Raw genomic sequence first — 57,671 nt, 5'->3', positions numbered from 1 at the left:
CTTCTATGCTGCCTTCTAATAATTCGCGGTACACTTTTCCGCAGATATTGTTCTTTATCGCTTCCAGGAGTGCTGTTTTGGAGGTCATTAACCCGTTGCGGTCGTGATAAAATTCGAGACTGTCAGCGGTCAGCAGACCCTGTACATCCAGTTTGCAATTGTTATAAGCATCCTGCCAAACGCTATCCAAATGTATAATGGTGGCGTACAGTTCTTTTGATTCGGGTTTATAGGTAGGCACCACAAGCTGCCAGGCGGGCTTCCTGGTGCTGGTACAGGAAAGGGCGATCCCGGTGAGGAGGATACTTATTACTTTTTTCATATCATCTCATTTTAACGGTACAGTTAATTAAATAATAATAATGTTTTCAGGCGAAACAGGGTGGCAGTCAATATTTTTGAAACATAATAAAGGTAATGAAACATAACCGCAGGCATTTCCTCAAAAATATAAGTAAAGCTTCCCTGGCTTTTATGCCCGCCTTACAGGGTTTTTCTGCTGCGTACACGCAACAAAGAGTAATCATTCTTATGGTTGATGGCCTTGGGTTAGATTATATTTCCAGCAGCGCCATGCCTACCCTGCAAAGCTGGAAACAAAAAGGTTTGTATAAAACAGTGCAATCGGTATTCCCTTCTGTAACAAATACCAACAATACAGGTATTTGTTGTGGCGCCTGGCCGGCACAACATGGTATTACGGGAAATTCCTTCCTCAATCTGCAAACAGGGCAGGAAGAATATATGGAAACAACAGAGCTGGTATTAGCGCCTACCATTTTTAACAGGGCGGCCAAACAGGGAGTTTCTTCCGCTTTGCTATCGAGCAAGAAAAAAACAATTACGTTACTCTCCAATGGCGCCGATCTGAAATTAACTGCAGAAAGTCCTTCCCGGGAATGGATCGACCGGTTAGGCCCCGCCCCCGATATTTACAGTCCTGAGATCAATTACTGGTTACTGAAAGCCGGTATCTGGTTGCTAAAACATGAAAGCCGGTTTCAATGCGTGTACATGCACACTACCGATTATCCCATGCATAGCTGGCCGCCTGAAGACGAACGGTCAAAAACACATTTACAAACACTTGATTCCTTATTTCAACAGCTGCAGGAGGCAGCTCCCGATGCGGCCATCCTGCTCACTGCCGATCATGGCATGAACCATAAAACCCAATGCTGGGACCTGGAAAAAGCATTGGAGAAAAGAGGTGCTCCCATTAAAATTGCTATTTCTGCCGAAAGAGATAAATACCTGAAGCATCACCGGGGCTTTGGCGGAACGTCCTATGTTTATTTAAACCAACCTGGCGATGAAGAAAAGGTGCGGCGTATAGGTAAACAATTGGCAGGGGTAGAAGAAGTGCTGACCCGGGCAGAAGCGGCAGAACGTTTTCATACAATGCCAGGCCGCATTGGCGACCTGGTTGTGCTGGGCGATAAAAATACTGTTTTTGGAAACCTCGACGCAGAGCGGGAAGACCTGCCGGCCAGTTACAGAACGCATGGCTCGTTACATGAGGCAACCATTCCCTTATTTGTTTACAATGCGAAGCAGGCGCCAAAGCCCGATTATTTCAAACACAATATGGACCTGGCAAAGTGGTTGTATTGAATTTCGGTGGAATAAAAACCCGGCCATTACTTAATTGAAAAGATCAGCTTTTTGATATCCGGAGTGATCAATAATTGAGCAATCCATAAAACAATTCCGAAAAAGACCGGGAAGAAGTAGGGATGGCCCTGCATGTTGGCCTGGATCATTATGGCCGTAGCTCCGCCCAAATAGACAGTGATAAGAATTAATCCAACCATGCTTGTTAATGGAATGGCATACAGGATGGTGAAAATTAGCAGCATAATGCCCAGTGCCGGAACGAGGTTGGAAGCTATTCCCAATTTGATTGATGCTTCCATTGACTGAGGATGTTTTATGATCTTTGTGATTGAATCAAATGCAAGGAAAAGCAGCATTAATACCTTTAATACCTGGCCAATCCAAAAGCCAATGTTGTGAGTAGTATTCATTTTGTTTGATATTTATTTGTTTAGCGGATAGGTATAATTCAGCAACCATTGAATTCCATATTTATCGGTACACATACCACAGAAAGCTCCCCAAAAGGTTTTGTTCAATGGCATTTCAACTTTACCACCAGCAGACAAACCCGTAAACAGTTTTTTAGTTTCGTTTTCGCTTTCTGTATGAATAGCTATACGACAATTATTGCCTGCTGTTATTTTTTGATCCATTGATTCCAGCACATCCGTTGCCATAAAAACATGGCCTTTGGGGGTTGTTAATGAGATATGAATTAATTTATCCTGTTCTTCAATTGGCATTTTCTCGCCACCAGGAATGTCTTTATACCGTTGAAGTATGGTGAACTCTCCACCAAAAACGGATTTGTAAAAGTTCATGGCCTCTTCTGTAGTGCCCATGAAGTTGAAGTATGGATTTGTACTAAGCATGACACAAAATTATCAGTAAGAAATTACATTTATGCTGTGTGAAAACGACATTGTTGAGGGGGTAAATGCGACATTTGGATTCGCTACATTTGTTAAATGAAAACAATTGCTGTCCTGGCTTTTAAAAATGCTAACCCCGGATCTATTACAGATTCGGTTTACTTTTTTGAAAAGGCCAATGACTATTTGATAAAAAATGGAGAACCAGCTATGTTCAGGGTCAATGTGATAGGGTTCACCAATGAAGTAAAATTAAACGGCGGCAGGTATGTCATAAAAACCGATACAACATTTGATAAAGCAGGCTATCCTGATTTAATAATCATCCCTTCTTTGACCGGACATGCAACCAGTGCTACCTATTTAAATAAAGACTGCTCAATATGGATTGCCGGGGCTTACAAAAACGGTTCTGAAGTAGCCAGTTTGTGTACAGGCGCATTTTTATTGGCCTTTAGCGGAATTTTAGAAGGGAAAGAATGTACAACGCACTGGGAATATGCGAACGAATTCAGGTATTTTTATCCTTCTGTAAATCTTGTAGATGAAAGAATAGTAACTGACCAGGAAGGTTTGTATTCCAGTGGAGGAAATAATGCATACTGGAATTTGTTATTGCACCTGATGGAAAAATACACTTCCCGGGCGTTGGTAATTAAGCTGGCTAAATTCTTCGTAATTGACATTGATAAGTCGAATCAATCTGTATTTATCGTATTTCAGGGGCTGAAAGATCATGAGGATAAGATCATTTTAAAATCGCAGGAATTCATTGAAAAAAACTTTTCGAATAAGTTGTCTGTAGATGAAATTGCAGAAAAATTCCATCTTACAAAACGAACATTTGAACGGCGCTTTAAAAATGCCACCAGGAATACGGTAGCCGAGTATATTCAAAAAGTAAAAATTGAGGCTGCAAAAAAGCAATTAGAGATTGGCCGCAAGTCAATAAACGAAGTAATGTATAATGTAGGATATTCCGATGTTCAGGCCTTCAGGGAGGTTTTTAAGAAAATAACAGGGATGACCCCTTTCGATTATAAAAATAAGTATAAACGGTGATCCCGAAACACTCCAGGCAATTCTTAGGATTATGTCGCAATTACCCCCTTAGTTTGTCAGGATAGCACCCTTCAAAAAAAATTAACTGATTGTAGCTTTGAAATTCTTAAAGCGGTAAATATGGAAAATTATATCATTGAGAAAGACCTGAAGGTCCTGTATGTTGAGGCCGTATCATTTCCTGAAGGAGTAGGAGAGGCTTTTCAAAAACTACATTCATTACTTTCAGATGCCAGCAAAAGAGTTCAATATGGGATCAGTTACCCAAATGAAAACCGTCAAATTGTTTATAAGGCCGGTGTCGAAGAATCTTTTCCGGGTGAAGGAGCGCAACTCGGTTGTAAGCTCTTCATTGTAAGAAAGGGAACTTACGCCAGTGAGTGGTTGTCAGATTGGAAAAAAGATGAATCGATAATTGGCCGCACTTTTCAAAAGCTTTTACAACATCCTGATTTAGATCCGAAAGGTTATTGCCTGGAAATATATCAGAATGAAAAAGATGTGCGATGCCTGGTGCCGTTAGTTGGCTTATAAGCGTAACTAATTCCACGTCTTTTCACCCTTCTTCATTTTGTCGAGCGTTGCCTGGTTGGCAGCCCGGTCATTTTCCGGGCTGAGATCAACGGCTTTCTGTTCCATGGCAATTGCTTCCTCTTTTTTACCTAATTTATACAGGAGGTTGGCATAGGTATCCAGAAAGGCCGGCTCCTTTGAATTTTTCAGCGGGCTGCTCCAGTCGAGGATCTTTGAAACGCAGTTCATGTCGGGGCAGGTTTCGAAAATATTCCAGGCAATACTATTCAACTCATCGTCGGTCATTTGCTTGCTGTACTGCTTCAAATAGGAACCGATGGCCTTTTCAAAATTGGGCCAATCCCTTTTGCCACGATAAAAGTTAACATTAATGCGTAATGTTATTTCGTTTGCTTCGGCCGGTAAGGTGGCTGCGATCTTTTTTTGATAATTCTTCCAGGCTGTAGCATTTTTATCGTCCCAGCGAATCCTTGCGCCTTCGTTCAGGAAAATGGTCCTGATCTTTTTCTCAGTCTTTCCGGCTCCTATCACCCCGTCTATTTTAGTAGCGTTTTTTGCAAGGAAATCAAAATATTGGTCGGATGAACGCGTGGTGTACAGGTTTATGAGGTCAAGCGCTGCCGGGGTAAAAAGGTTTGTTTGACCGGCCAGGTATGCCTTAGCTACTTTTTTGCCTAAGGGCAGATCATAGGCATCGCTGACCTGTATGGCAAACTGGCGTAGAAAAGCACTGTCGCGCCGACCGTTTTCAAACTGCTTCAATTTTGTATAATACTGTTTGGTGGTGTCAAAAGATTCCTGCAATTCCCCAATGAATCCTTTAACCGAATTGCCGCCAACGATCCGGTGCAGCACCCGTCCGTCGGGCGCGAAAATAAGATAGGTAGGGAAGGCTTTGATCGCATATTGGGTCATGATAGCATGGGCATCGGCATACCAGCTTTTCACATGGTCATCGTCTTTGCCCGTGGTATCCAGCTGTACTTCAACGCTTATGAATTTGTCATTGATAAAGTTTCCCATTTCCTGCTGCGGAAAAATAGTAGTACGCATATACTTGCAGGGACCGCACCAGGTGGTAAAACAATCCATGAAAATGTATTTGTTGGCTGCTTTTGCTTTGGCCTGCACTTCGGCCCAGCTAAGATTGTGTTCGAAATGAACGCCTGTTTCCTGTGCGGCAACGGGTGCGGTTAACCCGGGAAGCATCAGGAACAGGAAAATAGGTATGGCAGAATAAGTCAATAAGTGATTAAAATTCCGGCGAAGTAGTCGTGATCCCCGGTTGCGTTGGACAGGTTTCGTATACTGAGGCATGTGACAGGCTTTTCTACAATTTACCCATCCTTTCAAAAAGCAACAAAAAAATGTGGTGAGCGGAGCCAGTACGCTGCTGGCGGATATTGCTAAAACAAAAACCCCTCCCGTGCATTAGGAGGGGTTTGAATTATTTCGATTCCCGTTTATTTACGTGCAGCTGCCCACTCATCCATGTTCTGTTCTACCAGGTCAAGTGGCATACAACCAAAATGAAGAAATTCATCATGAAAGGCCGACAGGCTGAATTTGGTTGGCAGTTCCTGACTGTATTTGTTCCGCAGTTCACGGATCTTCAGGGCACCGATCTTATAGCTTAAAGCCTGCGCCGGAAGAGCCATGTACCGTTCAATTTCTGCAGTGGCGCCTTCTTCTGATATGGCCTCGTTCGCCATCATATAGGCAATGGCTTCTTCGCGGGTCATGTTTTTTGCATGCATGGCCACATCAACCACTAACCGGATGGCGCGATGCATTTCATCACCAAGGGCGCCAGCATACTGATAGGGGTCTGTGTACAGGCCCAGTTCTTTACCCAGGCTTTCACAATACAACGCCCATCCTTCACCGTAAGCGCCATACCATAAATAACGCCTGAACGTAGGCAGGGAAGTATTTTCCAATGTTAAACTAACCTGGTAATGGTGGCCGGGAATGGCTTCATGTAAGAATAAACTTTCCATGCCACTGGTGGTGTTGAAGGTGGTGGCATCCAGAATAGGTACATAAAAAATGCCGGGACGCTTTCCGTCGGCAGTACCCTGTTTATATTCGGCGCTGGCGCTGGCTGCTCTGAAGGCTTCTGTTTGCCTGATCTCGAATTTCATTTTCGGCGTATGACCGAACATGTCTTTCAGGTGAGGTTCTATGCGGGCCTGTATGTTTCTGAAGGCGTTCAGTACTTCTTCGGGTTTTTTATAAGGCATAAAACGTTTGTTGGTACGCATGTATTCAAAAAAAGCTTTCAGGTCGCCTTTAAATCCTACCGAATTTTTCACGCTATCCATAAGACCGCGAATACGTTTTACTTCCTCCAAACCTGTGTTATAAATTTCGTCAGGTTTTTTAGCGGTTGTGGTCCAATACCTAACCAGGAAATTGTACAGTTCGGGCCCATTGGGAACCTCTTTAATGCCAGTGCTTGTTCTGGCTGTAGGCAGGTATTCTTTTTTCAGGAAGTCGGCCAGCTTTTGAAAAGCAGGCGACAGGGTGCTTTGAATGAGTGGGGTAAAAGCAGCGGCCAGTCTTTTTTTATCTGAATCAGGAAAACTGTCGGGCATGTTTTTTACGGGACCATAATATAAACTTTTGGTTACATCACTGGCAACCATGTTTTGCATTTGGGTGATCATTTTTACGACCAGTTTGGCTGGTAATACATTGCCGGCGGCAATTCCTTTTTTGAAATAAACGATGGCGCTGTCGGCCCAGGCCGGAAAGGCCGCGGCCCTTTTTAGCCAGTTGTCGTAATCGCGTACCGTGTTAAAAGGTTGAGCACCCGCACCACTTCCCATTTGTCCGAAAGAAAGTGGTAAGCCATAAAACTGGTTAAAGGGCACATGCCCATCGATGGTATAGTCGGTGGTGGAAAAATATTGATATTGCAGGCCTTCAATACTCATTTCCATTTCTCGTTTGAAGATATCATAACTGGTGCGGTCGGTTTCATTGAGTTGTTCGCGATTGAATTGCTGAACAGCCTGGAGGTTTTCTGTAAAAAAGGCGCTTAGTTTTCCCCGGTAGCTATCGGTAAATTCAGCCGGTAGCTGGTCGTTATACCGGGTGTCGCCGTTGATAGTAGCCTCAACAGGCAATAACGCCATACGGCCATTATAATATTTTTCAAAAAGGGCGGCCAGTTCCTTATTACTGGCTGCAGGGGTGGCAGGCGTTACCTTGTTTTTGCATGCTGCCAGTGCGCCTACTATCAGAAATGCCGGAAATAATTTATTCATGGACCAATTTACTTTAATTTATTTAACTCTTTTAATGCGGCTTCCAACTGCGTATCGACCCCTTTGCGAATATCACTTATTGTAGGTGATACGGTTATATCGGGCTGAATGCCTTTGCCTACAAATTCGTCCCCGTTGGGCAACTGATCGCGCTTGGTGCAAATACGGGCAGTTAGGTGTCCGGGAAGGGTAATGACTAATGGCTGACCGGTACTGCCACCTGAAGCCTCACCAATTATGGTTCCCACCTTTGCCGCTTTAAAAGCAGCGACAAAATCTTCTGCTGCAGAAAATGTTCTGGGGCTTATCAATATAATAAGCGGTTTAGCATTCAGGTGCAATTTGTAAGGAGTGATGATATTATCATTTCTCATGGTGCTCTGTGGTAATTGCCAGGCCCTGAATGTTGAAATATATTTTCTTGTATACATCTTATCAACCAGGGTGGTAGTATCAAGGAAGTATCTTAAGATTTTCAGATCCGTGCTGCCGCCGCCATTATTTCTCACATCAAGGATGATGGCTTTCGATTGGGCCATTTCATTGTATTTGCTGGCAAATACTTTTGATCCTGTATCTGTAGCAAAGGAATTAATTGCCAAATAACTAATATTACCCGGTAGCAGTTTATACTCGGCAGCAGGATAACTCATTTTTGAAGACCGTTCTTCCGGGGTTACCCGCGAAATGGTATGTTCAGAAACCTTTCCTTTTTCGTCTGCGAGTTTTAAATAAACAGGTTGTTTGATGGACCCGGCAAGCAATGCAAAATCATATCTTCTGGTATTCCTTTCCTGTAAAGTTGAAGCACTTTGATACGGCGTAATAAATTTGGCGGCATATTCCTTAACCGGCAGCCCATTCACCGTTACAATCTCCATTCCTGTTTTAATACCCTTTTTTTGCAAAGCACTGTCTGCTTCAATAATTAAAACTTTATCTTCAATTAACCTGGTGCGAACAAGCGGCCTTGCGTATACGTCATTCCGCAATTCATCGGGTGCAAGAATATTGGTATGCCCGTCTTTTAGCTTCGCACACATTTCTGTTAACACCGTATAATATTCCAGGGTAGATTGGGTGTTTTTTACTTTAGGCAGATACTCAAAATACAATGAGTCAATATTTATTTCAGGAACCAGGTCGAAATTGACAAAGTTGTATTTGGCTTCTGACCAAAACTTTGACAGTCCGGCGACTTTTTCATCTTCAGAGATATTTTCTCGATAGGGGGTCTTGAAAGACTTCGATTCCCAAAAGCCAGGTTGATTAAAAAATAAATTGTTTTCAGTGGCTTCTTTTAACTCATTTTCCCGCACCAGCTTTACCAGCATTGACCATTCCGGCTCATTATGAAGGGTAGAAAGGTCGGTGTCTTCCAACATGGTTTTGGGTTGGCTAAATCCGTCTTTCACTGCTTTGGTGAGGTATATCAGGGCCAGCTTTTTATTTCCCGACAAAGCAAAATAGCAGGCCGTGTTATAATCTGAGATCTCATTTGCCCCGCTTGCGAAATTGGCTGCCAGGGCCGCCGCTTTATCCGAATTCTGCGCGTATAAAGAGGGAATAGAGGCGATTGTAAGAAGAGTGACCAATGCCCAGGCTATAGCAGTTTTTTTCATTGTGTGACAGGTTTAAATTATTTGATTGGTAATGGATTGTGAGGAACGCAATGTACATAATGGAAGGAGAAAAAGCTGTTAACATTTCCATTTTCTTATTCATGTGGTTACGGAATTGTAGCGCCAGGCCTGCAATCGAAATATGGCCGGTTTTCTGCTTATTTCAGGCTGTGGGCCAGCCTGCGTTCACATACAAAATCCCGTTGTTCACGTATATATTGCCGCGCCCGGCGGGTCATATATGTAAGTTGCAATGACATTTCACCTTGCTATTGCAGTTTACTAATTACCAGCCGTTCAATATGAAAAAAATAATATTTATCTGTTTGTGTATTGTGCCGGCAGCCTTTGCGCAGGCACAAAGTGTAGGTATTAATAATGATGGTTCACCACCCGACGGCAGCGCCATGCTGCATATAAAAAGCACTTCCGCAGGTTTGTTAATTCCCTCTATGACAGATGTACAGCGGCTGGCTATTGCATCACCGGCTACCGGTTTGTTGGTATACCAAACCACTGCCCCTGCGGGCTTTTATTATAACAACGGAACACCGGCTACGCCCAATTGGCTACTATTGACCACCGCTAATAATACCTGGCAAACAACCGGCAATGCCAGCACCACAGCCGGTACCAATTTTTTAGGCACCACAGATGCAGTGGATGTAACTCTTAAAACGAATAATACGGAAAGAATGCGCGTGAAAAGTGCCGGACAGGTGATCATTAATGGTACCACCGTTAAATTTTCAGATGATGGGCTGGAGGGCATAGGCGCCGGCGTTACCGGTGCTCTATCTTCTACAATACATTATCCAATTAATGGGTTTAGCAGCGGTGCATATTCAGGCGTGTACGGGCAAAATTCGGGTACAGGATATGGCGTATCTGGCGAAAACACTTCTACCGGCGCTGGGGTAATGGGTAGTAATTCTTCAACAGGCACGGGTGTAATGGGTTATAGCGCTTCAACCGGTACGGGAGTATCTGGTCTTTCCACTTCAGGAAATGGAGTAACGGGTTCAACCAATAGTACAACCAATAGCGGTATACGTGGCACCAATACCAATGCCAATGGAATTGGAGTAGTGGGCCTGGGCAATAATATGACAACCTTCAATAATACCGGGTCGGGCGCCGGCGTAGTGGCACAGGGAGAAAATTTTGGGCTGGAAGCATTTGCCAGTACTGCTTCAACAGCTGTTGCCAACAATAAATGGGCCGGCTATCTTGATTATCTGCCCGGCGCAAACTCTTTTGCCTATATCGGCGGAAGGTATAACGGAACCGATTATGCTATTCTGTCAAACGGGGTTAAATCTACCATGGTACAGGATGACCAGGGGCGCAACAGGGTAATGTATTGCACTGAATCGCCCGAAGTATTGTTTCAGGATATGGGTACGGGACAACTGGTCAATGGCAGGGCCCATATTAGTATTGATCCTGTATTGGCGCGAAATATTACCGTGACCCCTGATAAACCTCTGAAAGTATTTATACAATTGGAAGGTGAATGTAATGGTGTGTATGTGACCAATAAAACAACCGGCGGTTTTGATGTAATTGAATTACACGGCGGTACTTCCAATACACCATTCACCTACCAGTTGGTGGCCAACAGGGCCAATATAACAGACGCCTCGGGTAATGTAATAAGTAATTATTCCAATACACGTTTTCCGGTGGGCCCCGGCCGTAAAGAGAGCAGCGTATCACTTCCTGTGAAGGAATGTGAAGCAACACCACGTAGTTATCGGGGTTTGCCTTTAGGTGGCGGTACTGCAAAAGATGCAAATTGAAAAGAAGTGGGAGAGTGGGAACCGGTTCAAACCACTCTCGCTCTTCTTTATTTATAGGCGATCAGGGCGCTGGCAGGGCCAGTGAGATGCATGATATCTACCTGTGTAAAGCCGGTTTCTTTTGCCCAGCTGGTAAAGTCAGCGGCTGTATAATCAAAACCACCATACGTTTCAACCAGCATGTTCAGTGACATCAGCAAACCAAAGGCGTTTTCCCTGCGCTCGTCATCAATGACATTTTCAATTACCACCAATGCACCACCAGCTGGCAGGGCATTATAAGCTTTTTGGATGAGTAGTTTTTTCTGTTCCAGGTCCCAGTCATGCAGAATGTTACCCATGGTGATCACATCGGCCCTGGGAAATTCATCGGTAAAGAAATCGCCTGATCTTGCCACTACCCGGTCTCCTAATTTGTTCAGTTGAATATTACGGGCTGCAATAGCCTCTACCTTGGGTAAATCCCAACTGATCGATTGTATAGCAGGGTTATGAAGGGCAATTTGAATGGAGAGATTTGCACCGGCGCCACCCACATCGCAATGTGTGTAATGCCCCGAAAAATTAAACTGTCGTGCAAATTCGATAAAATTTCCAATTTGTATACCACCCATGGCTGCAATAAATTCCTCCAGCCGTTTTTCATCGCTGTACATTGTTTCAAATATAGGCTTTGCCCCGTTTTTACCTTCGTTTTGCGGCCGTCCGGTTTGCAAAGCTTCTTCCAAATGGCTCCAAACCGGAAAGAGCCGGTTGTTGGCCATTTCCAATATTCCGCCTACATAAGTTGCCTTGTTTTTATCAAGGTAGGTATCCGACTCCAGGGTGTTGCAATACTTTGCTTCGGAGCCATTGCCATGCCGGTATAAAAAATTCAGGGCTACCAGCGCATCCAGAAAATCGGGAAGTCCTCTTTGCTGAAGGTCCAGGGCCGTTCTGATCTCTTCTGCGGTTTTACTTCCATGCGCAAGAAGTGTAAACAACTTAAAATTAACGGCCGATAGCAAAACTTTCGACGACCAGAATGCAAATCCTGTTTGCATGATGCGGGTGGGTGTAAGTACTGTATTGCCCGAGATTGTTTCCGTAAGCATAATTCAGATTTTTAAGAATTAGAAATTGACTGTGTTGTATGATTTGAATAAGCATTACGAAACTACCTCTGTAAAAAGATTTTTTCAGGGCTAATGCAATGAACGTCGAAGAGATGGGAATCAACTAGTATTAATGAGGAATGAAAATCCTAGATTGGAAAGAAATGCTACTTCAACGGTAAGCCCACTGTTACCTTCGTCCCTTGTTGGGGTTCGCTTTCAATTCGAATAAAACCCTGGTTCAATTGAACAAACTCATGAACAACCAGTAGCCCCAATCCAGTGCCTTTTTCGTTATCGGTGCCACGGGTGCTCTTTTTTTCGTCGGGCATGAAGATGGCGCCAAGCTTTTCGGCCGGAATACCAATGCCTGTATCATGGATCTCAACAAGCGCATGCGCATTATCACTATGGATGTTTACTAAGATCTGCCCGTTGCGGGGGGTATATTTAATGGCATTGCTTAACAGGTTGCGGAAAACTGCAGAAAGCATGTGGTAATCGCCTTCTATATGCAGGCAACTGCCTTGCATGGTACAAAGACTGATATTTTTCAGTGCAAGATGATCACCAAACATTTCCATTACTTCAGTTAAAAGCGTAATGATATTAAGCCGTTCCGGCCGGCATTGAAGTTCTTTTGTTTGAGCCAACGCCCAGTTAAGCAGGTTGTCGAGCAGGACATTGAGTTTGTCAACCGATTGGTCAATGCGGTGCGAAAGTTGTTCAATCTTCTCTTTTTCGTTTTGGCGGTTATAATGGCTTACCAGCCTGGCAATATTGTGAAAGGAAGTAATGGGGCCACGCAGGTCGTGACTGATAAGGGAGAACAGCCGGTCCTTGGTTTTGTTACTGCGCTCCAGTTCTTCAGTGCGTTTGGCAATCACGTTCTCCATGGTGTCGAATAAGATCGAGTTTTGAATGGAGACGGCAATGGATTGCGAAAGCGTGATCAGAAATGCCTCGTCTTCCTTGTTGAAGACACTAATATTATAGCTTTCGGCCAGGAGCACGGCCACCAGTTCATTGTTCGATACCAACGGAATGGCAATCTGACTTTCAGGATCGTCAAGTCCGGGTGACTGAGGCAAAGCCGCCTGCGCGCCTTGGGAAGCGATGTTCAAATACAGCCGTTTCCGGCGGATGCCGGTAATATTGATAGGTATTTTTTTGAGGGCTGCCAACCCGGCAATGCCTGAGCCCATTGGAATAGAAATACCCTTATAGTCTGTTTCGTAACCGTAGTGGGCTTGCACTGTCAGGTATTTGCTTTCAGGGCCGGGCAGCAAAATCATGCTGTAGTTAATGAAGAACTGGTCGTGCAGGATCTTTAAAATATTGTAAAGCTTTTCCTGCAGGCTTACCATTTTGTTCAGGTCTAATGTAACGGCCCGAATGAGCTCAATCTTCTTTTTGGCCTCGTTGAGCTGCATATGCAAGGATTGTATTTCATTCGGTTGAGACATTAAACGGGATTAATCTGGTTAATTTCAAGGATCTCGTAAATATCTGCTGCCAGTAAATGGAATACGCCCGATTTGCCCTGCACACCGGCAATGACTTCCAGCTGCAGCGTCATTTCTTCGAACACCGGTCCCAAACTTTGCGATTCCCTGAACCGTAACAGCATTTTGTAGATGGCGTAGGTTACGGGGCAGGTAAGGATCACCTGTGCCATCGGATTTTCGGTAATATTGCAAATGGTTTTGTTGAAAAACTGGCGTGAGATAGCCACGTGCTGCTCATCTACATAGTACACCTGCGAAATATAGGTCACGTTAGGGATCCCATCTGCTGAACAGGAAGCAATAACTGCAGGTATAACTCCCTCAAAAGCCGGCATCATTTCTTCAGTGATAAACTTACTCATTCGTGGCCTCCCTTTTATTTAGCTGTATACCGGTACCCTTGTGAGGCGCCTGGTCAAAAACCTCCATTAGTCTGAAAGTAACCGCCAGCGAAGGTTGATGAAAAAAAGCGTTGTAACACATTAATTTTGGCAAACCGATTTTTTCAACTTCATCACTAAACTTATCCATGTACTGATGCTGGTAAACCATTTCATCTTCGGTGCAGGCGCGAATTGACAAAAATTCTCCTTTGTACTGGTAACTTTCATAGGTAGGCACACTGGTTCCTGAAAGGGTTACTTTTTTTCCTGCGCCCAAATTGGCTACGAACTGAGCGCTCCAGATTTCAGGAATAAAAATGGTAAGTTGCTCCGGAGAATCTATGGGAGCAACACCATAACAGCGCACAACTTCAGGTACATTGTTCGCATTACAATTGGCAATCCAGAATGCCAGCGGCTGTGATAAAATAGAAATATAAGAAGGTGTGTTCATAGATCGATCAAAGCATTTTCAGTTTTGAAAACAAAACATCTTTATAGGTTTTACCAATCGGGATCTCTTTACCATTTATTTTCAACAGGCTGTCGTCGAGGTTTACTTCTTCCACTGCATCGAGGCGTACCGCAAACGAACGGTGTGTTTGCAGGAAGGTGTTGGCCGGTAGCTGGTCTAACAGGTTTTTTAACCGGATATTCACTGTGTAACGCCGTTCTTTAGTGTGCACGTAACAATATTTTTCTTCCACTTCAATAAACAACAGATCACTGATGGGCACTTTAAGCAGCCTGTTATTATACTTTACAAAAAAAGCATTACAGGAAGCGTCTACTTTGTGGGTGACGGCATTTTCCGGAGCATCGCTTTGGGATTGCTTTTCAAAGAGGGCCAGTTCCATGGCAAGCTGCAGATTTCTTTCGTTATAAGGCTTCAGCAGGTATGCCGAAGGCAGAGTGGCCTTTGCTTTTTGGAAAGTTTCTGAATCGGAAAAAGCAGTTACATAGATCACTGGCGTTTTCCGGATAGCCGAGGCGATCTCAACGAACTCAATACCATTCAGCGGGCCGGCAATCTCAATATCCATAAGGAGCAGGTCAGGTGGTTGCTGCTTATAGAGTTTCAGGGCGTCGATGGCATTATCTACCAGCGAAAAATGATATCCCATTTCAGGCAACATCAACTGCAGCGCTTCAGCATGAAGCGGGTCATCTTCAACAGCCAGTACGTATAACTTGGAATCAGATGTGGGGCTCATAGTCTGGTATCATTCTTTTGAGATAAATCAGGTTGACATTCGAAGTTTCTTTGCTTACTGCCAGAAGCAAAGCTGTTCATTCCGTTAAAACCATCATTCATTCCATTCTCTGCTTCGTTCATTGAACTGATCCTGTAAACAGCTTTTGCAGGTGCTAATTTAGCTATATAAATAACGACAAAAAATAGTTTACACAAAATTATTAGTATGAAAATGCTTCGGATTTCAGGCGCAGTTTTAATGGCACTGCTGATTGCATACCTTTTTTTCAGCAACAGCCGCCTAAAAGTCATGAATAGTCAGAACGACAATGATACCACGGAAGACCAGGCAGGAGTTGTGATGCGGCGGGGAGGTGGAACTGGTCATTGAAACTTGTCAGGAGATGCCAGGCAGATCTTTCTGTACATTGATCAAACCAATTCATGCAACGGATATAACAACTCATATAATAAGAGCTACACCCCGGATTGTTAACAATATAATTTTGCAGCTCAATAATAAGTAAGAATGATTCTTTGGCGAATCATAGGTTGATACCTGTCCTTGTCGCACGCAGGCGTAATCTTTATTTAATCTATAAATTTTTAAAACAAATGAAACGTGTTTTTTTGTTGCTGGCAGCAGCAACCATGGTATTTGCATCCTGTAAAAAAGAAGGTCATAAAGGTGGTATATTTAAAGGGCCTGTATCGAAATTTCAGCATGGCTCTGCATGGACGTGGATAGAACTGGATGGTGATAATAAACCCGAGCGCCTTGCTATCAGCATCGACGATGCGGCAATGAATAGCCTCGATACGGGTACAGAAGGGGAAGATCATCATGAAAACGAATTGTCGTTACAATTTCATCCAAAAGCATCCATCACACCGTTCACCCATGCATTGGTCGAATGGAACCCACATGGCCACGAGCCCGCAGGTGTTTATGACAAGCCGCATTTCGATTTTCATTTTTATATGATCTCCGAAGAAGAAAGGCTGGCAATTCCGCTGTATCAAACCGATAGTACAGGTTTCCTGAATTATCCGGCGCCTGGTTACATGCCGGCAAATTATGTTCCTATTCCGGGCGGTGTACCCGAAATGGGCACTCACTGGGTAGATGTTACTACACCAGAATTGCATGGGCAGCCGTTTACTCAAACATTTATATATGGTTCGTATAACGGCAAAGTAGCTTTTTATGAGCCGATGATAACGAAAGCCTTCATTGATGCAAACGCTTCATTTGAAAGAACTTTTGGGGTGCCAGCTAAATTTAAAACAAGTGGTTATTATCCCACCAAAATGCGCATTGTAAAAGCGGAAGGCGCAACCCATTTCATTCTGGAAGATTTTGTTTACAGAACTCAGTCATAGGTATCAGGGTAATTGAAAACAACCTGCAGCGCCCCGTAAGGCTTTGCAGGTTTTTATCGGCGACGCTCAAATTCTTTTTAACCCTTAATGTTATAGTAATGAAAAAGATTACGTTATTAATGGCGGTAACGGTCCTTATAGCCGTATTGCTGGTATTTTGCAACCAGCCGGCAAAAGAGGATGCGGCTGTTTTGATTAACAGTGAAAATATTTCACACGACAGCCTGGTAAAGCGAGGAAAATATCTCGTTGAAATTATGGGTTGCCATGATTGTCATTCCCCCAAAAAAATGGGACCACAAGGCCCTTATCCCGATCCGGACAGATTATTATCGGGGCAACCTGCCGACATGCCAATAGCCAAATTTGATACTGGTACGGCAAAAAACTGGGTATTATTTAATGGCATGCTTACTTCTGCTGTAGGTCCCTGGGGAATTTCATTTTCAGCCAATATTACCTCCGATTCAACCGGTATAGGCGGGTGGACTGAAAAACAGTTTTTTAAAGCCATACGCGAAGGAAAGTACAAAGGGTTAGACAATAGCCGTCCCTTATTACCACCTATGCCCTGGCCCGGCATTGCTAAAGCAAGTGACGATGACCTGAAGGCAGTTTTTGCCTATCTGAAATCTACCAAACCGGTGAAGAATGTTGTTCCGCAACCGGTATTCAATAAGGAGTAAGTACTTGATGCCGCTTTTTGATGAATTGCGGATCATGTTGTGTCTATTGTTTTCACCTTGCCCGCTGTAGCATTAACGGCGGGCATTTTTATATCAGCCGTTTATTTGTTAATCAATTGTTTTTGAAACAAATATTAAATTATAAAAAGTATCTTCAGGTGCAGAAAGTTCAAAACTAACATCCAGACCCCATGCACACCCTGCCCAGAACGGCTTTGGTCCTGATTGCTTTATGCCTTACTTCAACATTGATTGCCCAGGATTTCTCTAATAAGGGAAAGGATTTTTGGATTGGCTATGGCAACCATGTTCGCATGTTTACCGGAACCCCGGCCGAAAAAATGCAGTTGTACATTACTTCCGATGTGGCCACCACAGGTCAGGTTACTATTGCAAGCATCGGCTTCTCGCAAAGCTTTACCGTTTCGCCTAATCAAATTACCACCATTGATATTCCAAGAACAGCCGCTTTACTCGATGACGGATTGTATAACCATGGTATACATGTTACCGCAGATAAGCCGGTAGTCGTTTATAGCTTTATTTATGTAAGCGCTATTTCGGGCGCCACTGTTTGTTTGCCCACCAGTACGCTGGGCCGGGATTATTATTCAGTGAATTACACCCAACGATCTAACGATCCCGATTCCTATTCCTATTTTTTTGTAATAGCCGCCGATACCGGCACCACCACTGTAGAAATAACACCGGCTGCCAATACAAAAGGAGGAAAAGCAGCCAATGCGCCCTTTCTTGTTACTTTACAACAAGGCCAGATCTATAATGTGCTGGGCACTATTTCAGGAACCAGCGGGGTTGACCTTACCGGCTCCCGGATCCGTTCGCTTAATAATGGTTCGGGGTGTAAACGGATTGCGGTTTTTTGCGGCAGTGGTAAAGTCACCATTGGTTGCCCCGGCACCGGTACGGCCGATAACCTGTACCAGGAAATGTATCCCACCGCTACGTGGGGAAAGAAGTACATTACGGTTCCCAGTCTTACCAACAGCAATAATATTTATCGCATCATAAAATCAGATCCTGCGGCAAACGTAACACTGAATGGTACGGCCATTCCGGCAACGGCTTTTGTAAACAATTTTTATTATGAGTTTTTAAGTAGCACAACCAATGTTATTGAGTCAGACAAACCCATTCTGGTAGCCCAGTATTTTACAACCCAGGGTTGTGATGGCAATACCTCAAATGGTGATCCTGAAATGATCTATTTAAACCCCGTTGAACAAACCATTGCCGCGGTTACTTTAAATTCCATGCAACCGGCGGGCATTAATATCAATACGCATTTTCTGAATGTGGTGCTTAAAAATGATGCAGCGGCCATCAGCAGTTTCAAAATAGATGGGATATCCTATAACAGTTTTAATCCTGTACCGCAGGATAATAATTACACCTACGCGCAAATAAGAACTACGGCTGGTACGCATAATATTACCTGCGACACTGGTTTCAATATCATTGCCTATGGACTTGGAAATGTAGAATCGTATGGTTTTTCGGGCGGCATGAACCTTAAAGACCTTTACCAGTTTATTTCTATAAAAAACCAGTACTCCATTGTTGATTACCCCGCTACCTGTACCGATGCGCCCTTTAATTTCTCCATGACCTTTCCGTATATGCCCACAAAAGTACAGTGGCAGTTTGGCGGTTTATATACTGATGAATTGATCAATGCCCCGGTGCCCGATTCGTCGTTTACAAAAAACGGAAAACAACTATACCTGTACAGGTTGCCTAATACCTATATGGGACCAACGCCCGGTGTGTACCCCATCAAGATCATAGCGAACAACCCTACCGCCGATGGTTGCACCGGCGAGCAGGAAATAGATTTCGACCTGCGGGTATATCCAAAACCAACTGCTGGTTTTGCTTTTGCCGGTACCTGTTTGGGCGATACCACTTTCTTTACCGATCAATCTGTAACAGGAGACAACCCTGTTATCAAATGGTCGTGGACCTTTGGTAATGGCGATGTTTCCAATGCAAAAGACCCTTTTTACCTGTATAATACAGCCGCATCTTATACCGTTTCTTTATCGGCTATAACACAGGTAGGCTGCCTTACCGATACTGTTCAAAGAGTGGTTACCATAAATCCACTGCCGGTAACGGCTTTCCAAACCACCGGTCCATATTGTGCCGGACAGAATATTCTTTTGCAGGATGCCTCTACAATCAGCAACGGTAGTATTGCAACCTGGACCTGGAGTATGGGCGATGGCCAAACACTTACAAAGACCTCCAGCGCCACTTTCAATTATGTATATCCGGCAACTGGCAGCTATACCATTAATTTAACTGCCGAAAGTGATAAGGGATGTAGCAATAAAGCAACACCCAGGACAATAGCTATTACTGCACAACCAAAAGCCGGATTCGTTTTGCCGGAGAACTGTTTATCTGATCCTTATTCAACATTCACCGATACCAGTACCATTGCCGATGGCACCCAGGCTTCCTTTCAGTACAAATGGAATTTTGGCGACCCCAATGCCGCGGCAGCGAATAATAGGGCCACAGTAAAAAATCCGCAGCATAAATACACGGCTACCGGTAATTACAATGTATCCTTACTGGTTACTTCCAATAATGGCTGTGCCGATTCGGTTAAACAGGTGTTCACCATAAATGGTACCACACCGCAATCAGTATTCACTTTCGATGATGGCAATTCGGTATGTAGTAACAAAATGGGGACGTTCACCAATAATTCAACGGTTGATTTTGGGAACATTATACGCCTCGAAATTTATTGGGATTATGGCAATGACCCTACCAACAAAACAATAGATGATGATCCTGCTGCCGGAAAAAAATACAGCGCTCAATATCCTGTCTTGTATTCTCCTGATAAAAAAGACTACCTGGTACAAGTGGTTGCCTATTCAGGACAAACCTGTTTAAGTACTTCGGCCAAAACGTTTACAGTAAAAGCAATACCTGAATTGCAGTTTAACCCTATTGATCCTGTTTGTGCCGATGTAGCGCCTTTTCAAATAACCCAGGCTTCAGTACTGAATGGACTTTCGGGAAATGGAATATATAGTGGAAAAGGTGTTAGTCAGTCGGGCATCTTCAGTGCTGCCATTGCCACGGCCGGAATTGATTCCATACAATACGTTTTTACCGCTGCAAACAACTGCGTTAATTCAATAAAGCAGGCTGTGCTGGTATATCCTTTGCCAATAGTAAATGCAGGGGCCGACAGTTATTTGCTGGAAGGGAATTTTCTTACTTTACCCGCAACGGCTTCGGGCAATACCCTGAGTTATGTATGGACGCCGGCCACGGCATTAAGTAACTCCACCATTCTGCAGCCACAGGCATCGCCAACTGATGATATCACCTATAAACTCACTGCCACTTCAGTGGAGGGATGCAAGGCCTCAGATGACATTGCCATCAAAGTATTAAAAGCGCTGCATATACCCAATGCATTTTCACCAAACGGTGATGGCATACACGATCGTTGGGAAATTAAATATCTTAATACCTATCCGGGCGCTACGGTAGAAGTGTTTAACCGGTATGGACAACTGGTTTACCGGTCGGCCGGTTATTCGCAATCATGGGATGGAACGTTCAATGGAAATCCGTTGCCCGTAGGCACGTATTATTATATCATCAATCCGAGGAATGGCAGAAGCCAGCTATCGGGTTATGTAGATATTATTCGATAGCTATATGAAAAAATTGTACACGTGTTTGATGCTTATAGGTAGTGTAATTGCTGTGCAGGCACAGCAAAAGCCACACTATACCCAATATATTTTAAACAATTACATTTTAAATCCGGCGCTTACCGGTATCGAAAATTACTTTGATGTAAAAGCAAGCGCCAGGGATCAGTGGGTGGGGTTGAATGGTGCGCCGAGAACAGCTTATTTAACCATACAGGGACCCATTGGCAAGGAAGATACAAAAACTACTCCTACTTCATTTCAATTGCCCGGTCAAAATCCACGCGGCGAAGCCTATTGGGAGAACTATACGCCTTCGAAGCCACACAGTGGCATAGGGCTGATCCTGTTAAACGATCATACCGGTAATTTCAACAACTTTACGGCAAATGTTACCTATGCCTATCATATAGGAATAACGCCAACCATTAACCTGGCTGCAGGTTTTGGCGCCGGTATCAATCACTTGCACCGGGACCTTTCCAAAACCGACTTTGGCGATGGCGTTACTGTAGACCCTGCGCAAACCAGTGGCAATATAAACAAGTTGAAACCCGATCTCAATGCAGGGCTTTGGTTGTATTCAAGTGATTTTTTCGTTGGGGTCTCTGCACAGCAGATCATTCCCACGGCTATGACCTATGGCGATAATACGGCGCCCGTTCCGGGCAAAGCAATACCGCATTTTTTTGCCACAGCGGGTTATCGCTTTTTGTTGAACGATGATATCAATGCATTGCCTTCTGTTATGGTAAAATACGTGTCGGGCACGCCAACTACACCGCAGTTTGATGCAAATATTAAATTGCAATATCTCGATCTGTTGTGGCTGGGTGCAAGCTACCGTTTGCAGGATGGGTATGCGGGCATGGTTGGCTTGAATGTAGGCAATACTTTTAACATAGGGTATTCGTACGACTTTACAAAAACAGCGTTAAATACTGCCAGCAGGGGCACGCATGAAGTCATCATTGGCTTTTTAATTGGTAACCGCTATGGCGATACCTGCCCGAGGAATGTGTGGTGAGGCACCAACGTTACGAAGGGATTTATCATCCTTAGCTTTGGGTCGGTCTGACAAGATCGGCCCTTTTCAATAGTGCCGGGATTAAACCTTTGTGCCGCGAGTGGGAAAGGTTCATAACTAATTATATTTCAATTAGAAATGAGCTGGATGCCTTTGTTATTAGGCATGTGAATGTTTGTTTATTACAAACTTTTCGGTATCTTTATATAGACAATAGTTCTTTGAATTCAAACCCAAAAATGGCTGACCACCATAGAAAATAAGCGGTCATACTAGTATGCAAATACTTGGTGAAAGCCAGGTTGATGACTTAATCAACAAGATTAAAGAAATCGCCAGGCGAAATCCACATGGGTTTACAGTTTATCTCGACGATCTTCGCCCAGTTACTTCTGGCTGGTCTGTAGCTCTAAAAGAGACACAGAATAGTCACGGTGATGATGGTTTAAAACATGTGCTTGCAATTGCAAATGCAAAAACCGGAATCGTAGGAGGCTGGCGCGAGGATGGGAAGTTTTGGTGGGATGCGGTCCTCATCTTCGATAATGAAGAAGAAGCAACGATTGCTGGTCATCAAAATGAACAAATTGCGATTTATTACATTGAAAAGAACTATGTCAAGTTTCTCTAATGAAAGGGGGCCGAAAGGCCCCTTTTAAAAATACTGGTTATGGCAACAATAAAAAACATTCACCTGCTCTCCGTTTCGGATAATGATCTGAAAAAATTGGAATATGGTGCTGCTCTTCACAAGAGGATGAGCAATATTGAATTTAAAGTTTTGGAAGTTAAAGATGATTCTTTGGTAATTCGGGTTTCTCAAGGGAAACATTTGTCTGAGAATTACACCGATAAAGCTACTCTGGTTACTCGCACCAGGGAATTGTTTGAACCTTTTTTCCCGGGAATGAAAATCCATCCGCAAGTCAACCCATATGAGCCTAACCCGGTTTCAAAAATTGATAGCTCATGGATCAAAAAACAAATGGATATTCTTGGATTACGAGTTACAGATATTGTGAACGATACTGGCGTAGATAAAACAAATATAAGTGCCTGGGCAAATGGTAAAAGAGAAATGAGCCAGCCAGTGAAGGCAATGTTTTATCATTATTTCAATTATATGGGTTATCGGTTAGGGAAATAAAATGTTATCCCTGTTCCCTTTAATGGCATTAGCTATTAATTGTTCATTCAAAAAGGGGCCATACAGGTTGCCGGTAAACAAAGGTTTGGGACTGGTGAAAATGGCATTCACTGAAACATAGGAAGCAGGGTCAGTACAACCAACTGTATTAATTGGAAAAGTTGAGTCTATGCAGGAGATTTTGACTTATCGCTTTTCTCCCATAAGGAAGAGGGCAACTCGTCAAAAAATCCATAATAAGAACTTCTCCATAATCTTTGTTCTTCTAAAAAAATATCTTATAGATTCCTTTTCTAAATGAAGTGTAATGCCCTGGCTATTTATTAACTTATTTCGCTTCAGAATTATATATGACTTATGTCTTCGATCTCGCCATTTACTACTTTTATATACCACATGAACCCTAATTTGTATTTGCCGTTGATAGCGGGTCGGTTGTTCATGAAAACCTTATCGCCAGGGCTTGGAAATTCATTGACTCCTATTTGCTCAATTTCAAGCTCTCCCTTATTTGAACTGTATATTTTTGTCTGACTTATTGTTGTGGTATGAAGGCTTGATAGCTTTTCCTTTAAATAACTTGTTCGAATAAAATCTAAGACTTTCTCAAAAGAATTTAAATCGCCATTGTATTTATTTTCATTTATAAAAATGGCGTATTCATCTCTGCTATCTATTTTAAGCGCCAGCAGGTTTTTATCAAAGAATCCATGTTTGAAAAGATAAGTTCCATTTATATTACCAATTAACAGAGAGTTATTTCCTAAGTATTCCCATTTAGCATTTTCAACCTGACCGTCGTTTGCAATAAGGAGTTGGTTATTCGTTCTAAAAATATATACTGTCTTTTTGTGCTCAATATTGTCTATTAATACCCAATGTTGATTCATTAATAATGTTAAATTGTCGAGCCTAGCCGAGAAGCGTTGAATTTGCGGAATGATTTCTGCCAGGAAAGTTTTCATATACAAACTAAAGTTGAGAGTTATTAATATAACCGCATATAGATTGGCTTATAGAATTTTTAATGTTATTTCTTACTGAGGTATCCGTTCAATCTGGTAGCGATCAGATTTCTAAAATAGTAAAAAAATAAAATATCTGATAATCTTTAAATATTTTGGTTGTCTCCCTCCCCAAAAAAGATCCCAGACCTTTCAGCCTGGGATCTTTATTTTTTGTCTTTATACGGGAGATGGAGGTCAGTTCAAATTGCTACCGGGTGCTAAGTTTAAAACAGGTAACTCAATCAGTGAAGAAACTTTCCGAATGCAGCTGTACTTACCTTTTAGCTTGTGCGTTGCAAAGCAGGAATAAATATGGCATGAACCGGAAACGTCTCCACTTCTGGTTTGTTTGTGATCCCCTTTTTTACAACTGCGGGCATCAGGCGGTTTTGAATAAAATTATTCATCTCATCGGCCGATTCCCAAATGTCGGTTACATGAATGGCATTATTGCCGAATGCAGCAACATGAAAAACTGCTCCCTGGGGCATATTCCCTTCCCAGTGAACATCGTTCCTGAGTTCGTCGTACTGAGTTGGCGTAATGCCCTCCCATTTCATTAACATTACAATTCTCATAAAATGTAGTATTTAAGTGAATATTAATTTGCCGAATGGGTATTTCCCCACCAGTTTCAGACTCTATTGTTATACGGGAATAATGACTATGGAACAGGTTTGGCGATGGTTGAAGATCCTGTAGTTGCTAAAAAACTACAAATATTATGTGTAAAGGCGCACATCGAGGTTACAAAAATTTTCGATAATAATCGCAGGTGTTTTTCACGTTTTTCGGAAATTTATGGCTAATGAATGAAGTTATCATACAAAATTTACGGCGTCACATTGAACCGAGCAGAGAAGAAATAGAAATTTTTTTATCCCTGGTGGTTTTAAAAACCATTAAACGAAAAGAATTTTTACTGAAAGAAGGGGATGTGGCGAGGCATCAGTTTTTTGTGGTGAGCGGTTGCCTGCGCACCTATACCATTGATTCAGGCGGCAAGGAGCATATTTTGATGTTTGCGCCTGAAGATTGGTGGTGCAGCGGCGATTTGTTCAGTTTTTTAGCAGGGCAACCAGGTGTTAATAATCTGGTTGCATTGGAAGCCACAACCCTATTACAGATCAGCAAAGACAATTTGGACACCTTATACCAGCGGGCGCCAAAATTCGAACGGTTTTTCAGGATATTATTTCAAAACGCTTTCGTTTTTCATCAAAACAGAATAAATACCAACCTTTCGCAGCCCGCTGAAGGAAGATATGATCTATTTACAAAAACCTACCCCAATCTTGAAAGCCGGATCCCGCAAAAATACGTCGCATCTTATATTGGCGTAACGCCTGAATTTTTTAGCCAGATGAAAGCAAATATGTTTCGCAAAAAATCTTAATGTACCTTATTTTTCAGCGCATGCTATGATCGTTGCTTTGCTATGCCGTACCAGGTTGCGGCATTATTCAATCACTAAAACAAAGCATCATGGAAAGTAAAGTAAACATGCAGGCTGCTTTCAGCGCAAATTCTTTTGCCGAAAAAAAATTTATTGAAATTAAAGGCCGCCGCATGGCTTATATTGATGAAGGTGAAGGAGAAGGCGACCCTATCATATTTCGACATGGCAATCCAACTTCATCCTATCTCTGGCGGAATATAATGCCTTATTGCCGTGGTCTTGGGCGGCTTATTGCCTGTGATTTAATTGGCATGGGCGACTCGCAAAAACTCACCAGCTCCGGACCTGAACGATATTCTTATTTGGAGCAACGCAGTTTTCTCTTTGCACTTTTGGAAGAGTTGAAACTGAACAATAATGTGGTGCTTGTGCTTCATGACTGGGGCTCTGTATTGGGCTTTGATTGGGCAAATCAAAACCGTTCCCGCGTTCAGGGTATCGTTCACATGGAGGCGATAACAATTCCTTTTAAGTGGGATGAATTTGAACCTAATGTACGTGATTTATTCCGGGCTTTGCGCTCTCCCGCTGGGGAAGAGTTGATTTTAAAAAATAATGTATTTGTTGAAAAAGTATTGACGGGAGGAATTTTCCGGGAGCTAAGCGATGCGGAAAAACTGGAGTACCGGCGACCTTATCTTAACGAGGGAGAAGACCGTCGTCCAACATTATCATTTCCTCGTCAATTTCCTTTGGATGGAGAGCCACAGGAAGTGGCGAACGTAGTAGCTGAATATGGAAATTGGCTGAAACAAAGTCCTGTTCCCAAGCTTTGGATCCATGGTAACCCCGGAGCATTGGAAAATGACAGTGTTCGGAAATTTTGCAGTACATGGCCAAATCAAACAGAGATAACAGTAAAGGGGAAACATTTTTTACAGGAAGACAGCCCTATGGAAATTGGAGAAGCAATCGCAGCATTTGTAAAAAAGTTACGTCAATGAGTGCATAAAATCGAGTAGGAGGGGGCTCATCCAGAAAAACGAAGATTTCATCCCTGGCGCCCAAACACAAATCCCAGACCTTCAGCCTGGGATTTGTGGATTTGGATGATTTTCTTAAAGTCATTAATGCCAGCTACTGCAGATCAGGAATGGAAGGTAGCGTGAAGTAGAAACGGCTTCCCTTTCCCGGTTCACTTTCAACCCTGAAGATACCTCTGTTCGCTTCGGCAAATTCATGGCATAGCAGCATGCCAAGGCCAACTCCTTTTTCGTTAGCGGTGCCGAATGTAGTGACACTTTCTTTCCGGTTAATTTTTGTCAACACTTCTTTTCCTATTCCTATGCCGGTGTCTGCTACACATATCTCAACGATACCATCTTTCGCTCTGCCTTCAATAGTGATCACATCACCGGGATTACAGAATTTGATGGCATTACTGATGAGGTTACGAATAAGTACCTGAACCATATTCTGATCGGCCCATACCGTTAAAGGCTGTGGTACTTTATTTATCAATTCAACCTTTTTGTCAGCTGCCGTTTTGATCAAAGGCTCCATAGTGCCACTCACCAGCTCATGTACGGGCAGCATAACCGGGATAATTATTCTGCCATCGAGCTGGCTGCTTGCCCATGAAAGCAGGTTGCTGGTGAGTTCAGCAGAATAATCAATATCACGCCTGAACTCATTTATTATTGATTGCAGATCCGCTTCCGGTAAAGAATGTTCCTTCAATATCTCCAGCATATTCTTTAAAGAATATAAGGGCACTTTCAGATCGTGGGAAATGATAGAGAACAGTTTATCTTTTTCCTGGGTCTTTAAATGCAGCTGTACGGCCTGCCGTTCTATTTCCTCATTCTTTGCTTCCAGTAGTTGATTGGTTTTATGTTTGGCTGCCCTGCTGCGGAATAACAAAAAGATGAGGATGCTTAAGAATAGGATCACAAGGGTTGCAATAGAAATTTGCAATTCTTTATTCCTGACGATGTGCTTGTGCAATGCATTTTTCTTTTCCTGGTCCTTTTTCAGTTGGGTTTCTCTTTTCTCATATTCGAACCTGGCTTCCAACTCACCTGTCTTTTTCAACATGGTTTCATTAAAAAGGCTATCAGAAATATCTTTATACAGTTTGAAATATTTAAGCGCATTGCGGGCATCGTTCTTTGCATCGTAAACATCTGCCAGGATTTTATCTGATTGCCCGATCAGCCTTTTAGCTTTTATTTCAGTGGCCGATTGCAGACTTTGATTTGCATACTCTATTGTGGCCGGATAATTCTTAAGTTGGAAATAGGTGAGGGCTATTGCAACATCAGCCCGGGTTTTACGTATCTTATCATCGGTGTGGCTAAAATATTCCCTTGTATGAAGAAAGCGGTCCAGCGCTTCTTTATACTTTGCCTGCTCAAATAAAACCGCCCCGATATTATCATTGCTTACCACTACAGAATAGTCATCTTTCATGGCTGTAGCAATGTCTAATGCCTTTTGATGATATCGCAATGCCTTGTCATATTGCTTTTTCTGTGACCATGTTACTCCGATGCCGGTTATTGCTTTTTGCCAGTTAAGGCTGTCTTTCATCTTTTCAAAGATATCAGCGGCTTTCATGAACAACTTCATCGATTCATCCCCTTTACCTATATCTGAATATCGCATAGCAATATTGACTGTTGCCTTGGCTATGCATATGGGATCGTTGATCTTTTCGGCAATGGTAAGGGCCTGCTGGTAACTGGCTAACATTTTCACATAATTACCTGTTAGGGCATACCCGTTCCCCTGAATTCTTATGCTCACCGATACACCCTTGCCATACCCTGCCTGTTGAGCGAAGTCCAATGCTTTTTGGCTATAAAAAAATAAACTGTCGGCACTGATGCGGTAAAATGCAAACGCCAGGCTGTCTAATATGTCAATATAGGCGGAGTCTTTGCAGAAATCCTTTTTCTGCTGCATTCGCAGCATGGTATGCTTTAGGCGGGGTATGTCTGCCGGTTGTGCATGGGCCTGCCATTGCACAAAAAGCATACATATTATAATAAGTCCTGTCTTAACTGATTTGTTCACTGGTGTAAACAGGTGAAATTTTTTCGCAATTCGGGTAGTAAAAGTTGGAAAATTTGGGGGTGGGCAGAAAGTTATGAACAATGAATGTTTATTGAACGCTATTATTCAGTATTTTGAATCCGTACCCTATATAAAAGCACATTTCAGGAATGCAAACGATTGCGTGGGAAATCCTACCCGGCTTCACCCCGCTTATAATAGGTAATCTTTCAATTTTAAATATTCGCTACATGAAAAAAGGATATAATCGTCGTGGCTTTCTTAAGAACTTATCCCTGGCCACAGGGGGTGTTTTGACGGGCAGCGCTCTAGCACAACAGGCATCTGCAGCTTATATTGAACAGATCAGGCGGGAAAATGATCAGGAAAAAAAACGGTATACAGCCAATGACAATATTAACATCGCATTGATTGGCGCAGGCGGTATGGGTACGTCTGATACTACCACAGCCCTGAAGGTGCCAGGAGTAAAAGTAGTGGCCGTTTGTGATTTGTACGACGGCCGGTTGAATGAGGCTAAAAAGAAATGGGGCAATGAGTTGTTTACTACCAAACATTATAAGGACATTCTAAGCAGACCTGATATAGACGCTGTGATCATTGGCACCCCCGATCACTGGCATAAGCAGATCTCGGTAGACGCTATGGCGGCAGGCAAGCATGTATATTGCGAAAAGCCCATGGTACATAGTGTAGAAGAAGGGCCGGCGGTGATCGCTGCGCAGAAGAAATACGGGAAAGTATTTCAGGTAGGCAGCCAGGGCCTGGCATCACTGGGAAACGAAAAAGCCCGTGAATTGCTGAAAGAGGGCGCCATTGGCAAATTGAATTATGCGGAAGGATTCTGGGCCCGCCGGGCCCCTGTTGAGGTATGGCAATATCCTATACCCGATGATGCATCGGAGAAGACCGTAGACTGGGACACTTATGTAAGCAATACCACAAAACGGCCTTTCGATAAAATGCGTTTCTTCCGCTGGAGGAATTATCGCGATTATGGTACCGGCATGGCAGGTGATCTGTTTGTGCACCTGTTCTCCAGTCTGCATTTCATTACCGGCTCGGTAGGGCCCGATCATGTTTATGCAACCGGTGGATTGAGATTCTGGAATGATGGCCGGGAAGTGCCAGATGTACTGCTGGGTACTTTTGATTATGCGGAAAATGCCGGGTTGCCGGGCTTCAACCTTTCGCTGCGTTGTAATTTTGTGGATGGTACCAGCGGTACCACTTACCTGCGGTTGATCGGGAGTGAGGGTGCCATGGATGTTGAATGGGACCGCATTACGGTAAGAAGGAATAAAAGCTTTGAATCTAATGATCCTTTTATGCTGGCTCAAATGGCCAAAGCAGGTAAGGGCCTCGACAACAGAAAGAAAATGTTACCCCCCGAAACTTTCGTATACCAGGCCGAAGAAGGATATAAAGGAGCGCATTACGATCATTTCAACAATTTTTTCAACGCCATTCGCAACAACAGTACAGTTGTGGAAGATGCTGTATTCGGTTACCGGGCCGCTGCCCCGGCATTGATCTGTAACGACAGCTACTTCAGTCATAAACCCATACAATGGGACCCTGTTAACATGAAAGTGATAGGATGATTGTAGCCATATTTTTAATTTGAAACTATAAGCATATGAACATAAAGAAAAAGATAGCAGTTGTTTGCATGGGAATGCTGGCCTTCGCACCACAACCCGGCCATTCGCAGGTAGCTGCAATAAATGCGAAAAACGTTACCGGTGGCGATCTTACAGGCAGATGGGACCTCACGGTAATGGAAAACGGAAAGGAAAGAGCCTCCTGGCTGGAAATAGAGATCTCGGGATTCAAAACCCTGGTTGGGCGCTTTGTAGGCGCTGGTGGAAGCGCAAGGCCAATTTCTAAAATTAATCTCACCGATAACAAATTTTCGTTTGCCATTCCGCCACAATGGGAAAAAGAGGAAAAAGATATGGTGCTGGAAGGAGAGCCCACCGCGGAAGGAATAAAAGGTGTGATCCATAGCAGTGGGGGAAATGATTTTACTTTTACCGGAGTAAGAGCGCCATTGCTCAACGAAAAAAAGAAAGTGCAATGGAAAAAGCCTGTTAAATTATTTAATGGCAAAGATCTTTCGGGCTGGGAAATGGATGGCAAAAAGAAACAATGGATCGTTCAAAACGGGGAGTTAACCAGTCCTGAGTCAGGTTCCAACCTCATTACGACAGAGAAGTTCGGTGATTTTAAATTGCATATTGAATTCAAGCTTAAGAAGAACAGTAACAGCGGCGTGTATTTGAGAGGCCGGTATGAAACACAGGTGATCGACAATGCCGCTGACGCGCATCCCAATAGTCATTTATTTGGTGGTATTTATGGTTTCCTGGTGCCCAGTGAAATGGCTGCCCTGGGGCCCGATACCTGGCAAAGTTTCGACATTACCCTGGTGGGCCGGATGGTTACCGTGGTGGCCAATGGCAAAACCATTATTTGTAACCAGGAGATCCCGGGAATAACAGGTGGGGCATTGGATAGCAGGGAGGGGGAACCAGGCCCTATTTATTTGCAGGGCGATCATGGTCCTGTAGCTTATAGAAATATAGTGCTTACACCCGCCGAATAAGTTTAAAACAGAATAATGCAAAAGCGCCGCGGTGAATAGGTTCGCGGCGCTTTTTGCTTTATATGATATTGCAGGTAATACAACTACTTAAGCCCGACCATGGAATTAGTATTCGGGTCCCATACTTTCAACCGGAAACATGCCATGATATCTGAAGGATTCAATGTGGTTGTTTTTGCCTCCTGTAATTGCGGAAGACTGGTCATTACTTCAGGAAGGCGGTAAAACGGAATGCGCGAATTGATATGATGAATATGATGATAGCCGATATTCGCTGTGACCCATTTCCAAAAGGGATTCATGACCATGTAGCTCGACGATGACATTGCCGCTTCTTCATAACACCAATCCTCTTTTTCGCGGAAGGTTACACCCGGAAAGTTATGCTGCGCATAAAATAAATACGATCCTATCATAAAGGCCAGCAAAAATGGCACCACGGCAGCCAGCAGCCAGGTGAGCCAGCCCAGGTAAACAAAGATCAATACGCTAATGCTGATATGAACGATAAGTGCGACCAGTGAATCCCAATGACGTTTGGGCGCACTGATAAAGGAGCGCACACACATTCCGAAAATGAACATGGTGATATAGCCGAAAAAAATGGTCAGTGGATGCCGGATGGCCAGGTAGCCACGCTGCTCAGCTTTGGAAGATTGCAGAAATCGTTGTTTGGTCATAACCGGGTATGACCCGATGCTGGCGCTGAACAATTTGCAGTTATGATTGTGATGATAATCGTGTGAACGCTTCCATATACTGGCAGGCGCGAGTATAAAAATGCCGTATAATTTGAAAAGAATAGCTGCGGGTAACGACCGGTGCAGAATGGTATGGTGCTGGTGATCGTGGTAGATCACGAACATCCGAACCATGGTGAGTCCGGCTGCAATACTGCAGGCAAATTTTAAGAAGAAATTATTTAAAAAATAAATGCCCGAAAAAAGCGCTATCAGGATAGCAAGCGTGGACAGGCTATAATACCAGCTTTTCCAGACTATTTCTTTGGCAAACGGTTTTGTAGCAAGGATCAACTCCCGGCCCGGATTTTTTTGCATGACTTAAACTAAAGGGTTTTATACAGTTGATTTATTTTGTGCCGGGCGTTTGTGCTTCCATCGTCTATGTGTCCAAAGCCATATTTCAGGTTGTTCTCGTATATCTTTTTCCAGTCTGGCGGTGTGTAATTCAGAAATTTTTCCGTCGGCGGTATTTTTAGAGTCTTCCGACAATATTTCCGCCAGGATGTTGTAATAACCTCTTTTCAGTCGCTTTATTGTTATATATACAATGGGGTAACCCATTTTTTTTGCAATTTTTTCCGTTCCCTGGAATACAGGTGTATCCTGGTTCAGAAAGGTTGTCCAGAATGCATTTTCCGGCGATGGCGTTTGGTCGGCGATGAATGCAGTAACACTGATCATTGCTTTATGCTTCACCATGTCTTTGTAGGTATCTTTCATCGCAATAAGCCCGGTACCAAAGCGCGTACGCATGCGATACATTAATCCGTTGAAATACTTATTGCCAAACGGATGATATACCACAAATAATTTCTGTTTACAAGTGAGGCTGAATGTATTACCTGCCCATTCCCAATTGCCGTAATGCCCCATAACGAGCATAATGCTTTTCCCTTCCCGGTGATAGCGGTCGAAGATGTCTTTTGCGGCCGGGCTTAAGGTGCAGCGTTTTAACATCGTTGAACGCCCGATCGTAAGCGTTTTAAAACTCTCGAGGAAGAGGTCGCAGAGGTAGTGATAGTAGTCCCTGCACAATCTTTTTATTTCTGCTTCCGGTTTTTCGGGGAAAGAATTGCGAAGGTTTTGCATGGCTACTTTTTTGCGATAGCCGGTAACATAATAGAGGATAAAATAGAACCCATCACTTACCCGGTATAAGATGGGGAAGGGTAGAAGGGAAAGTAAATAAATGAACGGTAATGTGATGTAATAGATCAGGCCTTTCATGAAGGGCGAAGATACTTTTTAATGGCAGGAATCAACACGCAGGCCCAAAAAAAATCCCAGACTTTTCCGCCTGGGACCTTGTTTGTTTCTTTGGAATTTCCTTGTACCGGGTTAGGGAGTTGGTTCAGGCACTTTGCCGAATTCGGAGGGGATTTGCTATTTATAAAATCTTATGTATTAGCCACTTTCAACTGAATCGGCGAAAATCTCCAATAATCTACAAGTCCTTTTACGCTTCTGATCGGCGGCGCAGGGAAGTGCCGATACTGCTAAACCACTGAACGATCTGGTTCAAACACTACTGCACGATCCTACAACTTCAACCCTTACTCCGGGCAAACGCGAGCTTATCGCCACTTATACGTTCAGCCTCAACGAATATAAGTATTACGCCAACATGCATGGTGCTATCGCCAGGTATTGGATGGCCATGGAGATGTGGTAAAGGGTGTGATAAAGGATCCTGCTACTGTCAACATTAGCTCCAAACTCAAAACATTGATGAATATTGCAGCCAGGGTACAGCAGAGCGGCAGGAGTGTGACGCCAGATGACATCGAAGCAGCCAGAAAGCAAGGCGCTACAGACAAAGAGATCCACGACGCTGTGCTGATCGCCGCTACTTTTTGTCTCTTCAAATGTATCTGGTGCTGTTGGCCAGATTACATTAAATAAAGGGCGGCTATGCCTGCTTTCCGGTGTGTATAAATTACAGATTAACTGGTAATGCATGAACGATAACTCTAACGGTACAACGTTGATATAGGTTGTCAACTTGTATATGACTATTTATCAAATGAATAGACGCGATCTTGGACCCTTAAATCATTTGTACGGAGAATCTATTTAGTCAATTTATGCTTCAATAGATATGACAAATATCATGGAAAATCATGAGTATAATTTTTTGTGGGAAAAAATATACAACCAATATTTGCAGGCGATATATTGCTCTTTGGATAAAAACAGGCGTATGAAAAAATACTTTATAATCTTCTTGTTGGCTACATCAACAACACTGCTGTTATATTGTACAAGGAAGGATCAGGTGGTTCTTAGTTCCTCCGCTGATTCCAATACCCTTGTCTCCTACAAAACAACAACGCCCCCTGTAATTGATGGAAATATTGATGGTGAATGGAGTAAGGCCACCAGTATATCTGTTACTCCTACGGTACCCGACCCGGGTAATAATCTTTTTACCGGTTATAACGGGGAAACATATCCTGCAACCCTTCGTTCAATGTATGATGATCAATACATTTATTTTTTGCTGGAGTATGCCGACAGTACAAAAAGTGTAAACGTAGCGCCCTGGTATTTTAATACCGATACCAAACTTTGGGCGCAGGAGCCTACCAGCAGAACATATGATGTAAATGGAAAATTAACAAGGCAGGGGCATGGCGAGGATAAATTTGCTATGTTATGGAATATTGATTTCTCAACGCCCAAATTTATTTCCCAAACCTGTTATGCCAGTTGCCATGTATTTACGCCCTATACAGATTTTTCTGTGAATCCTCCTGTTTCGCAATCAAATGCAGGAAGCGGTAACCACTATACCAATGGGGCCAGTGAAAAAATTGATATGTGGTGGGCTCATTTAAGCAGGGATGTATTATTCAATCAAATGGACGACAACTATCAGGATTGGGCCGGCGGCCCGGGAGTTACCAACCTCGTTGGGGGATCGGGAAATGGTCGCCACGTGGATGGTATTGTTGTTTCGGGCGCCAATTCAAAATGGCCATACTCACCAAGTTATACTACTGCGGCTTTACAGGGAGCTTCTAATAACAGGCAATCATTAAAGTTAGATGGAACAGGCGTATCTGTTAATGTTCCCCTGTGGATTATTCCCGACGCTTCCAGTTATTATTATATTCTGGCAACCGATACATTACCGGGGGGCAAAGCCGTGAAAATTACAGGCGTAAGTTCAACCGGCGTTTTAAGTTACAATGGCGGTTCTATTAACCCGAATGTGGGTACCGATTATCAGAGAGCGGGCGATGCGGTTTTCGGAGGAGATGGAGCAAAATGTTTCCCTGGCTACATAGCTTCTCCTTTGGTTGGCGGCCGGGCCGACATTACCTGTTCTGCCGTGTACACCGGTACCGGTTGGGTTATTGAATTCAAGCGTAAATTAAGAACAGACGACACATTGAAACAGGATGTTGACTTATCGGGCCTGCAGGATCAGCAGTTTGGCCTGGCTATATGGAATCAGTCAAACAACCAGCATGGTATTCAACCGAACCTGCTGTTGAAATTTCAGCGATAAGTAACGTTCTGATTCATTTAAAACGAACACATATGCAATTGAGAACGGTAGCAATCATATCGGGGTTCATCGCCATACTGATGATTGCTATTTCAGGTTGTTACAAATCTACTACAGTAGTAGTTAATCCCGGTAGTGCCATTACCACCACAATGAGTTTCACCAATGATATCATCCCCCTCTTCGAAAAAAACTGCGCATTAAGTGGTTGTCATGTGCCGGGCGGAAAAACGCCTGATCTTTCAACAGTCAATGCTTTCCAATCGTTAGCCCGGGGAAGTTATATAAAGGCCAATGATCCGGACAATAGCGTGATCATGTTATGGCTAACCGGCAAAAAAAGCCCGGTAATGCCATTGGGTAACGGTCCAAACCAGGATATCAATGCGAAAGTTTATGCATGGATTAACCAGGGCGCCAAAAACAACTAAAAACAGTACAATGCTTACAGTATTACATCGGTATGCCACTCTTTACAGGAAACTAATAATCCTGTTGCTTTTTTCAGCGGTGTATTCCGGCAATAATTTAAGTGCTCAGGATTCAACGGCGGCCGAACCGGTAGTGAAGAAAAAGTCATATGCAAAAAATACGTTTGAAGGAAATTATTTAATCGACAATCAAACGGTAATGGTGCCGGTTAAAGGAACTTTCGAATTTGACATCAGTCACCGGTTTGGCACTGTCAATAATGGCTTTACCGATTTGTTTGGGCTGTTTGCCGGTGCTAATATGCGACTGGGGTTCAGCTACGTACCTGTTAAAGATCTGCAGGTGGGGTTTGGGGTAAACAACTTTAATATGCAGGTTGATGGCAGTTTGAAATACGCCCTGTTGAAGCAAACAAAAGACAATGCCATGCCTGTATCGGTTACTTACTTTGGCAATTTGGCTATGGATACGCGGAAAAAAAATGCCTCATTACCCATTGTAACATTTTCTGACCGTTTTACCTTTTTCAACCAGGTGCTGGTGGCCAGAAAGATCACTGAAGCCTTGTCTGCGCAGGTTGGATTCAGTATTACGCATTTTAATAATATTGAGGGATACTATGATAAATCAAATACCATTCAGCTAAAAATGAAAAACGATCATTTGGCTGTTTGCTTTAGCGGAAGATATAAAATAACTCCTAAAACCTCCATCGTTGCCAATTACGATCAACCTATAACGCAGCATGCGATGAATAATCCCCATCCTAACATCAGCCTGGGGTTACAAATGCAAACCAGCGGCCATACCTTCCAGGTATTTGCCGGTAATTATGGATATACCCTTCCGCAGGACAATAATCTATTAAACCAGAATGATTATACAAAAGGGCAGTTTGTTATAGGGTTCAATATTTCACGACTTTGGAATTTTTAAATATAAACAGCTATGAACATTCTATCAATGGGTATTATTTCAGGTGTTTTTATTTTATCCGGTGGCTTTGCAGTTAAACAGGTAAAACCATGGCCTGTTCCGGATAAGGCAGCAAAAACAGCAAATCCGGTTAAGCCATCCAGTGAATCAGTAAATGCCGGTAAGAGTTTGTGGATACAACATTGTGTTTCCTGTCATGGTAAAAAGGGATTAGGCGATGGAACAAAAGCTGCCCAGTTAAAAACGCAACCGCAGGACCTTTCAACAGCCACTGCCCAATCTCAATCAGACGGCTCTTTGTTTTATAAAATTGCTGAAGGAAGAGAAGATATGCCCAGTTTTAAAAAGAAAATCCCTGATGCAGAAGATATCTGGAATGTGGTGAATTATATGCGTACCCTGAAGAAATAATTAGTTTGTCCCGTACAGGAACACCTTTATAATCCTCAAGCTTCATGTATGGAAAAAGTTGAATCAGTTTCCCACACCCCTGCAGGAAGGCGCAAATTATTGGCCTGGATCGGTATATTATCTGTTTTTCCCCTGTGGAAGATGCGTATGTTCTCCAAAAAAAGATCGGTCATCGATTGTTCACCCGGCAGTAAAAATGGCACAATGCAGGTGTTATCGCAGGATGGGCAGTTAGTGGAGGTAGATGTTTCGAAGATCAATATACTGCAACAAAAGATTTCCGATAAGGAATTACGTGACTGGATTAAAAAGCCGTAAACATTTAAAACACATGAAACCAACAGATACCTCACGGAGAGAATTTATTGCAGGCGCCCTGATGGCAGGCGCTGCTCTTGCAGGATGTTCCGAAGAAAACAATCCTTTTGAAAGCAGTGCCGGGGAAATGGTAAAACCTTCGGGTGAAAAAGTAAAACTTCTTTCTGTAAATGGCGAAGTGATTGAAGTGGATAAGGCTTTCTTAAAACCGGTTCCACATATGCCACCGGTTTCAAACGACGAGGCAAGGATAGGGATCAAGGGTAAAAAATTTGTTATGGTCATTGACCTCTCCCGGTGCAAAAGCCTGAAGAAATGCCAGGAAGCCTGTGATCATGTGCACCATGTACATCCGGGGCAAAACTGGATCAAGGTATACCCTATGCAGGATGCCGAGCATACGGCGCCTTACTGGGAACCTACCACCTGCATGCATTGCGATGAGCCCCCCTGTGTTAAAGTATGTCCTGTAGATGCTACATTTAAACGCCAGGATGGCATTGTATTAATCGACAGCGACCGTTGTATAGGTTGCCGCTTTTGTATGGCAGCCTGCCCCTATTCAACCAGGGTATTTAACTGGAGTGAACCGGAGTTGCCCAAAGAAATAGCCGATCAGCCTTATTCATGCGAAACCAGTGTGCCGCAAAAAAAAGGAACGGTGGGGAAATGTGATTTTTGCGCCGATATGACAAGACAGGGAGAGTTACCGCATTGCGTTTCCGCCTGCCCTAACGGGGTGTTCTTTTTTGGTGATATGATAGAAGACTCGGTGACGAACGGATCTGAAACATTTCGGTTTAGCGAACTGGTTAGGGATAAGGCCGGTTACAGGTTAATGGAAGACCTGGGCACCAAACCCAGTGTGTATTATCTGCCCCCCGTAAACAGAAATTTTCCATTTAAAAAAGATGATGAAAAGGAGGAAGGGGAAAAAAGTTAATTTAAAATGAAACGCTGTGGAAAATCTGGCAAAAAATGAAATAATAAAAGACCTGTTGCCACGCAAATTCAACGCTACAGGTAAACTATGGATCGGGGTTTTATTAAGCCTTTGCGTTGTTGGCCTCATCGCATATACCCGCCAGTTGTCAAAAGGGCTTGTGGTAACTTCTATGAGAGATTATGTGTCGTGGGGTATTTATATTTCCAATTTTGTGTTCTTTGTTGCTATCAGCCTGGTGGGTTCATTAATCACCGCCATACTACGATTGACCGATGTACATTGGAGTACGCCCCTGACCAGGATTGCCGAAATCATTGCTGTTTCCGCCATCACGTTTGCTGCCATTATTATTGTGGTGGATATGGGGCGGCCCGACAGATTTTACAACCTCTTTTTTCACGGACGATTACAGTCGCCCATTATCTGGGACGTTATTGTAATTACCACCTATTTCTTTATAAGCATCCTGCTCCTGTACTTTCCGCTGTTACCCGATTGCATGCTGCTGCTGAAAAACGAAAAAAAGCTGGGTAAACGCCCGAATAAATTGTATAAATTCCTTGGTTCATTCTGGAGAAATACACCGGCGCAAATTAAGATCAATGAATGCGCCATAAATATTCTTGTCATAACCATTATCCCGGTAGCATTTTCCATTCACACCGTCACTTCCTGGCTGTTTGCTACAACGTATCGTCCGGGTTGGGACAGCACCAACTTTGGCGCCTATTTTGTATCAGGCGCATTCCTGGTAGGCGCAGGCGGCGTACTCATGGCTATGTACGCCTTCCGCAAATCGTATAAACTGGAAAAATATATAACAGAGCTGCATTTTGATAAGATGGGAAAAATAGTCGTGATGCTCGCTTTGGTATACTTATATTTTAATATCAACGAATTTCTGGTTCCGGCATTTAAAATGAAAAAGCCCGACCAGGAACACTTAATGGGGTTGTTTGCCGGTGACTTTGCGCCCCTGTTTTGGTTCGCCATTATCACCTCTATGTTTTTGCCTGTTTTAATACTGGTTTTCAAAAAAGGAAGAAAGCCCTTGCCGGCCTTTATTGCAGGATGTTTGGTTGTGATCGGATCGTGGATCAAAAGATATGTGATCGTAACACCTACCTTGCTGCATCCCTTCCTGCCAATGCGTGATGTTCCGCCATCTTATCGTCATTATTTTCCAAGTTGGGAAGAATGGGCTATTGCCATGGGCTCTTTGGCTGGCATGATGTTGATTATAACGGTCTTCGCCAGGTTATTCCCTATCATACCCATTCAGGAAACAATTACAGAAATTGAACAGCATGAGAATGCTTAAAAATATCATATTACCAGTACTGGTGGTTTTATTGGTCGATCCGTTGCTGTTTGCCCAGAATGCAACGCACGACTTAATTCTAAATCCCGGGTATTTTAACAATAATAACCAGGTTCAGTATTTAAAAGTCAATACAAAGGCAAAGATCGATGGGAAATTTAAACCGGTTGCGGGTATACCGGTCAGTTTTTATATTTCTGCCGATGCGCCGGCTAACCTACTGGGCAAAGCCGTTTCAGATCGCAACGGCGAGGCCGTATTATTTATACCCCCTGCTGCAAAAGATGCCTGGAACCGGTCTTCAAAGCAATCGTTTTTCGTTGTTTCAGCAGCTACTGGATTATATAAGTCAACCAGCAGCGATCTGGATATTACAAAGTCCAAAATAAAAATTGATACCATCGCAGGAAAGAAGATCATTGCCACCCTGCAGGAATTGCGCGACAGTGTATGGGTGCCTGTTAAAGGCGCGGATATTAAAGTCGCAATTAAAAGATTGAATGCAGACCTTAACGTTAACGAAACACCTGCTTATACTACCGATTCTTTGGGTACTGTGGCCGCGGATTTTCAAAGAGACAGTTTACCCGGCGATGCCAGGGGAAACATAACCTTAATTGCCAAAGTGGAAGACAATGATGCATATGGAAATATAACGGCCGAACTGACAGTGCCCTGGGGTGTGCCCGGCATATATGCATCTGACTTTAATAGAAGAACCCTGTTTGCAAGAAGAGGCTTAGCCCCTGTTTGGCTGGAAATAACGAGCTTTTCAATATTCTTTGTTGTGTGGATTGTGCTGCTTTATTTAATAGTTCAGATATGGAAACTCAAAAAGCTGGGTACACAGGCAGCGGAATAACTACCTCTCTGATCCACCGGCGGAAATCTTTCTATTTTGATTTTCTATTTAAAGGGCACAGGGATTCCAGGGAAGTGGCCTTCTCGGCGGCGCTTTATACTTAATTCTACTTTGTTTTCACGAATCGGAAAGTCTTGTACACGGACTTCCGGATAAAATCCTTTGGAGTGAAGCGTTTGGCCTGCGTACTCAGCAGGTGGAAGATTCTTTTCTTCTAAAAACAATACCAGGCCTTCCTTATCCTTTACAAAATGAGTTATATCAAAATATTCAAGTGTCCCTGATGGTAAAAAAAAACCTAATAATTCTTTTTCCCTGTCCTTTTCCAATGTTCAAACCCGTTTTATTGCCTGCAAAACAACTACTTTCTAATAAATCCCCCAAAATTTCAACCTGATCCTAAATCCCCCAAAATTTCAACCTGATCCCCAACATCTCTTTCCGCGCACGGGTTCGAAAACCTGCCGTAGGCCCCAAAAACAAAAATCCCAGACTTTTCAGCCTGGGACCTTGTATGTTTCTTTGGAATTTCCTGGTACCGCGTACGGGATTCGAACCCGTATCACCACCGTGAAAGGGTGGTGTCCTAGCCCTTAGACGAACGCGGCTCGTTTTTGGGAGTGCAAAGATAGGGATCGCCTTTATTTCACCAAAAAAAAATCGCTTTCTTTCAAAATATTTTTCAAAAAAGATCCTTCTGCTCAATACTCTCGCAAAGGTAGGGGGAGTCGCCCCTAAAGAAAGTAATGGCGATTCGGCCATTCGGGAAATCTCTTTAAACTTTGTAATATGTTCTCTTTTGTATTCATTTCTTTATCAAACCACATCCAATACCATACTGAAACGATCTTTTTATTGTCAAATTTGATAAATATGACCGGACAATTAAACCCAATGCCGCCATGTTTGTAGGCCATTAACATATAATGATCGCTTAATCCCAGATACATTAATTGCCTATGTGGTAAAGGCCACCATCCCACCGCATCGGAGATATAGAAAGCATGACCCGGATTCGCTATATCAAAGCCACCCGTCCAGCAATTTAATGCCTCTTTAATAAAACGCGGTATCCTGCCTTTCCGGTTATATGCTTTTAATGGAATGTTTTTTATGGTATCAAGGAGTTGCAGCGAGGTTATGCTGTCGGGCAAAATAAGCGACTCAAAAGCAAAAGTGCATCGCTTTCCCTGGCTATACAACCCGCAGGAACTTGCCAGGAGCAAAACCATCATCAAAAAATATCTCATATCCCCATTAACGAATGTTAGCCGGGTTTCTTGTTGTTGCGCGTTTTCTTCCGCTCGCTTCCATTTGCTTTCAGGTTCCTTTAAAAGCCCCCTCAAAAAGTAGGGTATTGTTTCATAAACAAATGTCAGCTATAAGTTTAGCCTAAACCACAAATTTCATCAACCCAATTACAACCAAAATTGTACCTTAGCCCCCGCAATTTTTAACTAACACAAAAATCCAGATCATGAGCACAGTTAAAGTGGCGATCAACGGTTTTGGTCGTATTGGCCGGTTGGTATATCGCCAGATTTATAAAATGGATGGCATCGATGTAGTCGCTATCAATGACCTCACAAGTCCAAAAGTACTTGCCCACCTCCTGAAATATGATAGCGCACAGGGTCGTTTCGACGCTGAAGTAAAAAGCACCGACAACTCTATTATAGTAAACGGCGATGAAGTAAAAATTTACGCCCAAAAGAACCCTGCTGAAATTCCCTGGAAAGAGCATGATGTAGACGTAGTGCTGGAGTGCACAGGTTTCTTCACCGATAAAGCAAAAGCTGAAGCTCACCTCACCGCTGGTGCTAAAAGAGTAGTGATCTCTGCACCCGCAACCGGTGATCTCAAAACTATCGTGTTCAATGTTAACCACGCTATACTCGATGGTACCGAAACAGTGATCAGCTGCGCCAGCTGTACCACCAACTGTTTGGCCCCTATGGCTCAGGTGCTCGATGAAAAATTTGGTATCGTTAACGGTCTCATGACCACCATTCACGCATATACCAACGACCAGAACACCCAGGATGCACCCCATCCAAAAGGTGACCTGCGTCGCGCCCGCGCTGCTGCACAAAACATCGTTCCTAACAGCACTGGTGCTGCCAAAGCCATCGGCCTGGTATTACCTAACCTGAAAGGTAAATTAGACGGTTCTGCTCAACGCGTTCCAACCCTTACCGGTTCTTTAACTGAAGTTACCGCTGTATTAAGCAAAAAAGTAACTGTTGAAGAAGTAAATGCAGCCATGAAAAGCGCAAGCAATGAAAGCTTTGGTTATACCGAAGATGAAATTGTAAGCAGCGATATCATTGGCATTCATTACGGTTCTTTATTCGATGGTACGCAAACACGTGTTCAAACAGTAGGCGATACCCAACTCGTTCGCACTGTTAGCTGGTACGATAACGAAATGAGCTATGTAAGCCAACTCGTTCGCACCGTGAACTATTTTGCAAAACTGATCAATAAAGGCGCTGCAAAAGAAAAAGCAAAAGCTTAATAAATAACCGCAGGATTAGTTTCAGCTATTCCTGATTAACCACAAAGCTGTTGACAGCGGGTAATGCCTGGAGATACTCTAAAGCCACCCTTAGCTATCAATGAACTTTGTGGTTAACTTTTTTAAAAACACTTCTTCATGTCTACTTTCAGCCAATATAACTTCAAGGGTCAGAAAGCACTGATCCGGGTTGATTTTAACGTTCCGCTTGACAAAAAAACATTCGCCATTACCGACGATACCCGCATAAAAGCGGCGGTTCCAACCATAAAAAAGATCCTGGGCGACGGCGGTAGCGTAATACTCATGAGCCACCTCGGCCGTCCCAAGGAAGGACCCGAAGAAAAATCTTCTTTGAAACACCTGATAAGCCATATTTCTGAATTGTTGGGTGGCATCAACGTACAGTTTGCCGGTGATTGCATTGGTAAAGATGCGGTTGACAAAGCTGCTGCATTAAAACCCGGTGAAGTACTGTTGCTCGAAAACCTGCGTTTTTATAAAGAAGAGGAAAAAGGCGACGCCGCTTTTGCTGAAAAGTTAAGCAAACTCGGTGATGTATATGTGAACGACGCATTCGGCACAGCGCACCGCGCGCATGCTTCCACTGCCGTGATCGCACAATTCTTCCCCCGCGAAAAAAGAATGTTCGGTTTGCTGATGGAAAGCGAAGTGGCCAGCGCCGAAAAAGTAATGAACAATGCCGAAAAACCATTCACTGCCATCATTGGCGGCGCTAAAGTAAGTGACAAGATCCTCATCATCGAAAACCTGCTCGAAAGAGCAACCGATATCATCATCGGCGGTGGTATGGCCTATACGTTTGAAAAAGCACAGGGTGGCGCCATTGGCAATTCCCTTTGCGAAGACGACCGCATCGATACTGCCCGCGAACTGTTGAAAAAAGCGGAAGCCAAAGGCGTTTGCCTGCATTTTCCTTCCGACTCAGTGATCGCCGATAAATTCGATGCCAACGCCCTTACTTCCAACGCCCCCAGCAATAATATTCCTGATAACTGGATGGGGCTCGACATTGGCCCAAACGCCTGCACCCAGTTTGCGAATGTGATCAAACGGTCAAAGACCATTCTCTGGAACGGCCCAATGGGCGTGTTTGAGATGGATAAATTCCAACATGGCACAAAAGCCATTGCTACCGCAGTGGCCGAAGCTACCCAGGACGGCGCTTTCTCCCTGGTAGGCGGCGGCGATTCTGTGGCGGCAGTTAACCAGTTTGGTTATACCGACCAGGTTAGTTACGTTAGTACCGGCGGCGGCGCCATGCTCGAATTCTTTGAAGGAAAAGAATTACCGGGTATTGCCGCGGTGAAAAAATAAGTTCACTAATTTTAGGATGAAACGTCCATGGCAAAATTTTCATTAGGACTTAATTCCAATGAAAATTTTGCCATGGTAAGTTCCATCTGGCCAAAATAAATAATAATATTTCAGATGAAATGCCGCGTACCTTTTGGGCGTGGCATTTCTTTTTTAAAGGATGGCATAGTTTTCCCGGTAATTACTCTTGTCATCACAAACTGTGGATTTATGAAAAAGTACTGCCCATTCCTGTTCGTTCTGGCCGTTTTGATCACGCTGGCTTCCTGTCAAAAGGAAATTCATAATAACGATGTTACTCCCCCCGGCGGTCCCACACCTGCCGATACCATCCCCAACACGGCCAATACGGAAGTGGGAACCTGGAATTTTATCTCGCTTCAGGGCACGCTGTCTCAAACCGCAGAACTTTCCCAGGCCGGCCAGGCAATAAAAGGCATTAGCACCAGCAATTTTACTTCGCAGAATAATGCCGGAACCGTGAAATTCGACAGCGTTAATATGACGGCCACGGGTATCAGTATGTCTGTTAATACCACGGCCAAAACCCTCGTTTATATGAATGGGTCACTGTTCGATTCCCTGTCAACACCTCTGAACCAGACCCTTCCGGCTCAAAATGCTACCTCGGGATACAAAAAGATAGGCGCCGATTCGCTGTATTTTCAGGATGGCGGCTTCCTGAATGTGCTCACCGGCGGTCTGGTGCCTTCCGCACCAAGCGGTTGCAAGCTGGTGTTTTCGGGCAATACCATGAAAATGACCATTGTATACGATACGGTCACTACGCAGGATTACCAGGGTATTCCGGCAAAAGTCACCATTCATGCCGTATTGGTGGCCACCCTGCAAAAGAACTGAGGAATTAATGGTTTTCCACAACTGCAACGTCGAATCACTCATGTTTGTCATATAAGGGATTGCACTAATGACGCCGAAATAGTATTTTTGCGCGTGAGTTTTCTGCCCTAATCAAAACTTTAAAATAGCACAATGAAAAATAAAACCCCGTTCCTGCTTCTCGGAAGTATTGTATTGTTATTCCTCGTTTCCTGCGGAAAAGAAAAAAGCATAGATACATTAGGCGGTACCAACAATGCCGGCAGCACCGGTTCTGAAAAAGGAACCTGGAAATTATTGAACATGCATGGTATCACCACTTCAATTGTTGAAATAACCGACGGCGTCGATAACGCCACATCAGTTACCACCAGCGATTATATAACTGATAATAATACCGGTACCCTCAAATTCGATGGTTCTACCATGACCGGCACCAATATCGGTTATTCGATGGATGCAATAGCTCATGCGCTTTTTTATACCAACGGTGTACTCGACGATTCTCTTGACGCGCCAATTTCAGCCGTTATACCGTCAACCAATACATCGGCCACTTATAAAAAGGTTGCTGCCGATTCTATTTATGTTAATTCCGGCGTATTTACCACGGTAGGAACGAACGGAACTACGCAGTCGGCCGGCGGCGGTTACAAACTGGCATTCAATGGCGATACAATGACCATGCGGGCGACAGTCGACCAAAGTAAGGTAGAGCTGAACATGGGTCTTACACAAAGGACCACAAACCACGCCGTACAGATCATTACATTGAAGAAACAATAACCGGTTTATAAATAAATGAATGAGCCCCGTTCACCAACCTTTGAGCGGGGCTTATCATTTGTGCCTGCCTGTGTATAAATTATTTCTTCTTTACTTCAACGATCTTGTCATCGTCCCCGTTATCGGTACAAACATATACTTTCCCTTCGGGCGAAATACAAACATCGCGCATGCGGCCATATTTGTTGACGTAGAATTCAAAAACACTATCGATACCGGTGCGGGCTGCATTCAGCTTCAATTGAAGCAGGCGGCTGTCCTTTAAAACCGCCAGCAACAGCGAGTGTTTCCATTGTGGTATCTGGTCCTTGTCGTAATAGTCAAGTCCGCTGGGTGCAATGGTGGGCGTCCAGGCCCAAAGCGGTTCGCGTACGTTATTGGCGTTGCAAAAACTTTGTTCGGCGCTGGTATTGCAAAATCCCATAACTGTGGGCCAGCCATAGTTGCGGCCTTTTTCAATAATATTGATCTCGTCGTCTGAACTGGGGCCGTGCTCCGAACTGTACAGGATGTTATTGGCAAATACCAGTCCCTGCGGGTTACGGTGGCCGAAGCTCCAGACCGCACTGCCGGGTGTTGGATTGTCGGCAGGAATACTACCGTCAAGGTTCAGTCGTAACACCTTGCCATTGAGGGCGCTTTTGTTTTGCGGCAGCGTTTGATCATTGGAATCGCCGGTAGTGATAAATAACTTTTGATCGGGCGTAATCAACAGGCGGCAACCATTGTGGATGCTCGCTGCTTTGATATTGTCGATTATTATTTGCGGGCTGGTAAGCGTAGAACCATTGTAAGTATACCGTACTATCTTTTCGATGTAAGTACTGCCATTCATATAGTCGTAGGCAACAAATACCTGCGGGGTAGTGGCGAAGTTGGGATGCAATGCCATTCCCAGCAAACCGCCTTCGCCCTGGGCACTCACTTCGGCAATGGTCAAAATGGTTGTAACGGCGCCCGTGGCCGGGTTTACCCGGCTCAGCTTACCACCGCGTTCCGTCATCCAGATGAAGTTATCGGGGCCCCATACAATTTCCCAGGGGTGCGATAGTTTGCTGGTAAGAATGCTGTCTTTGAGTACGGCTGAAGTAGCGGTATCGTCGTTCCCTTTTTTCTTGTTGCAGCACATGATAAGCAACGCGATACATAAACCGCTGTAAATGATCATTTGCTTCATAAAATAAGATTTAACAACCAGGATGTAACGAAAACCATGCCGCTACGACTAAAATAAGGCGATGTTGACAATGTGATCGCCACCGGGGGCGTTAGAGGGTCAATAAATGCTGCCGGGGTGTTAACAGCTTGTAACTCAAATGAATTAAAGGCACATTGTATCAAAAAATTGTACATTTATAAGAATTAAATTCTAAATAGATATGAAATCTCGTAATCTGGTTCTAATCGTTGTGGTGGTCTTTATTTTAATCTTAGGTGGTTGCGGATGTAATGGTTATAACAGAATGGTAAACCTCGATGAAGGTGTAAAGAATAAGTGGAACAATGTGCAGAGCGATTACCAGCGCCGTGCCGATCTTATACCCAACCTCGTAAGTACCGTAAAAGGCGCTGCCAATTTTGAACAAACAACCCTGACCAAAGTAATTGAAGCAAGGGCAAAAGCAACTTCAATAAATATAAACGCCGATAACCTTACTCCTGAAAAGGTTCAGGAATTTCAACAGGCGCAAGCTCAGCTGGGTGGTGCATTGAATAAATTGCTGGTGGTTGCCGAACAATACCCGCAATTGCAGGCTACACAGAACTTCAGGGACCTGCAGGCTCAAATTGAAGGAACCGAAAACCGCATCAAGGTTTCGCGTAACGACTTTAACTTGGCCATACAGGATTACAACTCGGTTGTTCGCCGTTTTCCCAATAACATCTTTGCCGGTATGTTCGGTTTTCATACAAAAACAGGATTCACGGCTGACGCAGGTTCTGAAAAAGCTCCTAAAGTAGAATTCTAAAAATAATTGCATGGCATTTTTCCCCTTCTCAAAAAGGAAAGAATTTTTTACGCGCGAGGAACAGGAGCGCATCGTGAATGCCATTCGGCAGGCCGAACAGCAAACCAGCGGCGAAATAAGGGTATATACCGAAAGCCGCTGCCGGTTTGTTAATCCCCTCGACAGGGCCGCAGAAATATTCTGGGGTCTTAAAATGGATGCTACCAAAGACCGTAACGGGGTATTGGTATACGTTGCCATGAAAGATCACCAGTTTGCCATTATGGCCGACCAGGGAATTCATGAGAAGGTTGGGCAGGCATTCTGGAACGAGGAAGTGTCGGTAATGACAAAGCATTTTCAAAATGCGGCGCCTGCCGAGGCCCTTGAAGCGGTGATAACTGATGTGGGAGAGGCGTTAAAAACCCATTTCCCTTACGACCGTGTAAACGATAAAAATGAATTACCCGACGATATGGTGTTTGGCAGGTAAGAAAATTGTTGCCGGTTACCAGTTACCGGTAACCGGGGACCTCCCGACACGTCGGGGGCAACTGATATCAACTGATAGGCATTATACTTTTTGAAATGAGTAAATTAAAAGCCCTTCTCGTTCCCATATTCCTATTTGTGTCGTTTTTAGCGTCGGCACAAAATATTCCCCAACGGCCCAATCCTCCGAAACTGGTCAATGACTTTGCCGGCGTATTATCGCCCGAAGAAGAACAGCGGTTAGAACAGGAACTGGTTGCCTACGATGACAGTACCAGCAACCAGGTTGCCATTGTGCTCCTCAAAACGCTCGACGATTATCCCATCGAAGAGTATGCGGTGAAATTATTCCGTTCGTGGGGCATTGGTAATAAGAAAACCAACAACGGGGTGCTTATACTGGCCGCCATCGAGGACCATAAGATCCGTATTGAAGTAGGGTATGGGTTAGAAGGGGCGATCCCCGATATTACAGCCAATCACATTATTCAGAATGATATTGCGCCCAACTTCAGATCGGGCGATTATTATGAAGGGTTGTCAAAAGCAGCCGCTTCTATTATAAAAGCAGCTGCCGGTGAATACAAGGCCCCGGCCGATTATCGCAAAAGGAAAGGCAGCGGCAGCGCCATCCCGTTCGGCTTTATCATTTTTGTGATCGTCATGATCATCATATTTGGCGGCCGCAACCGTGGTGGTGGCGGTGGCTTTATGAGCCGTCGTGGTTCAGGCTGGTTAGGGCCCTTTATACTGGGCAATATGATGGGCCGCAGTGGCGGCGGTGGTTGGGGCGGCGGCGGCTGGAGTGGCGGTGGTGGTGGCGGTTTTGGCGGCTTTGGTGGTGGCAGCAGCGGTGGCGGCGGCGCCAGTGGAAGCTGGTAGAAAGTTTTTGAGTTTATGAGTTAGTTAGTTGATCAGGTTTACCAAAAACTAACCAACTCAATAACTAACAAACTAACTAAAGAGCTTAATTGCTCAAGATATATAAACCTGGAACCCTGAACCCAATCGAAAATTGTATGCGCACCCTATTGATCCTGACCGTATTCCTTTGCAGCATCAATTCTTTTGCACAAAGGATGACTGCTGGCTTTATCAAAGACCGGCCCATGCCTGCCCGGGCGGTGAATGATTTCGCCAAATGGCTTACAAAGGCTGAAAAAGATCAGCTCGAAAGACATATAAAGGTTTATCGAAAAATGACAGGTTTTGATATTGTTATAATCACCCTGCCTACGTTGACGAATGCGAAGACCGGTGAAACCTATACCAGTCAGGAAGCGGCCCGGCAATATTTAGACAAATGGAGTACGAACGATTCGCTGAAAGATGTGCGGGTATTGCTGCTGGTTGATCCCAATGAAATGAGGATCAGAACTGCTGATAGTATGGGCGCCTACCTTACGGTGTCTGATTGCCAGCGTATATTCAAAGAGAAAATGATGCCTGAGTTTGAAGCGAACCAGTACTATCCTATGTTCATACATGGTGTAATTGAGATCGAGAATACCATCGGTGATGCAGTACGGGCAAAAAAAGCGGCGGAGATCGCTGCTATGAACAATGCCCAGGCGCCGCAGCCTGCTAATTCACAGCCTGCTAATTCGCAGTCTGCCTATTCGTATAACCAACCTGTAGAAAAGGAAATGACCCCGGGGGAAACCGTAGTTGGGTTTCTTGGGTTGGGGGCTATCATATTTTATTTCGTTTACAGAAAACGCAGAAGGGGCGTTCTGGCGAATGCCATAGATGAGGGGTTTGCTTCAGATGCTGATGCCTGGTTAACCCGGGAAGGTACCACGCACCGCCGCACGGTTAATGACTGAGCTGGCAATAGAAAATAAACCTTGAACCTTTATGCGCTACATCTTATTCCTTTCAGTACTTCTTTGCACTACTTTTTCATTTGCTCAAAAGAAGAAGACCGCAACACCTTTTATAAGGCCATTGCCAGTTCCGCACCATGCGGTCAATGATTTTGGGCGCTTTCTTTCCCTGGAAGAAAAGACATCCCTGGAGCTGGAACTGAACGAATATAATAACAGGACCGGCAATGCCATTGTTTTTATTTCGGTCGATTCACTTACCGATCCCAAAACCAAAAAGCAATACACAATTGAAAAAACTGCCAATTTATATTTTAATAAATGGGGCATTGGCGACAGCATAAAAAATAATGGCGTCTTGTTGCTGGTGAGTCGCAAAGAGCGGGGGGTACGTATAGAGGTAGGAAGGGGGTTGGAACAGGTGTTGACCAATCCTGTTTGCAAGCAGATCATAGAAGACAAGCTGGTCCCGAACTTTAAAAAGGGTAATTTTTACCAGGGAATAATGGAGGCAGTAAAAGCTATTGAACAGAATCTGGATGAACCGCCGGCTGCTGCTGAGCTACCTGCCACAGGAACCTATTCGTTACAGGAGGAGCCTGCTTCCTCCGAAACGGAAGATGCATCAATGGGCGGAGCAATTGCTGCGGTGGCAGCAGTTGGGGTTGGAATTATTGCTTTAATATTTATATGGGCTGCAAAACAAGCCCGGCGTTTTGGTGGTTGGTTTACTGGTGCTGGTTTTCAAAGTAACCGCCGCGGGTTTTTCAATAATTCATATAATAATGGACGCTTCTTTTCATCACGCGGTAATTCCGGTTGGTCGTCAAATGATAACACTGTTTCTTCCTATCCCGATAGCAGCGATTCAAACTGGTCGTCGAACGATAATTCGGTAGCGTCCTTTTCATCACCCTCTTTTGACCCTCCCCCATCACCTTCCTCATCTTCAGACAGCTTCAGTGGCGGCAGTAGCGATGGCGGCGGCGCCAGTGGTTCCTGGTAGTTTGTCAGTTTTTGAGTTCGTTAGTTGATCCCTGAACTGAAAACTTATAAACTTAAAAACTAAAAAGGCTGCCCTGGTACCAGGACAGCCTGTTATAGAAAATTTCTTTCTACGAAGTTCTCCCCTTTAGGGGCCGGGGGTTAAAAACTTTTCTTCTCCCCGCTCTCCATCTTCGAATTGATATAATCAATTTGTTCTTTCATGCTGGTTTTGTCAGCAGTTGCACTGGCGGCGTTCTTTCTATCAATAACTCCTTTAAGCAGGCCATTTACATATGGCGTTAAACCATAAGCTGCCAGGGCATCCCTGAATTCAACTACCATATCAACTCCGGCTTTTAATTTCTTCGTGTCTTTTACAACAGCCAGGAATTGGCAGAAGGGTTGCAGCAGGTTGAACTTCTGCTGTGAAATAGGCATGTCGCCAAATGCTTTGGCAATAATATCAAAACTGTTTTCATCACCCGATTTTACCAGTATGGTGGTCAGGCTTTCGATCAGTTTGCCTTTAGCCGGATATTTCGCCAGGCGTTTTGATTCTGCTACTGCAGCGGCGCTATCCTGCACAAACAATGCGTTCAATGCAGTGCCGGCTACTGTATAGGAAGAATCGTTCACGCTCTTGGTGAAAAGCGATTTGTATTTGTCCTCGTTGTATTGTGAAAGCGCACCGAGGGCAGTGGCGCGTACGGTTGCTTTGGGATCGCGCTGGGCAATTTCGGCCAAAATGGGTTCGGCCTGTTTCTTCACGGTTTCATTTTTCAGGTCCAGTTTGCCGATCGCATAACCACGCAACCCAAAGTATTTATCTTTCAATGCCAGGAACATGAGCTCCTGTGCCTTGGGATCGTTCTGGTTCCTGCTGGCAAAATCAATCGCTTCGCGGCGGTCGAGGTACTGGCCGGCATATTTATACTGATGAATGAAATTTTCCAGGGTCTTGTTGTCTTTTTTCTCGGCCAGCAGGGTCTTCTTGCCGTCTACATTTACCAGGTCGGGCCGGCTGGTGTAAGGGAAAGAAAAGGTTTCTTCCCTGTCTTTGATCCATACATCATGACGCACTTTTTCTGCTCCATTATATATATCAATGGCAATCGGTAAAACGAATGCTTTATCACCGGTTTGTGTTTGCTTTACGGTTACCTGAACTTTTTTGGCGTTATCGTCGTAAGCATAATCGATCGACAATTTGGGGTGGCCTGCGCCAAAATACCATTGGTTCCAGAACCAGTTCATGTCTTTACCGGTCACTTCTTCAAAAGCCAGGCGCAAATTGTGCGCTTCGGCCGATTTGTATTTATTGGTAGTGAGGTACAGGTTCAATGCCTTGAAGAAAGCGCTGTCACCTACATAGCTGCGCAGCATATGTAAAATGCGGCCGCCTTTGTTATAGCTGACAGCGTCGAACATGGCTTCTTTGTCATTATAATAAAAACGCACCAGGTCTTTTTTCTCGCTCTGGCTTTGAATATAGCCCTGCATGTCGCCGAAATTCTGGGCATCGCCGGCGTCTTTACCATATTTATATTCATCCCACAGGGTTTCGCTGTAGTTGGCAAAGGATTCATTCAGGGTGAGGTTGCTCCAGCTTTCGCAGGTAACCAGGTCGCCAAACCATTGGTGAAACAATTCGTGGGCGATGGTGCTTTCCCAGCCGTTGCCGTCAACCAGTTCGCGTGCATCCTGCTGGGCGCTTTCCTGGTGCAGGGTGGCGGTGGTGTTCTCCATGGCGCCGCTCACATAATCGCGGCCAACGATCTGTGAATACTTTACCCAGGGATATTCAACACCCAGGATTCTCGAATAAAAACCTATCATTTCGGGCGTGTGGCCGAAGATCTTTTTGGCTACAGCCGCGTATTCTTTTTCCACATAATAATTTACTTCCTTGCCTTTGTAGGTATCTTTTATGACGCTGTAATCACCTACACCCATAAAGAACAGGTAAGGAGCGTGTGGCTGGTCCATTTTCCAGTCGTCGGTGCGGGTACCGTCGGCATTGGTCTTTTGCGATACCAGTTTACCATTCGAGAGGGTAACATATTTGGCCGGAACGGTCATAATGATCTCGTCGGTGGTCTTTTGATCGGGCTTATCAATGGTTGGGCACCATACAGAGGTAGCTTCGGTTTCGCCCTGGGTCCATATTTGGGTGGGTTTGTCCTTTTCTTCTCCTTTGGGATTTATGAAATACAGGCCTTTGGCATCGGTGATGGCCGCGCTGCCCTGTACCTTTACTTCATCGGGTTTGGCAGTATATTCAATTAACACTGTATACTGTTCGCCGCCTTTATACGTTTTATCAAGGTCGATATGCAATTGCCAGCCGTCGTAATTGTATTTAAGTGGGGTAGAAGAAGCTCCCTTTACGATGGCCACTTTGTGAATGTCCATGCCTTTGGCATCGAGCGTCAGCGAATCGGTGGGGTAAAAGTGGGGGGCCAGGGTTATCCAGGCCTTGCCGTTCATATGCGATTTGCTGTAATCGAATTTTACGTCGAGTTTGGTATGTACCAGGTCATTTATCCGCGGGGCACTTTCCCGGTACAATTTTTTCCATGAAGTGTCCGGGGTCGCCTCCTCCTGTTGGGCCAACAGGGCGGCGGGCAGTATTCCCAGGGCCAGTATTAATGAAAGCTTCTTCATATTGAGAATTTAGAATTTAAGTGGTAAAGATAGGCGTGGGTGTGCTTAATAAATGTAAAAAATAGTATAAGTGGCTGCGATAAAAAGTCAAATAAGTAGATTTGCTTTTATGAACATTCCTTACCGCGTTATAAAAAAGCTTGCTTTTGTAACAGGGTTTTGTATAGTTTCAGGTACAACAGCTCTGGCGCAGCAGCAGTCTTTATTTGTTTATTTGCAATCAGAGAACCAGCCTTTCTACGTGCAGATGGGCGATAAGGTATATAGTTCCTCTACAATCGGGCATCTGGTGATTGCCGGCCTGGCCGACAAAACCTGTGATTTTGAGATCGGTTTCCCCCAACATACCACCCAGCCCCAGCGCTTTTCCATTCCGCTCCGGAATAAAGACCATGGCTATCAGCTGGTGAAGAACGGTTCCCGCGGCTGGGCCCTGTACGACTGGCAAACCGATGAAACCATTAAGCCTTTGAAAGAAGCGGGCAATAGTACCTTCCTGTATGGCGAACGCAAAAAAGACGATGCCTTCGCCGACCTGATGGCCGCTGTGGTCAATGACTCTGCCGTTCTTTATACTTCAATAGTTAAAAAAGAAAGCGTGGCCGTGCCTGCCGTGGCTACTACCGATGCCAAACCGGAAGAAAAACAACCGGAAGTGAAGACCGAAGAAAAAAAGGTGCAGCTAACCGATACGGTTGTTAGTAAGACAACGACAGAAACAGTAGCCCAGGGCTCCAATCCCGATACTACCAACCGAATAAAGAAGGAGCCTGCCACTACTGCCGATGCGATGGCTGGGGTTGCTAAAAACACCGATAGCCTGGTAACAAAATACGATCCCAAAGAAAAAAGCCTTACTGAGAAGCCGGTATTAGCCGGAGTGGTCAAAATACAGCAGCAAACAAAAGACGGCGAAACCAAAATGGTTTTTATAGATAGCAGTGAAACCCCCGTCAAAGTGGTCACTGTTTATATAAATGAAGAAAAAAAGGCTGCCGATGATAAGGCGGCTCAAACCCAGGCGCCGGTTCAACCCAATATTGCGCAACCTGTGAACAATACCCCGGCTGCCAATGTCGTAAAAAATGAGCCCAAAGAAGAGCCGGCCACCCAGCCTGCCAAACAGGAGACTGCGGAGACGGTGAAGAAAGAAGTGAAAAAAGAAGAGATCCCTACAGCCAAAGAAACCCCGGCAACAAAAGAACTGGTAGCTGAGCAAATAAAGAAAGAGACCTGGCGCCAGGAGCCTGAGAAAAAATCAACAACCGGCGATACGGTCACCATTATTCTGGAATCGCGGCAAATGAAAAAAAGTACCACCGCTGCGGAAGAAACGCCATTGTTCCGCACAAAACAGGAACCTAAGGCCGAGCCTGTTAAACCCACGCCAGCGCCCGATACCACAGTTATACAAATGACTGCCCCGGCCAAACAGGAGGTAAATACGGCTGCTACTGAAAAAGAAGCCAAAAAAGAGATTAAACAGGAACCAGCGAAGCCGGTAACGGAAGATAAACCGGTTGTAAAAACAGAACCGGCAAAGGTGGAGGTTGAAACAAAGAAGGAAAGCGAGCCCGCGCCGGCCAAAAATGATAAAGAAGACGGGGTTAGAACCGAACCCCAATTGAAGCCAGCCGCCGATACGGTAAAAAAGGCCGTGATGAAACCGGTTACTGAAACCGCTGCCCAACCGGCTGAACCCGAAAAGAAAGCTGAAACAGGCAACAAGCTGGTAATGGTCAATAGTGATTGCGTTAAACTGGCTACTGATAATGATGTAGATAAAATGCGGGTGAAGATCCTGATCGAAAACGACCTGCAAAAGAAGCTGGCGGTTGCCAATAAGTATTTCAAAACCATGTGTTTGTACGCCAAACAAATAAAGGCTTTGTCAGAATTGTTCGCCAATGACGAGGCCAAATATAAATTCCTCGAACTGGCATATCCCTTCGCCGCCGATACGGCCAATTTCAAGCAATTGTATGAACTGTTAACCGATGAGGTTTATGTAACCAAATTTAAAAAACTGGTAAGGTTGCAGTAGGTTAAATTTCACTTATTTTCCTGGCTTCAGGGCATACCCATACCTACCCGGCTTCGTACCTGAGTTGTACCAGGGTGATACCTGAGTCGTACCGGGGTGGTACCTGGTACGCACCAGCTTCGCTTTGGATTCACTAATATTCCGTATATATCTCGTACATATCTCGTATATGTCTCGTATATGTGCCGATCCTTTAAAGGAACGGAACATTAACGGAATACTTTTGGAAAATGGATGTTATAAATGCGACAAATAGGTAAAGATGGAACGATGCCGGAACGAAGATGGTCCGAACCTGATAGCCCAGGCAGGAAGAAAGGATAAACAGATAGTTATATGGAAGTGGCTTATCAGGAACTAAGATAATCTTTTAATTTGACATTCAATATTTTACGTTTAAAACTCCCTATTTGCACCACGCTGACCTGCTTATTTCTCTGTGCTTCATTTTTCATTCTTCCTTTTCCTCCCCCGATATTTGCCCGATGAACCGATATTTTTTGGAGGTGGCCTATCATGGCGGGCGCTATGCCGGCTCGCAGGTGCAGCTCAATACCATTACGGTGCAGAGCGAACTGGAGAAAGCGCTGGAAGTGTATTTCAGGCAAAAACTGGTGCTTACAGGCTCTTCCCGTACCGATACGGGGGTGCATGCCACGCAGAATTTTTACCATTTCGACCTGCCCCAGCCTATGAACCCCAGGGCGATCTATAACCTCAATGCTATTTTACCGCATGATATCGCTATTAAGCAATTTATACCGGTGCCGGCCGAAGCGCATTGCCGTTTTGATGCCATAGCCCGTGAATATGAATACTTTATCTATCAGGTTAAAGATCCGTTCCTGGTCGATAGGGCCTGGTTTTATCCCTATACCATCGATTGGGAGGGGTTGCAGACGGCCGCCGGGGTCTTAAAAGAATATACCGACTTTACCTCGTTCTCAAAACGCAATTCGCAGGTAAAAACCTTTAACTGCCGCATCATTTACAGTGAGTGGAAGCGGGGGGAGAAGGGGGCGGTTTACAGGGTTAAAGCCAACCGGTTTTTAAGGGGTATGGTGCGCGGTTTGGTGGGCACTATGTTGCAGGTTGGAAGGGGTAAAATAACGTTACAACAGTTCAGGGAGATCATCGAAGCCCGGGACTGTACAAAGGCCGATTTTTCGGTGCCGGGGCATGGCCTGTTCTTACAAAAAGTGGAGTATCCCGAACACTACTTCATGTAACAACGAAATGTTAAAATCGGTTAAACATAATAGTGGGACGTTAGTGATAAGTAGTGAAATACATTTTTGCTGAACGTTTGTTCGTGAAAAATAACAATGTGAAAAAATTATTGCCCTGAAACCCTTGTGGGGCGGTTGTTTTAGCAGAATGATAAAAATAACTTCGAAAAATATTTGGTAGAAGATGAAAGCTGGTTATCTTTGCGGCCCGCTTTACAAAAAAGCATACTCACACGAAGTTCTTTACATAAAAAGTTTACTCCCGGCGGTATAATATAAGCACTGAAAACAGCAAAAAACGAAGAAGAGAAAAGTGAAAAAAAGTTTGGAAGTGAAAATGAAAAGCGCTTATCTTTGCAGCCCGGTTTGAACGAAGCTCTTACACAGAATATTGCAACGAAAACAGCGAGCAGGAAATTGTGAAAAACGAAGAAAAAAATTTGGAAGCAATATACGAGAAACACTAACTTTGCAGCCCCAATCGAAAATGAGGCAGCGAAGAAGAGGAGAAGGGGATGAGGAAAGAGAGA

Annotated in this window: 54 protein-coding genes and 1 tRNA gene (1 of these 55 running past the window's edge); 33 read left to right on the top strand and 22 right to left on the bottom strand. The window is 44.1% G+C overall.

Going from position 1 to position 57,671, the window contains the following annotated elements:
- Nucleotides 1-322, bottom strand: partial view of a nuclear transport factor 2 family protein gene (locus tag A3860_RS11630; protein ID WP_081146873.1) — the 5' portion only. 155 nt of this gene lie to the left of the window's left edge; 322 of the gene's 477 nt are visible here — the first part of the coding sequence; its start codon is at nt 320-322; its stop codon lies beyond the left edge, outside the window.
- A 95-nt stretch (nt 323-417) separates the two neighbouring features.
- On the opposite strand from A3860_RS11630, the gene A3860_RS11625 reads away from it, so the two are divergent.
- A complete protein-coding gene (locus A3860_RS11625) occupies nt 418-1,614 on the top strand; it encodes an alkaline phosphatase family protein (RefSeq protein WP_216823421.1) in 1,197 nt (398 codons plus the stop codon).
- Between the two features lie 26 nt (nt 1,615-1,640).
- Here A3860_RS11625 and A3860_RS11620 read toward each other — a convergent pair whose 3' ends face one another.
- Together A3860_RS11620 and A3860_RS11615 are read right to left on the bottom strand one after the other, a co-directional pair.
- Nucleotides 1,641-2,027: a DoxX family protein gene (locus A3860_RS11620; protein WP_081146872.1), complete on the bottom strand. Its 387-nt coding sequence runs from the start codon at nt 2,025-2,027 to the stop codon at nt 1,641-1,643.
- Nucleotides 2,028-2,039: 12 nt separating this feature from the next.
- Entirely contained in the window at nt 2,040-2,441 is a 402-nt protein-coding gene (locus A3860_RS11615; protein ID WP_262497297.1) for a VOC family protein, read from the bottom strand.
- Between the two features lie 126 nt (nt 2,442-2,567).
- Between A3860_RS11615 and A3860_RS11610 the strand changes: the two genes are divergently transcribed.
- Nucleotides 2,568-3,533 (top strand): GlxA family transcriptional regulator, encoded by a 966-nt coding sequence (locus A3860_RS11610; protein WP_081146870.1) that lies wholly within the window; start codon nt 2,568-2,570, stop codon nt 3,531-3,533.
- Between the two features lie 120 nt (nt 3,534-3,653).
- Nucleotides 3,654-4,067, top strand: coding sequence for a hypothetical protein (locus A3860_RS11605; RefSeq protein WP_081146869.1), 414 nt, complete (start codon nt 3,654-3,656; stop codon nt 4,065-4,067).
- 6 nt (nt 4,068-4,073) lie between these two features.
- On the opposite strand, the gene A3860_RS11600 is transcribed toward A3860_RS11605, so the two are convergent.
- From A3860_RS11600 to A3860_RS11590, 3 genes are all read right to left on the bottom strand, one after another.
- Nucleotides 4,074-5,384 carry a thioredoxin family protein gene (locus tag A3860_RS11600; RefSeq protein WP_081146868.1) on the bottom strand — a complete coding sequence of 437 codons (1,311 nt, stop codon included), beginning with the start codon at nt 5,382-5,384 and terminating at the stop codon, nt 4,074-4,076.
- 146 nt (nt 5,385-5,530) lie between these two features.
- Entirely contained in the window at nt 5,531-7,339 is a 1,809-nt protein-coding gene (locus A3860_RS11595; RefSeq protein WP_081146867.1) for a DUF885 domain-containing protein, read from the bottom strand.
- Nucleotides 7,340-7,347: 8 nt separating this feature from the next.
- The gene (locus tag A3860_RS11590) at nt 7,348-8,961 is read right to left on the bottom strand and encodes a S41 family peptidase (RefSeq protein ID WP_081146866.1); all 1,614 of its coding nucleotides are present in this window, start codon (nt 8,959-8,961) and stop codon (nt 7,348-7,350) included.
- Between the two features lie 302 nt (nt 8,962-9,263).
- Here A3860_RS11590 and A3860_RS11580 point away from each other — a divergent pair, with 302 nt between their 5' ends.
- Entirely contained in the window at nt 9,264-10,763 is a 1,500-nt protein-coding gene (locus A3860_RS11580; protein WP_081146864.1) for a hypothetical protein, read from the top strand.
- A gap of 47 nt (nt 10,764-10,810) precedes the next feature.
- On the opposite strand, the gene A3860_RS11575 is transcribed toward A3860_RS11580, so the two are convergent.
- From A3860_RS11575 to A3860_RS11555, 5 genes are all read right to left on the bottom strand, one after another.
- Nucleotides 10,811-11,857, bottom strand: coding sequence for a methyltransferase (locus A3860_RS11575; RefSeq protein ID WP_081146863.1), 1,047 nt, complete (start codon nt 11,855-11,857; stop codon nt 10,811-10,813).
- A gap of 167 nt (nt 11,858-12,024) precedes the next feature.
- The gene (locus A3860_RS11570; protein WP_158085210.1) at nt 12,025-13,290 is read right to left on the bottom strand and encodes a GAF domain-containing sensor histidine kinase; all 1,266 of its coding nucleotides are present in this window, start codon (nt 13,288-13,290) and stop codon (nt 12,025-12,027) included.
- A 32-nt stretch (nt 13,291-13,322) separates the two neighbouring features.
- Nucleotides 13,323-13,727, bottom strand: a complete 405-nt coding sequence (locus A3860_RS11565; protein WP_081146861.1) for a pyridoxamine 5'-phosphate oxidase family protein — start codon at nt 13,725-13,727, stop codon at nt 13,323-13,325.
- A complete protein-coding gene (locus A3860_RS11560) occupies nt 13,720-14,202 on the bottom strand; it encodes a hypothetical protein (protein ID WP_081146860.1) in 483 nt (160 codons plus the stop codon). The genes A3860_RS11565 and A3860_RS11560 overlap by 8 nt, the downstream gene beginning before the upstream one ends.
- Before the next feature lie 7 nt (nt 14,203-14,209).
- Entirely contained in the window at nt 14,210-14,962 is a 753-nt protein-coding gene (locus A3860_RS11555) for a LytR/AlgR family response regulator transcription factor (RefSeq protein WP_081146859.1), read from the bottom strand.
- A gap of 596 nt (nt 14,963-15,558) precedes the next feature.
- Here A3860_RS11555 and A3860_RS11550 point away from each other — a divergent pair.
- From A3860_RS11550 to A3860_RS11525, 6 genes are all read left to right on the top strand, one after another.
- On the top strand, nt 15,559-16,326 hold the full coding sequence (locus tag A3860_RS11550; RefSeq protein ID WP_081146858.1) for a hypothetical protein: 768 nt from the start codon (nt 15,559-15,561) through the stop codon (nt 16,324-16,326).
- 98 nt (nt 16,327-16,424) lie between these two features.
- The gene (locus A3860_RS11545) at nt 16,425-17,012 is read left to right on the top strand and encodes a c-type cytochrome (protein WP_081146857.1); all 588 of its coding nucleotides are present in this window, start codon (nt 16,425-16,427) and stop codon (nt 17,010-17,012) included.
- A 191-nt stretch (nt 17,013-17,203) separates the two neighbouring features.
- Complete coding sequence (locus A3860_RS11540) at nt 17,204-20,719, top strand: gliding motility-associated C-terminal domain-containing protein (protein ID WP_081146856.1); 3,516 nt, start codon at nt 17,204-17,206, stop codon at nt 20,717-20,719.
- Nucleotides 20,720-20,723: 4 nt separating this feature from the next.
- Nucleotides 20,724-21,746 carry a PorP/SprF family type IX secretion system membrane protein gene (locus tag A3860_RS11535; RefSeq protein ID WP_081146855.1) on the top strand — a complete coding sequence of 341 codons (1,023 nt, stop codon included), beginning with the start codon at nt 20,724-20,726 and terminating at the stop codon, nt 21,744-21,746.
- Nucleotides 21,747-22,023: 277 nt separating this feature from the next.
- Entirely contained in the window at nt 22,024-22,377 is a 354-nt protein-coding gene (locus A3860_RS11530; protein ID WP_081146854.1) for a hypothetical protein, read from the top strand.
- Nucleotides 22,378-22,416: 39 nt separating this feature from the next.
- Entirely contained in the window at nt 22,417-22,893 is a 477-nt protein-coding gene (locus A3860_RS11525) for a hypothetical protein (RefSeq protein WP_081146853.1), read from the top strand.
- A 344-nt stretch (nt 22,894-23,237) separates the two neighbouring features.
- Here A3860_RS11525 and A3860_RS11520 read toward each other — a convergent pair whose 3' ends face one another.
- Nucleotides 23,238-23,858, bottom strand: a complete 621-nt coding sequence (locus A3860_RS11520; protein WP_081146852.1) for a hypothetical protein — start codon at nt 23,856-23,858, stop codon at nt 23,238-23,240.
- A 323-nt stretch (nt 23,859-24,181) separates the two neighbouring features.
- Nucleotides 24,182-24,478: a hypothetical protein gene (locus tag A3860_RS11515; RefSeq protein WP_081146851.1), complete on the bottom strand. Its 297-nt coding sequence runs from the start codon at nt 24,476-24,478 to the stop codon at nt 24,182-24,184.
- 230 nt (nt 24,479-24,708) lie between these two features.
- Here A3860_RS11515 and A3860_RS11510 point away from each other — a divergent pair, with 230 nt between their 5' ends.
- Together A3860_RS11510 and A3860_RS11505 are read left to right on the top strand one after the other, a co-directional pair.
- A complete protein-coding gene (locus A3860_RS11510; RefSeq protein ID WP_081146850.1) occupies nt 24,709-25,296 on the top strand; it encodes a Crp/Fnr family transcriptional regulator in 588 nt (195 codons plus the stop codon).
- A gap of 89 nt (nt 25,297-25,385) precedes the next feature.
- Nucleotides 25,386-26,303: a haloalkane dehalogenase gene (locus A3860_RS11505; RefSeq protein WP_081146849.1), complete on the top strand. Its 918-nt coding sequence runs from the start codon at nt 25,386-25,388 to the stop codon at nt 26,301-26,303.
- Between the two features lie 133 nt (nt 26,304-26,436).
- Here A3860_RS11505 and A3860_RS11500 read toward each other — a convergent pair whose 3' ends face one another.
- Nucleotides 26,437-28,338, bottom strand: coding sequence for a tetratricopeptide repeat-containing sensor histidine kinase (locus A3860_RS11500; protein ID WP_081146848.1), 1,902 nt, complete (start codon nt 28,336-28,338; stop codon nt 26,437-26,439).
- 269 nt (nt 28,339-28,607) lie between these two features.
- Between A3860_RS11500 and A3860_RS11495 the strand changes: the two genes are divergently transcribed.
- Nucleotides 28,608-29,981: a Gfo/Idh/MocA family protein gene (locus tag A3860_RS11495; RefSeq protein ID WP_081146847.1), complete on the top strand. Its 1,374-nt coding sequence runs from the start codon at nt 28,608-28,610 to the stop codon at nt 29,979-29,981.
- 35 nt (nt 29,982-30,016) lie between these two features.
- Nucleotides 30,017-30,985, top strand: a complete 969-nt coding sequence (locus tag A3860_RS11490; RefSeq protein WP_081146846.1) for a 3-keto-disaccharide hydrolase — start codon at nt 30,017-30,019, stop codon at nt 30,983-30,985.
- An 83-nt stretch (nt 30,986-31,068) separates the two neighbouring features.
- Here A3860_RS11490 and A3860_RS11485 read toward each other — a convergent pair whose 3' ends face one another.
- A complete protein-coding gene (locus tag A3860_RS11485; RefSeq protein ID WP_081146845.1) occupies nt 31,069-32,043 on the bottom strand; it encodes a fatty acid desaturase family protein in 975 nt (324 codons plus the stop codon).
- An 18-nt stretch (nt 32,044-32,061) separates the two neighbouring features.
- Entirely contained in the window at nt 32,062-32,955 is an 894-nt protein-coding gene (locus tag A3860_RS11480; RefSeq protein ID WP_081146844.1) for a lysophospholipid acyltransferase family protein, read from the bottom strand.
- Nucleotides 32,956-33,928: 973 nt separating this feature from the next.
- On the opposite strand from A3860_RS11480, the gene A3860_RS11470 reads away from it, so the two are divergent.
- The 8 genes from A3860_RS11470 to A3860_RS11435 are packed head-to-tail and all read left to right on the top strand — an operon-like array spanning nt 33,929 to nt 40,468.
- Nucleotides 33,929-35,242 carry an ethylbenzene dehydrogenase-related protein gene (locus A3860_RS11470; protein WP_158085209.1) on the top strand — a complete coding sequence of 438 codons (1,314 nt, stop codon included), beginning with the start codon at nt 33,929-33,931 and terminating at the stop codon, nt 35,240-35,242.
- A gap of 32 nt (nt 35,243-35,274) precedes the next feature.
- On the top strand, nt 35,275-35,673 hold the full coding sequence (locus tag A3860_RS11465; RefSeq protein WP_081146841.1) for a hypothetical protein: 399 nt from the start codon (nt 35,275-35,277) through the stop codon (nt 35,671-35,673).
- 10 nt (nt 35,674-35,683) lie between these two features.
- Entirely contained in the window at nt 35,684-36,610 is a 927-nt protein-coding gene (locus A3860_RS11460; protein ID WP_081146840.1) for a DUF5777 family beta-barrel protein, read from the top strand.
- Nucleotides 36,611-36,622: 12 nt separating this feature from the next.
- A complete protein-coding gene (locus A3860_RS11455) occupies nt 36,623-37,021 on the top strand; it encodes a c-type cytochrome (protein ID WP_081146839.1) in 399 nt (132 codons plus the stop codon).
- 48 nt (nt 37,022-37,069) lie between these two features.
- Nucleotides 37,070-37,339 (top strand): hypothetical protein, encoded by a 270-nt coding sequence (locus tag A3860_RS11450; RefSeq protein WP_081146838.1) that lies wholly within the window; start codon nt 37,070-37,072, stop codon nt 37,337-37,339.
- Nucleotides 37,340-37,352: 13 nt separating this feature from the next.
- Nucleotides 37,353-38,282: a 4Fe-4S dicluster domain-containing protein gene (locus A3860_RS11445; RefSeq protein WP_081146837.1), complete on the top strand. Its 930-nt coding sequence runs from the start codon at nt 37,353-37,355 to the stop codon at nt 38,280-38,282.
- Nucleotides 38,283-38,298: 16 nt separating this feature from the next.
- Nucleotides 38,299-39,606: an NrfD/PsrC family molybdoenzyme membrane anchor subunit gene (nrfD, locus tag A3860_RS11440; RefSeq protein ID WP_216823420.1), complete on the top strand. Its 1,308-nt coding sequence runs from the start codon at nt 38,299-38,301 to the stop codon at nt 39,604-39,606.
- A complete protein-coding gene (locus A3860_RS11435) occupies nt 39,593-40,468 on the top strand; it encodes a hypothetical protein (RefSeq protein WP_143774060.1) in 876 nt (291 codons plus the stop codon). Before nrfD ends, A3860_RS11435 begins: the two co-directional genes overlap by 14 nt.
- Nucleotides 40,469-40,512: 44 nt before the next feature.
- Here the strand turns inward: A3860_RS11435 and A3860_RS11430 are convergent, their stop codons facing one another.
- The 3 genes from A3860_RS11430 to A3860_RS11420 form a co-directional block, all read right to left on the bottom strand.
- A complete protein-coding gene (locus A3860_RS11430) occupies nt 40,513-40,797 on the bottom strand; it encodes an ISAon1 family transposase N-terminal region protein (protein ID WP_081146835.1) in 285 nt (94 codons plus the stop codon).
- 204 nt (nt 40,798-41,001) lie between these two features.
- Nucleotides 41,002-41,076 (bottom strand) — tRNA-Glu (locus A3860_RS11425).
- A gap of 126 nt (nt 41,077-41,202) precedes the next feature.
- Complete coding sequence (locus tag A3860_RS11420) at nt 41,203-41,718, bottom strand: hypothetical protein (RefSeq protein ID WP_143774059.1); 516 nt, start codon at nt 41,716-41,718, stop codon at nt 41,203-41,205.
- 227 nt (nt 41,719-41,945) lie between these two features.
- Between A3860_RS11420 and gap the strand changes: the two genes are divergently transcribed.
- The 4 genes from gap (at nt 41,946) to A3860_RS11400 (ending at nt 45,950) form a co-directional block, all read left to right on the top strand.
- Nucleotides 41,946-42,986, top strand: coding sequence for a type I glyceraldehyde-3-phosphate dehydrogenase (gap, locus tag A3860_RS11415; protein WP_081146833.1), 1,041 nt, complete (start codon nt 41,946-41,948; stop codon nt 42,984-42,986).
- A gap of 138 nt (nt 42,987-43,124) precedes the next feature.
- Nucleotides 43,125-44,324, top strand: coding sequence for a phosphoglycerate kinase (locus A3860_RS11410; protein WP_081146832.1), 1,200 nt, complete (start codon nt 43,125-43,127; stop codon nt 44,322-44,324).
- 210 nt (nt 44,325-44,534) lie between these two features.
- Nucleotides 44,535-45,185, top strand: coding sequence for a hypothetical protein (locus A3860_RS11405; protein ID WP_081146831.1), 651 nt, complete (start codon nt 44,535-44,537; stop codon nt 45,183-45,185).
- A 132-nt stretch (nt 45,186-45,317) separates the two neighbouring features.
- Nucleotides 45,318-45,950 (top strand): hypothetical protein, encoded by a 633-nt coding sequence (locus tag A3860_RS11400; RefSeq protein ID WP_081146830.1) that lies wholly within the window; start codon nt 45,318-45,320, stop codon nt 45,948-45,950.
- Nucleotides 45,951-46,029: 79 nt separating this feature from the next.
- Here A3860_RS11400 and A3860_RS11395 read toward each other — a convergent pair whose 3' ends face one another.
- On the bottom strand, nt 46,030-47,127 hold the full coding sequence (locus tag A3860_RS11395) for a PQQ-dependent sugar dehydrogenase (RefSeq protein WP_081146829.1): 1,098 nt from the start codon (nt 47,125-47,127) through the stop codon (nt 46,030-46,032).
- A gap of 202 nt (nt 47,128-47,329) precedes the next feature.
- Here A3860_RS11395 and A3860_RS11390 point away from each other — a divergent pair, with 202 nt between their 5' ends.
- The 5 genes from A3860_RS11390 (at nt 47,330) to A3860_RS11370 (ending at nt 51,223) form a co-directional block, all read left to right on the top strand.
- Nucleotides 47,330-47,920 carry a LemA family protein gene (locus A3860_RS11390; protein ID WP_081146828.1) on the top strand — a complete coding sequence of 197 codons (591 nt, stop codon included), beginning with the start codon at nt 47,330-47,332 and terminating at the stop codon, nt 47,918-47,920.
- A gap of 10 nt (nt 47,921-47,930) precedes the next feature.
- Nucleotides 47,931-48,392 carry a TPM domain-containing protein gene (locus A3860_RS11385; protein ID WP_081146827.1) on the top strand — a complete coding sequence of 154 codons (462 nt, stop codon included), beginning with the start codon at nt 47,931-47,933 and terminating at the stop codon, nt 48,390-48,392.
- 95 nt (nt 48,393-48,487) lie between these two features.
- Nucleotides 48,488-49,273, top strand: a complete 786-nt coding sequence (locus A3860_RS11380) for a TPM domain-containing protein (RefSeq protein ID WP_081146826.1) — start codon at nt 48,488-48,490, stop codon at nt 49,271-49,273.
- Between the two features lie 137 nt (nt 49,274-49,410).
- Entirely contained in the window at nt 49,411-50,217 is an 807-nt protein-coding gene (locus A3860_RS11375) for a TPM domain-containing protein (protein ID WP_081146825.1), read from the top strand.
- 31 nt (nt 50,218-50,248) lie between these two features.
- Nucleotides 50,249-51,223, top strand: coding sequence for a TPM domain-containing protein (locus A3860_RS11370; RefSeq protein ID WP_081147109.1), 975 nt, complete (start codon nt 50,249-50,251; stop codon nt 51,221-51,223).
- Between the two features lie 140 nt (nt 51,224-51,363).
- Here A3860_RS11370 and A3860_RS11365 read toward each other — a convergent pair whose 3' ends face one another.
- Nucleotides 51,364-53,868 (bottom strand): M1 family aminopeptidase, encoded by a 2,505-nt coding sequence (locus A3860_RS11365; protein WP_081146824.1) that lies wholly within the window; start codon nt 53,866-53,868, stop codon nt 51,364-51,366.
- Nucleotides 53,869-53,977: 109 nt separating this feature from the next.
- Between A3860_RS11365 and A3860_RS11360 the strand changes: the two genes are divergently transcribed.
- Both A3860_RS11360 and truA read left to right on the top strand, forming a co-directional pair.
- Complete coding sequence (locus A3860_RS11360; RefSeq protein WP_081146823.1) at nt 53,978-55,912, top strand: DUF4476 domain-containing protein; 1,935 nt, start codon at nt 53,978-53,980, stop codon at nt 55,910-55,912.
- Nucleotides 55,913-56,397: 485 nt separating this feature from the next.
- Entirely contained in the window at nt 56,398-57,141 is a 744-nt protein-coding gene (truA, locus tag A3860_RS11355) for a tRNA pseudouridine(38-40) synthase TruA (RefSeq protein ID WP_081147108.1), read from the top strand.
- Between the two features lie 140 nt (nt 57,142-57,281).
- Here truA and A3860_RS41630 read toward each other — a convergent pair.
- Nucleotides 57,282-57,671 (bottom strand): hypothetical protein (locus A3860_RS41630; RefSeq protein ID WP_216823419.1); only part of this gene is annotated, 390 nt, incomplete at its 5' end.

The organism is Niastella vici (assembly GCF_002077945.1).
In the GTDB taxonomy this organism is placed as follows: domain Bacteria; phylum Bacteroidota; class Bacteroidia; order Chitinophagales; family Chitinophagaceae; genus Niastella; species Niastella vici.
This window is presented reverse-complemented; position numbering and strand designations above follow the sequence as displayed.

Coding starts and splice junctions, on each gene's coding strand:
- A3860_RS11420 (WP_143774059.1), bottom strand. CDS start 41,718: ATGAGATATTTTTTGATGATGGTTTTGCTCCTGGCAAGTTCCTGCGGG.
- A3860_RS11545 (WP_081146857.1), top strand. CDS start 16,425: ATGAAAAAGATTACGTTATTAATGGCGGTAACGGTCCTTATAGCCGTA.
- A3860_RS11590 (WP_081146866.1), bottom strand. CDS start 8,961: ATGAAAAAAACTGCTATAGCCTGGGCATTGGTCACTCTTCTTACAATC.
- A3860_RS11465 (WP_081146841.1), top strand. CDS start 35,275: ATGCAATTGAGAACGGTAGCAATCATATCGGGGTTCATCGCCATACTG.
- A3860_RS11530 (WP_081146854.1), top strand. CDS start 22,024: ATGCAAATACTTGGTGAAAGCCAGGTTGATGACTTAATCAACAAGATT.
- A3860_RS11495 (WP_081146847.1), top strand. CDS start 28,608: ATGAAAAAAGGATATAATCGTCGTGGCTTTCTTAAGAACTTATCCCTG.
- A3860_RS11625 (WP_216823421.1), top strand. CDS start 418: ATGAAACATAACCGCAGGCATTTCCTCAAAAATATAAGTAAAGCTTCC.
- A3860_RS11570 (WP_158085210.1), bottom strand. CDS start 13,290: ATGCAGCTCAACGAGGCCAAAAAGAAGATTGAGCTCATTCGGGCCGTT.
- A3860_RS11550 (WP_081146858.1), top strand. CDS start 15,559: ATGAAACGTGTTTTTTTGTTGCTGGCAGCAGCAACCATGGTATTTGCA.
- A3860_RS11385 (WP_081146827.1), top strand. CDS start 47,931: ATGGCATTTTTCCCCTTCTCAAAAAGGAAAGAATTTTTTACGCGCGAG.
- A3860_RS11605 (WP_081146869.1), top strand. CDS start 3,654: ATGGAAAATTATATCATTGAGAAAGACCTGAAGGTCCTGTATGTTGAG.
- A3860_RS11490 (WP_081146846.1), top strand. CDS start 30,017: ATGAACATAAAGAAAAAGATAGCAGTTGTTTGCATGGGAATGCTGGCC.
- A3860_RS11375 (WP_081146825.1), top strand. CDS start 49,411: ATGCGCACCCTATTGATCCTGACCGTATTCCTTTGCAGCATCAATTCT.
- truA (WP_081147108.1), top strand. CDS start 56,398: ATGAACCGATATTTTTTGGAGGTGGCCTATCATGGCGGGCGCTATGCC.
- A3860_RS11535 (WP_081146855.1), top strand. CDS start 20,724: ATGAAAAAATTGTACACGTGTTTGATGCTTATAGGTAGTGTAATTGCT.
- A3860_RS11450 (WP_081146838.1), top strand. CDS start 37,070: ATGGAAAAAGTTGAATCAGTTTCCCACACCCCTGCAGGAAGGCGCAAA.
- A3860_RS11555 (WP_081146859.1), bottom strand. CDS start 14,962: ATGAGCCCCACATCTGATTCCAAGTTATACGTACTGGCTGTTGAAGAT.
- A3860_RS11390 (WP_081146828.1), top strand. CDS start 47,330: ATGAAATCTCGTAATCTGGTTCTAATCGTTGTGGTGGTCTTTATTTTA.
- A3860_RS11365 (WP_081146824.1), bottom strand. CDS start 53,868: ATGAAGAAGCTTTCATTAATACTGGCCCTGGGAATACTGCCCGCCGCC.
- A3860_RS11580 (WP_081146864.1), top strand. CDS start 9,264: ATGAAAAAAATAATATTTATCTGTTTGTGTATTGTGCCGGCAGCCTTT.
- A3860_RS11595 (WP_081146867.1), bottom strand. CDS start 7,339: ATGAATAAATTATTTCCGGCATTTCTGATAGTAGGCGCACTGGCAGCA.
- A3860_RS11380 (WP_081146826.1), top strand. CDS start 48,488: ATGAGTAAATTAAAAGCCCTTCTCGTTCCCATATTCCTATTTGTGTCG.
- A3860_RS11540 (WP_081146856.1), top strand. CDS start 17,204: ATGCACACCCTGCCCAGAACGGCTTTGGTCCTGATTGCTTTATGCCTT.
- A3860_RS11460 (WP_081146840.1), top strand. CDS start 35,684: ATGCTTACAGTATTACATCGGTATGCCACTCTTTACAGGAAACTAATA.
- A3860_RS11520 (WP_081146852.1), bottom strand. CDS start 23,858: ATGAAAACTTTCCTGGCAGAAATCATTCCGCAAATTCAACGCTTCTCG.
- A3860_RS11615 (WP_262497297.1), bottom strand. CDS start 2,441: ATGGGCACTACAGAAGAGGCCATGAACTTTTACAAATCCGTTTTTGGT.
- A3860_RS11510 (WP_081146850.1), top strand. CDS start 24,709: ATGAATGAAGTTATCATACAAAATTTACGGCGTCACATTGAACCGAGC.
- A3860_RS11470 (WP_158085209.1), top strand. CDS start 33,929: ATGAAAAAATACTTTATAATCTTCTTGTTGGCTACATCAACAACACTG.
- A3860_RS11360 (WP_081146823.1), top strand. CDS start 53,978: ATGAACATTCCTTACCGCGTTATAAAAAAGCTTGCTTTTGTAACAGGG.
- A3860_RS11505 (WP_081146849.1), top strand. CDS start 25,386: ATGGAAAGTAAAGTAAACATGCAGGCTGCTTTCAGCGCAAATTCTTTT.
- A3860_RS11435 (WP_143774060.1), top strand. CDS start 39,593: ATGAGAATGCTTAAAAATATCATATTACCAGTACTGGTGGTTTTATTG.
- A3860_RS11575 (WP_081146863.1), bottom strand. CDS start 11,857: ATGCTTACGGAAACAATCTCGGGCAATACAGTACTTACACCCACCCGC.
- A3860_RS11515 (WP_081146851.1), bottom strand. CDS start 24,478: ATGAGAATTGTAATGTTAATGAAATGGGAGGGCATTACGCCAACTCAG.
- A3860_RS11370 (WP_081147109.1), top strand. CDS start 50,249: ATGCGCTACATCTTATTCCTTTCAGTACTTCTTTGCACTACTTTTTCA.
- A3860_RS11600 (WP_081146868.1), bottom strand. CDS start 5,384: ATGCCTCAGTATACGAAACCTGTCCAACGCAACCGGGGATCACGACTA.
- A3860_RS11560 (WP_081146860.1), bottom strand. CDS start 14,202: ATGAACACACCTTCTTATATTTCTATTTTATCACAGCCGCTGGCATTC.
- A3860_RS11610 (WP_081146870.1), top strand. CDS start 2,568: ATGAAAACAATTGCTGTCCTGGCTTTTAAAAATGCTAACCCCGGATCT.
- A3860_RS11620 (WP_081146872.1), bottom strand. CDS start 2,027: ATGAATACTACTCACAACATTGGCTTTTGGATTGGCCAGGTATTAAAG.
- A3860_RS11485 (WP_081146845.1), bottom strand. CDS start 32,043: ATGCAAAAAAATCCGGGCCGGGAGTTGATCCTTGCTACAAAACCGTTT.
- A3860_RS11455 (WP_081146839.1), top strand. CDS start 36,623: ATGAACATTCTATCAATGGGTATTATTTCAGGTGTTTTTATTTTATCC.
- A3860_RS11395 (WP_081146829.1), bottom strand. CDS start 47,127: ATGAAGCAAATGATCATTTACAGCGGTTTATGTATCGCGTTGCTTATC.
- A3860_RS11525 (WP_081146853.1), top strand. CDS start 22,417: ATGGCAACAATAAAAAACATTCACCTGCTCTCCGTTTCGGATAATGAT.
- A3860_RS11445 (WP_081146837.1), top strand. CDS start 37,353: ATGAAACCAACAGATACCTCACGGAGAGAATTTATTGCAGGCGCCCTG.
- A3860_RS11400 (WP_081146830.1), top strand. CDS start 45,318: ATGAAAAATAAAACCCCGTTCCTGCTTCTCGGAAGTATTGTATTGTTA.
- A3860_RS11405 (WP_081146831.1), top strand. CDS start 44,535: ATGAAAAAGTACTGCCCATTCCTGTTCGTTCTGGCCGTTTTGATCACG.
- A3860_RS11410 (WP_081146832.1), top strand. CDS start 43,125: ATGTCTACTTTCAGCCAATATAACTTCAAGGGTCAGAAAGCACTGATC.
- A3860_RS11480 (WP_081146844.1), bottom strand. CDS start 32,955: ATGAAAGGCCTGATCTATTACATCACATTACCGTTCATTTATTTACTT.
- A3860_RS11500 (WP_081146848.1), bottom strand. CDS start 28,338: ATGCTTTTTGTGCAATGGCAGGCCCATGCACAACCGGCAGACATACCC.
- gap (WP_081146833.1), top strand. CDS start 41,946: ATGAGCACAGTTAAAGTGGCGATCAACGGTTTTGGTCGTATTGGCCGG.
- A3860_RS11565 (WP_081146861.1), bottom strand. CDS start 13,727: ATGAGTAAGTTTATCACTGAAGAAATGATGCCGGCTTTTGAGGGAGTT.